53 protein-coding genes (1 of these 53 running past the window's edge) are annotated in these 57,671 nt (G+C 35.3%); 7 read left to right on the top strand and 46 right to left on the bottom strand.

Annotated features, from left to right (window positions below; genetic code table 11):
* The 3 genes in view from thrB to G8Y85_RS00255 are tightly spaced (at most 5 nt apart) and all read right to left on the bottom strand, a layout consistent with a single transcriptional unit that may run on beyond the window.
* A protein-coding gene (thrB, locus tag G8Y85_RS00265; RefSeq protein WP_105996115.1) for a homoserine kinase crosses the window boundary here: on the bottom strand, positions 1-652 show its 5' portion. The gene continues 266 nt to the left of window position 1, outside the view; only the first 652 of its 918 coding nucleotides appear in the window; the start codon lies at positions 650-652; its stop codon lies beyond the left edge, outside the window.
* Complete coding sequence (gene thrC, locus G8Y85_RS00260; protein WP_103346503.1) at positions 652-1,716, bottom strand: threonine synthase; 1,065 nt, start codon at positions 1,714-1,716, stop codon at positions 652-654. The genes thrB and thrC overlap by 1 nt, the downstream gene beginning before the upstream one ends.
* 5 nt (positions 1,717-1,721) lie before the next feature.
* On the bottom strand, positions 1,722-3,005 hold the full coding sequence (locus tag G8Y85_RS00255; RefSeq protein ID WP_105988934.1) for a homoserine dehydrogenase: 1,284 nt from the start codon (positions 3,003-3,005) through the stop codon (positions 1,722-1,724).
* A gap of 189 nt (positions 3,006-3,194) precedes the next feature.
* Between G8Y85_RS00255 and G8Y85_RS00250 the strand changes: the two genes are divergently transcribed.
* Positions 3,195-4,544 carry an aspartate kinase gene (locus tag G8Y85_RS00250; RefSeq protein WP_060550963.1) on the top strand — a complete coding sequence of 450 codons (1,350 nt, stop codon included), beginning with the start codon at positions 3,195-3,197 and terminating at the stop codon, positions 4,542-4,544.
* Positions 4,545-4,647: 103 nt separating this feature from the next.
* Here the strand turns inward: G8Y85_RS00250 and G8Y85_RS00245 are convergent, their stop codons facing one another.
* Positions 4,648-5,238, bottom strand: a complete 591-nt coding sequence (locus G8Y85_RS00245; RefSeq protein ID WP_037564524.1) for a hypothetical protein — start codon at positions 5,236-5,238, stop codon at positions 4,648-4,650.
* 563 nt (positions 5,239-5,801) lie between these two features.
* Between G8Y85_RS00245 and G8Y85_RS00240 the strand changes: the two genes are divergently transcribed.
* Positions 5,802-6,167 (top strand): transcriptional regulator, SarA/Rot family, encoded by a 366-nt coding sequence (locus tag G8Y85_RS00240; RefSeq protein WP_060550962.1) that lies wholly within the window; start codon positions 5,802-5,804, stop codon positions 6,165-6,167.
* 180 nt (positions 6,168-6,347) lie between these two features.
* Positions 6,348-7,187 carry a hypothetical protein gene (locus G8Y85_RS00235; RefSeq protein ID WP_060550961.1) on the top strand — a complete coding sequence of 280 codons (840 nt, stop codon included), beginning with the start codon at positions 6,348-6,350 and terminating at the stop codon, positions 7,185-7,187.
* A 34-nt stretch (positions 7,188-7,221) separates the two neighbouring features.
* On the opposite strand, the gene nucI is transcribed toward G8Y85_RS00235, so the two are convergent.
* Complete coding sequence (gene nucI, locus G8Y85_RS00230; protein ID WP_165805235.1) at positions 7,222-7,731, bottom strand: thermonuclease NucI; 510 nt, start codon at positions 7,729-7,731, stop codon at positions 7,222-7,224.
* 143 nt (positions 7,732-7,874) lie between these two features.
* Between nucI and G8Y85_RS00225 the strand changes: the two genes are divergently transcribed.
* Positions 7,875-8,081 (top strand): hypothetical protein, encoded by a 207-nt coding sequence (locus tag G8Y85_RS00225; protein WP_060550960.1) that lies wholly within the window; start codon positions 7,875-7,877, stop codon positions 8,079-8,081.
* 48 nt (positions 8,082-8,129) lie between these two features.
* Here G8Y85_RS00225 and G8Y85_RS00220 read toward each other — a convergent pair whose 3' ends face one another.
* The 4 genes from G8Y85_RS00220 to G8Y85_RS00205 form a co-directional block, all read right to left on the bottom strand.
* Complete coding sequence (locus G8Y85_RS00220; protein WP_060550959.1) at positions 8,130-8,732, bottom strand: response regulator transcription factor; 603 nt, start codon at positions 8,730-8,732, stop codon at positions 8,130-8,132.
* Positions 8,729-9,667 (bottom strand): sensor histidine kinase, encoded by a 939-nt coding sequence (locus G8Y85_RS00215; RefSeq protein ID WP_165805234.1) that lies wholly within the window; start codon positions 9,665-9,667, stop codon positions 8,729-8,731. The genes G8Y85_RS00220 and G8Y85_RS00215 overlap by 4 nt, the downstream gene beginning before the upstream one ends.
* 152 nt (positions 9,668-9,819) lie before the next feature.
* The gene (locus tag G8Y85_RS00210) at positions 9,820-10,554 is read right to left on the bottom strand and encodes an ABC transporter permease (RefSeq protein ID WP_165805233.1); all 735 of its coding nucleotides are present in this window, start codon (positions 10,552-10,554) and stop codon (positions 9,820-9,822) included.
* A gap of 31 nt (positions 10,555-10,585) precedes the next feature.
* Entirely contained in the window at positions 10,586-11,203 is a 618-nt protein-coding gene (locus tag G8Y85_RS00205) for an ATP-binding cassette domain-containing protein (protein ID WP_103345392.1), read from the bottom strand.
* A gap of 270 nt (positions 11,204-11,473) precedes the next feature.
* Here G8Y85_RS00205 and G8Y85_RS00200 point away from each other — a divergent pair, with 270 nt between their 5' ends.
* The gene (locus G8Y85_RS00200) at positions 11,474-11,929 is read left to right on the top strand and encodes a hypothetical protein (RefSeq protein WP_165805232.1); all 456 of its coding nucleotides are present in this window, start codon (positions 11,474-11,476) and stop codon (positions 11,927-11,929) included.
* Positions 11,930-12,124: 195 nt separating this feature from the next.
* Here the strand turns inward: G8Y85_RS00200 and G8Y85_RS00195 are convergent, their stop codons facing one another.
* The 5 genes from G8Y85_RS00195 to hflX all read right to left on the bottom strand — a co-directional run bounded on the left by G8Y85_RS00195 (position 12,125) and on the right by hflX (position 17,231).
* A complete protein-coding gene (locus tag G8Y85_RS00195; RefSeq protein ID WP_157950542.1) occupies positions 12,125-12,412 on the bottom strand; it encodes a hypothetical protein in 288 nt (95 codons plus the stop codon).
* Between the two features lie 491 nt (positions 12,413-12,903).
* Complete coding sequence (gene glnA, locus G8Y85_RS00190) at positions 12,904-14,244, bottom strand: type I glutamate--ammonia ligase (protein WP_107401291.1); 1,341 nt, start codon at positions 14,242-14,244, stop codon at positions 12,904-12,906.
* 21 nt (positions 14,245-14,265) lie between these two features.
* Entirely contained in the window at positions 14,266-14,631 is a 366-nt protein-coding gene (locus G8Y85_RS00185; protein ID WP_037564558.1) for a MerR family transcriptional regulator, read from the bottom strand.
* Positions 14,632-14,745: 114 nt separating this feature from the next.
* Positions 14,746-15,984, bottom strand: coding sequence for a methionine gamma-lyase family protein (locus G8Y85_RS00180; RefSeq protein WP_103345388.1), 1,239 nt, complete (start codon positions 15,982-15,984; stop codon positions 14,746-14,748).
* A gap of 17 nt (positions 15,985-16,001) precedes the next feature.
* Positions 16,002-17,231 (bottom strand): GTPase HflX, encoded by a 1,230-nt coding sequence (hflX, locus tag G8Y85_RS00175; protein WP_103345387.1) that lies wholly within the window; start codon positions 17,229-17,231, stop codon positions 16,002-16,004.
* Between the two features lie 135 nt (positions 17,232-17,366).
* Between hflX and G8Y85_RS00170 the strand changes: the two genes are divergently transcribed.
* Positions 17,367-17,840, top strand: a complete 474-nt coding sequence (locus G8Y85_RS00170; protein WP_060550949.1) for a glutathione peroxidase — start codon at positions 17,367-17,369, stop codon at positions 17,838-17,840.
* Between the two features lie 137 nt (positions 17,841-17,977).
* Here G8Y85_RS00170 and hfq read toward each other — a convergent pair whose 3' ends face one another.
* From hfq to G8Y85_RS00075, 19 genes are all read right to left on the bottom strand, one after another.
* Positions 17,978-18,184 carry an RNA chaperone Hfq gene (hfq, locus tag G8Y85_RS00165; protein ID WP_037564566.1) on the bottom strand — a complete coding sequence of 69 codons (207 nt, stop codon included), beginning with the start codon at positions 18,182-18,184 and terminating at the stop codon, positions 17,978-17,980.
* On the bottom strand, positions 18,177-19,133 hold the full coding sequence (gene miaA / locus G8Y85_RS00160; protein ID WP_107370832.1) for a tRNA (adenosine(37)-N6)-dimethylallyltransferase MiaA: 957 nt from the start codon (positions 19,131-19,133) through the stop codon (positions 18,177-18,179). Before miaA ends, hfq begins: the two co-directional genes overlap by 8 nt.
* A gap of 5 nt (positions 19,134-19,138) precedes the next feature.
* Positions 19,139-20,071 carry an alpha/beta hydrolase gene (locus tag G8Y85_RS00155; RefSeq protein WP_103345386.1) on the bottom strand — a complete coding sequence of 311 codons (933 nt, stop codon included), beginning with the start codon at positions 20,069-20,071 and terminating at the stop codon, positions 19,139-19,141.
* 283 nt (positions 20,072-20,354) lie between these two features.
* A complete protein-coding gene (locus tag G8Y85_RS00150) occupies positions 20,355-22,028 on the bottom strand; it encodes a glycerol-3-phosphate dehydrogenase/oxidase (protein ID WP_105988931.1) in 1,674 nt (557 codons plus the stop codon).
* 123 nt (positions 22,029-22,151) lie between these two features.
* Positions 22,152-23,654 (bottom strand): glycerol kinase GlpK, encoded by a 1,503-nt coding sequence (gene glpK, locus G8Y85_RS00145; protein WP_103345384.1) that lies wholly within the window; start codon positions 23,652-23,654, stop codon positions 22,152-22,154.
* A gap of 68 nt (positions 23,655-23,722) precedes the next feature.
* Positions 23,723-24,538, bottom strand: a complete 816-nt coding sequence (locus tag G8Y85_RS00140; RefSeq protein WP_060550945.1) for an MIP/aquaporin family protein — start codon at positions 24,536-24,538, stop codon at positions 23,723-23,725.
* A gap of 206 nt (positions 24,539-24,744) precedes the next feature.
* Complete coding sequence (locus tag G8Y85_RS00135) at positions 24,745-25,776, bottom strand: S66 peptidase family protein (protein ID WP_165805231.1); 1,032 nt, start codon at positions 25,774-25,776, stop codon at positions 24,745-24,747.
* A 24-nt stretch (positions 25,777-25,800) separates the two neighbouring features.
* Positions 25,801-26,334: a glycerol-3-phosphate responsive antiterminator gene (locus G8Y85_RS00130; protein WP_103345382.1), complete on the bottom strand. Its 534-nt coding sequence runs from the start codon at positions 26,332-26,334 to the stop codon at positions 25,801-25,803.
* A gap of 10 nt (positions 26,335-26,344) precedes the next feature.
* Positions 26,345-28,294, bottom strand: coding sequence for a DNA mismatch repair endonuclease MutL (gene mutL, locus G8Y85_RS00125; RefSeq protein ID WP_165805230.1), 1,950 nt, complete (start codon positions 28,292-28,294; stop codon positions 26,345-26,347).
* Between the two features lie 12 nt (positions 28,295-28,306).
* A complete protein-coding gene (mutS, locus tag G8Y85_RS00120; RefSeq protein ID WP_481864902.1) occupies positions 28,307-30,898 on the bottom strand; it encodes a DNA mismatch repair protein MutS in 2,592 nt (863 codons plus the stop codon).
* Between the two features lie 255 nt (positions 30,899-31,153).
* Positions 31,154-31,663 (bottom strand): energy coupling factor transporter S component ThiW, encoded by a 510-nt coding sequence (gene thiW, locus G8Y85_RS00115; protein ID WP_165805228.1) that lies wholly within the window; start codon positions 31,661-31,663, stop codon positions 31,154-31,156.
* A 4-nt stretch (positions 31,664-31,667) separates the two neighbouring features.
* Entirely contained in the window at positions 31,668-32,048 is a 381-nt protein-coding gene (locus G8Y85_RS00110) for a YlbF family regulator (RefSeq protein ID WP_103345378.1), read from the bottom strand.
* Positions 32,048-33,589 carry a tRNA (N6-isopentenyl adenosine(37)-C2)-methylthiotransferase MiaB gene (miaB, locus tag G8Y85_RS00105; protein WP_107401299.1) on the bottom strand — a complete coding sequence of 514 codons (1,542 nt, stop codon included), beginning with the start codon at positions 33,587-33,589 and terminating at the stop codon, positions 32,048-32,050. The genes G8Y85_RS00110 and miaB overlap by 1 nt, the downstream gene beginning before the upstream one ends.
* Positions 33,590-33,698: 109 nt before the next feature.
* Complete coding sequence (locus G8Y85_RS00100; RefSeq protein WP_107368336.1) at positions 33,699-33,995, bottom strand: thiamine-binding protein; 297 nt, start codon at positions 33,993-33,995, stop codon at positions 33,699-33,701.
* 70 nt (positions 33,996-34,065) lie between these two features.
* Positions 34,066-34,932 carry a 2-oxoacid:ferredoxin oxidoreductase subunit beta gene (locus G8Y85_RS00095; protein ID WP_103345375.1) on the bottom strand — a complete coding sequence of 289 codons (867 nt, stop codon included), beginning with the start codon at positions 34,930-34,932 and terminating at the stop codon, positions 34,066-34,068.
* Positions 34,933-36,693, bottom strand: a complete 1,761-nt coding sequence (locus G8Y85_RS00090; protein WP_060550935.1) for a 2-oxoacid:acceptor oxidoreductase subunit alpha — start codon at positions 36,691-36,693, stop codon at positions 34,933-34,935.
* Between the two features lie 112 nt (positions 36,694-36,805).
* Positions 36,806-37,597 carry a TIGR00282 family metallophosphoesterase gene (locus tag G8Y85_RS00085; RefSeq protein ID WP_060550934.1) on the bottom strand — a complete coding sequence of 264 codons (792 nt, stop codon included), beginning with the start codon at positions 37,595-37,597 and terminating at the stop codon, positions 36,806-36,808.
* A 133-nt stretch (positions 37,598-37,730) separates the two neighbouring features.
* Entirely contained in the window at positions 37,731-39,881 is a 2,151-nt protein-coding gene (locus G8Y85_RS00080; RefSeq protein ID WP_165805227.1) for a heavy metal translocating P-type ATPase, read from the bottom strand.
* Positions 39,862-40,245 (bottom strand): ArsR/SmtB family transcription factor, encoded by a 384-nt coding sequence (locus G8Y85_RS00075; RefSeq protein ID WP_060550932.1) that lies wholly within the window; start codon positions 40,243-40,245, stop codon positions 39,862-39,864. Before G8Y85_RS00075 ends, G8Y85_RS00080 begins: the two co-directional genes overlap by 20 nt.
* Positions 40,246-40,433: 188 nt before the next feature.
* On the opposite strand from G8Y85_RS00075, the gene G8Y85_RS00070 reads away from it, so the two are divergent.
* Entirely contained in the window at positions 40,434-40,652 is a 219-nt protein-coding gene (locus G8Y85_RS00070) for a hypothetical protein (RefSeq protein WP_037564606.1), read from the top strand.
* A gap of 243 nt (positions 40,653-40,895) precedes the next feature.
* Here G8Y85_RS00070 and rny read toward each other — a convergent pair whose 3' ends face one another.
* The 13 genes from rny to G8Y85_RS00005 form a co-directional block, all read right to left on the bottom strand.
* Positions 40,896-42,455, bottom strand: a complete 1,560-nt coding sequence (gene rny, locus G8Y85_RS00065) for a ribonuclease Y (protein WP_060550931.1) — start codon at positions 42,453-42,455, stop codon at positions 40,896-40,898.
* Between the two features lie 436 nt (positions 42,456-42,891).
* On the bottom strand, positions 42,892-43,935 hold the full coding sequence (gene recA, locus G8Y85_RS00060) for a recombinase RecA (RefSeq protein ID WP_165805226.1): 1,044 nt from the start codon (positions 43,933-43,935) through the stop codon (positions 42,892-42,894).
* A gap of 167 nt (positions 43,936-44,102) precedes the next feature.
* Positions 44,103-45,248 carry a CinA family nicotinamide mononucleotide deamidase-related protein gene (locus G8Y85_RS00055; RefSeq protein ID WP_107371380.1) on the bottom strand — a complete coding sequence of 382 codons (1,146 nt, stop codon included), beginning with the start codon at positions 45,246-45,248 and terminating at the stop codon, positions 44,103-44,105.
* A 99-nt stretch (positions 45,249-45,347) separates the two neighbouring features.
* The gene (pgsA, locus tag G8Y85_RS00050) at positions 45,348-45,932 is read right to left on the bottom strand and encodes a CDP-diacylglycerol--glycerol-3-phosphate 3-phosphatidyltransferase (RefSeq protein ID WP_037564617.1); all 585 of its coding nucleotides are present in this window, start codon (positions 45,930-45,932) and stop codon (positions 45,348-45,350) included.
* A gap of 43 nt (positions 45,933-45,975) precedes the next feature.
* The gene (locus G8Y85_RS00045) at positions 45,976-46,371 is read right to left on the bottom strand and encodes a helix-turn-helix domain-containing protein (RefSeq protein ID WP_060550928.1); all 396 of its coding nucleotides are present in this window, start codon (positions 46,369-46,371) and stop codon (positions 45,976-45,978) included.
* Positions 46,372-46,383: 12 nt separating this feature from the next.
* Complete coding sequence (locus G8Y85_RS00040; protein ID WP_103346327.1) at positions 46,384-47,256, bottom strand: DUF3388 domain-containing protein; 873 nt, start codon at positions 47,254-47,256, stop codon at positions 46,384-46,386.
* 51 nt (positions 47,257-47,307) lie between these two features.
* A complete protein-coding gene (gene ymfI / locus G8Y85_RS00035; RefSeq protein ID WP_107401301.1) occupies positions 47,308-48,012 on the bottom strand; it encodes an elongation factor P 5-aminopentanone reductase in 705 nt (234 codons plus the stop codon).
* A 2-nt stretch (positions 48,013-48,014) separates the two neighbouring features.
* Positions 48,015-49,298, bottom strand: a complete 1,284-nt coding sequence (gene yfmH / locus G8Y85_RS00030) for an EF-P 5-aminopentanol modification-associated protein YfmH (protein ID WP_165805225.1) — start codon at positions 49,296-49,298, stop codon at positions 48,015-48,017.
* A complete protein-coding gene (yfmF, locus tag G8Y85_RS00025) occupies positions 49,279-50,565 on the bottom strand; it encodes an EF-P 5-aminopentanol modification-associated protein YfmF (protein ID WP_245203101.1) in 1,287 nt (428 codons plus the stop codon). The genes yfmH and yfmF overlap by 20 nt, the downstream gene beginning before the upstream one ends.
* A gap of 30 nt (positions 50,566-50,595) precedes the next feature.
* The gene (locus G8Y85_RS00020) at positions 50,596-51,312 is read right to left on the bottom strand and encodes a GntR family transcriptional regulator (protein WP_165805224.1); all 717 of its coding nucleotides are present in this window, start codon (positions 51,310-51,312) and stop codon (positions 50,596-50,598) included.
* Positions 51,313-51,314: 2 nt separating this feature from the next.
* Positions 51,315-53,663 (bottom strand): FtsK/SpoIIIE family DNA translocase, encoded by a 2,349-nt coding sequence (locus G8Y85_RS00015; protein ID WP_165805223.1) that lies wholly within the window; start codon positions 53,661-53,663, stop codon positions 51,315-51,317.
* A gap of 199 nt (positions 53,664-53,862) precedes the next feature.
* Positions 53,863-55,536 (bottom strand): ribonuclease J2, encoded by a 1,674-nt coding sequence (rnjB, locus tag G8Y85_RS00010; RefSeq protein ID WP_037564634.1) that lies wholly within the window; start codon positions 55,534-55,536, stop codon positions 53,863-53,865.
* Between the two features lie 434 nt (positions 55,537-55,970).
* On the bottom strand, positions 55,971-57,287 hold the full coding sequence (locus G8Y85_RS00005) for a M30 family zinc metallopeptidase (protein WP_107401302.1): 1,317 nt from the start codon (positions 57,285-57,287) through the stop codon (positions 55,971-55,973).
* Positions 57,288-57,671: the final 384 nt, after the last annotated feature.

Here is a 57,671-nt window from a genome sequence, read left to right as displayed (position 1 = left end):
CTGCTAATTCATAATTATGCTGAATAAGTGCGCTAATCATTGTATTACTAATCGCACTATATTTGACCGCTTCATTATGTGCAATTGTTTCAGGCAAAACACGTCTCGCTTTTTCTGTTTCCAAAGGATAAGTTGGAATTGTAATAATAAAGTCTACGTCAGGTACATCTATATGTGCAACATCAGTCATAGATGTTGATGCGTTATGATAGCCGACAACCAAACCACCATAAATGGTAGGTGCGACATTATCAGGGTGACCTTCAATTTCAGTGGCCAATTGTAATAATTCATATTTGGATAACTCAATATCCCCAAAATAGTTTGCGATATATAGTGCCCCTACTAAAGCAGATGCAGAAGATCCTAAACCACGTGCTAATGGTATGTCACTGTACATTTTCACCTCAAGTGGTGGTAATGACACATCGTAGCGTTGAGCGACTTGTGTTGCAATTTTATAAATATAGTGGGACTCATCTGTGGGTAAACCTTCTAAGCATGGTCCATCATGAACAAACTTCCATGATGGTCCATGAATGGGTTGTGCCTCAATAATTAAAAATTTATTAAGTGCCATACCTATAGAATCGAAACCACATCCTAAATTCGCAGTAGAAGCCGGTATTTTTAAAGTTAACTTATGTTTAATCATTGTAGTGCATCCTTAATATATTGAATAATACTGTCTTTATCATTTGGTAGTGCTTGAATTGGGTTTTCTAATAGATTAATAGCAGTATCAGGGTCCTTAAGTCCGTTTCCTGTTAAAACAGCAACCACTTTTTGTCCTTGTTTTAATTTTCCGGCGCGATGTAATTTAATTAACCCTGCAATGGATGCATTACTTGCTGGTTCACTAAAAATACCTTCCTTAGATGTCATCATTTGATAAGCTTCTAATATTTCCTCATCAGTAACAGCATCAATTAAACCGTTAGAGGATTGAATAGCATCTACAGCTTTATCCCAACTCGCTGGATTACCGATGCGAATCGCTGTCGCAATCGTTTCAGGATTTTTTACGACTTGGTTTTGAACAATTGGAGATGCGCCCTCTGCTTGAAAACCAAACATTTTAGGCTTTCCAGTTTGTTCACGCGCATCATATTCTTTAAAACCTTTCCAATAAGCCGTAATGTTTCCGGCGTTACCTACTGGAATTGCTAATATATCTGGCGCCTGTCCATCTAATTGTTCTACTATTTCAAAAGCAGCTGTTTTTTGCCCTTCAATTCGGTATGGATTAACGGAATTTACAAGTTCAATTTCTCCATCTTGCGCTACTTCTTTAACAATTTCTAACGCTTCGTCGAAATTCCCTTCAATAGAAACAATCTCTGCACCATACATAACTGCTTGTGATAATTTACCGAGTGCAATTTTACCTTCAGGGATAACGACAATTGATTTCAAACCAGCACGTGCGGCATAAGCAGCAGCTGAAGCGGATGTATTTCCTGTTGATGCACAAATGACTATTTTACGTCCTTGTTCTTTGGCTTTAGTAACCGCCATCACCATACCTCGATCTTTAAACGAGCCTGTCGGATTTGCACCTTCATATTTTACATATAATTCTATACCTAACATTTCAGACATCGTATCACAATAAATTAATGGTGTATGTCCTTCATTTAATGAAACTTCAGGTGTTTCTTCATTCACTGGTAAGTATTGACGGTATTCTTGTACTAAACCTCTCCACATTTTCATTATCATCATGCCCCTTCAACTGGATAAATTTTCTTAACTTGATATCCTTCTTCTGCGTCAATATACTTTTGAGGTGACTCATCGATACCATGAATAATCAATGCCACCGTTTGGTCACTCATTGATTCAATTTTTAAAGATTTATGGAACGGTAATGCACCTTTGATGACCGATTCTATATGCTTAATTGAAACAGCTGGTGTTTCCGCGACAACATAAAAACTCGCTTTTTCAGAAATGGTTATGGGTTCATTACTATCCATCATTTCTTTTGTTTCCTCAGTTTTAAGTTCAAAATGTGGTGGAAGCGTATGTAAATCCGATTCAAATTGTAACGATACGTTCAATAAATCGCTGACAACGGCACTCCCTGTTGCTAAACTTCCTGCACCTTTACCATAAAACATTGTTTCACCCACTGCATCTCCAACAACATAAATCGCGTTATATTCATTTTCTACAGATGCAAGTTGATGCGTTTCAGGTAATAGCGTAGGTTTCACTGACGCAGTGACATTTCCTTGCGCGTAGCTCCCTTTACCAATTAACTTAATTTTATACCCTAAAGCTTGAGCGGCTTGTATATCTGCAGGCGTAACTTGAGAAATCCCTTCTGTTTCCACATCTTTTAAACGAATAACTTGGTTAAATGATAAATAAGATGTAATGACAACTTTACGAGCAGCATCTATGCCTTCAACATCATCTGTTGGATCTGCTTCAGCAAACCCTAGATCTTGTGCCTCTTTTAATGCATCTTCATATGATGTTCCTTCTTGAGACATCTTAGTTAAAATGAAATTAGATGTGCCATTAAAAATGCCCATAAATTCACTAATATTATTCGCATTTAAACCATTATTTATCGCATTAACAATTGGAATACCACCTGCGACACTTGCCTCATATTTTAATGCTACAGCGTTAGCTTGTGCTAAATCTTCCAAATCACGTAAATGCACTGCTAGTAAGTCTTTATTTGCAGTGATGACATGTTTTTTTTGAGTCAATGCTGCTTTCAGCCAATCTACAGTTGGTTCAATGCCCCCCATCACTTCAATAACGATATCAACATCTTCATCATTTAATATATCGTCTACGTTTTCAGTGAGGTGATATTGTTGAATATTAATCGGGCGATTTTTACTTTTATCACGTACTAGAATATGTTTAATTTGAATATCTTTTTGAATGGTGTCTTTAATCTGTTGGTGATTCTCTTCTATGATTTTTACAACACCTGAACCAACAGTTCCTAATCCTAGTAATGCAACATTGAGCTGTTTCATATACAATCCCTCCGTGTTAATCTCTCAAAAAAGTTTATGTAATGTTGAATTATACGTAAATATGGTTTAGTATAAGTGCATTAACAAAGTTTGTAAAGTTCTAAAAATTTAGAAAATACAGTTTTAAATGCTTACTTTGTTATTCATTTAAGAATTCTCATTTAATCGTGAAAGAAAGGTTGTCATAGTATGAAAGTATCGAAATTCGGTGGCAGTTCTGTCGCAACTGCTGAACAAATTCAAAAAGTATTAAATATTATTAATAGCGATGATGAAAGACAAATTGTAATCGTATCAGCACCTGGTAAACGACATGAGCACGATACCAAGACGACCGATCTTTTAATTCGATTATATGAAAAAGTCATTAATCAATTAGATTACCAGCATAAAAAGACTGAAATTTTAGAACGCTTTAATGATATTATAAAGGGTCTGAATTTAAAAACCAATATAATCACTGAAATTGACCAAACATTAGAACGGTTAATTTACGAACTTAAAGATGAACCGCTTCGATTATTGGATGCATTAAAATCATCAGGTGAAAATTTTAACGCTCAAATTATCGCAGCATATAATACAGAGCAAGGTGTACCAACGGAGTACTTATCACCAAAAGACGCAGGTATTATCGTTACGGACGAACCAGGAAATGCGCAAATTTTGGAATCAAGTTACGAGACCATCAATCAACTCAACCAGCGAAAACATAAAATTATTATTCCTGGCTTTTTCGGTTATTCTGAAAAAGGAAATATCGTTACATTTCCTAGAGGTGGGTCTGACATTACAGGTGCGATTATTGCCCGTGGTGTTCGCGCGAAATTATACGAAAATTTTACAGATGTTTCAGGCATCTACCGTGCAAATCCAAACGTCATTCATGAACCCGAAATTATTAGTGAAATTACATACCGAGAGATGCGGGAATTATCCTATGCCGGTTTTGGCGTATTTCACGATGAAGCTTTACAACCGCTATACCGATATCGAATTCCTGTAGTCATCAAAAACACTAATCGTCCAAATGATCCAGGCACTTTTATCTTACATGACCGTGAATTTAATCGTAAAAAAGTGGTTTTAGGAATTAGTTGTGATAAAGGCTTTACAAGTATTAATATCAAAAAGTATTTAATGAATAGACAAGTCGGCTTTACTGTGAAAATCCTTAATATCTTAGCGGAAAATAACATTTCGTTTGACCATATGCCTTCAGGAATTGATAACATTAGTATTATAATGCGAACAAATCAGATTAAAGGTAAGGAACAACAGATTTTAGAAGCAATCCGTCGAGAATGCGAAATAGACGAACTAAATATTGAACAAGATCTTGCGATATTAATGGTAGTCGGTGAAGGAATGAGCGCTACAGTCGGAACAGCGAACAAGATTACGACAGCTTTAGCTGACGCAAATATCAACTTACGTATGATTAACCAAGGATCTTCAGAAATTTCGATGATGTTCGGTATCTCTAATAAAGACGCAGAATCAGCAGTGAAAGCGTGTTATGATAAATGCTATCATTAAGCACTCCAACAATATAAGTGATCAATAGAAGTCATAATTTAAGGCCTTCAACGTTCATGCTAACATGAACGTTGAAGGCCTTTTAACATATATCAAGTACGCTTTATTGCGAACTTCTCTCTTGAATGACTTTCCTCAGTCGTTCTTCCCCTACGACTGTTTTAAGTGTTACAAATTGAAAATAACTCATGCGATCGATGAGATGTCTAAAATGTCTAATTTGTTGTTCATTTATAGACTCATACAAATGAAACATCAATATGATTTCTGGCTTTATAAAATCCACATTCCATTTTAAAGAATGATAATAGATATGTTTTTCAGGTATACGTATTTGATTATCTAATCGGAAAATCCATTGATCTTCATCTACATCATAAATACGTATTTTCAACACGCAAGTCTCATGATTTTTGACTGCGATAAAAAATATATTTTTAAGTTCAATATCTTCTTTCGGAATGCGTTTTCCATTTTCATCAATACCTTCAATTTGATATGCTTCAGGAATGGCATCAAGCACTGTTAATAAATGCTGTCGTTTAACACTAATCGCTATCTTTTTAGAAATCTCAAGTTGATCATTTAAAAATAATTCAGTCGCAACATCTCCATAAAATTTAAAGTATTCTGGGACGTGCGCTATCAATATATCCATTAATGCTCTTGTGTTATTTTGATGTGAATGACTCAACTAAATGCCCTCCTTTCTGGAAACCGCTTTCACCACATAGGTCATTATATTAAAAATAACCATGATACGCAATGTATTAAGATTCAATTATTTAAACTTTCAAAAACACCAAGTTATCATAATATCATGATGGTAACAATACATATGATATTAATGGTGTTTCTCTCATCAAGATAGATGCTTTAAAAATACCCTTTCCTCCTGAAATTCTATATAAATTAACTTAATTGTTATAGTATGTTATGTCACATTTCACTTATTTTAAGATAGTAAATTTAATTATGGGTATTAATTAGTTATGTGACACTTTTTGTAAAATACATCTTTATAAACATTACATTCAAATCATTCATACCGTGTTAACGCTTATTTTTACATAAACTATTGCAATAAATAATTTCTTTTAAAAAATAATAAGTGATATCTTTAAAAGAGCTTTTACGCCATATTATAATTTTTTCGATTTTTTTGCTTCTTTCCAAGAGTATTCCGTTGAAAAGTATAAAATTTTTAATATAATATAGTATAGGTTCTCAAAAAGATTAGAAAAAAGGAGTGAAAAAATGAATAAACAATATGATTTGGATATTAATAAGGTTTTTTTCTATGAATCACACCGAAAAAAAATAATTAGCGAACTAAAAAAACGACATAATCTAAAATTAAATGACATTCTGTTTTTACATCACCTTAAAACTACAGATAGTCGTCGTATTTCGTTGCATAAAGTTAAACAATCTATAGATTTTAGCCTTATGGAAATACATAAATCACTCACTGCACTCACAGAGAATGGTATTATAGGTAAAGAACGTTCAACAGAAGATGAACGTAAAGTTTTTATCACTATTACCGATGAACAAGAAGAAAAAATGACTGAAGTTCTTGAAAACTTCAAAATATTAATTAAAGACACTATTCAATCTTAAACATTATCAAAAGAATATCCGCTTCAGAGTAAGACTGTCTCATTAAAATTGGTGATTAACGTCTTGCTCTTTTTTATTTAATGCGACATTTTGTTTTAACACGGATAAGGGTTATAATAAATGAAACTTTCTATGACCCAACATCATTTTAGTACTTTAACCTTTATGGAGGTGAAAAGCATGATTATGATATTTATCTTATGTACATTGATAGTCATCATTTTAATTTTAGCCGTTTTAAACCATGTAAAATTCAAAAGACAAAATGACTATTTACGATATGCAAATAAACGTCTAATTTTAAAATTAGAGCATGAAAAGAAGAAAAACAATACAAAAATAATCCCCTCAATACAAGCAATTCGCACACCACATCACGATACGCGTCGTATAAAAAATGTTTTGATTGAGACATTTGAGCAATTAAAAAAGACCCAAGATATCACTTCATATAAAATACTTTCAACAAATCAAATTGCTAAAAGAAATACATTTTTCGCTGACCTATCTCTTGTTGATTTCATAGTCCTATCAAATTTAGGACTTTACTTAGTCAAGTTAACGCATTTTAATACTCAAACGTTTATGCATTTTAATGGCACTTCTAGCTCTTCGCATCCATTCCAAGATCAATTTGCACATCATGTCAGTAAAATATATCATCAACAATTTCATGCGGATTCCAACGTACCTTATACATTTAGCGAGGAAGTAACTCCTGATAAAGTTATTTATCAATTTTACAAATATGATCCATTAAAACGCGTTGAAACAGCAGAAGCACATTTATCACAAGATTTAGAGAAACGATTAAAAACACATATTTCAACAATGGCATGCCTGATAGATACAAATGAAAAAATATATGAAAGTCAGTCGCATCACCCACGAAACGTATTAGTTATCAAAGATGATGCAACATTAACACAACATATTCATTCATTTGCTCAAACATCGCATTCTAATTTGTCAGATGACAAATTGTCACAATTAGAAACGTTATTAACACAAAAACACTAACCCTACATTATTTTGTAGGGTTAGTGCCATTTTATTAATTACTCCAAATATTCTTTTTTAACTTTTGAGCTTGTTTTTGTGCTTGTTCTATACGCTCTTGATATTTGTAATTAGGACGATAGAATTTTGCACGTGCCAAACCTTCTTTAGCTAGCTTTTCATTAAACATTTCTTTTCCTAACCAGACGTAAGCCAAAGTTCTACCATAACGGTCTTTTTCTTGCTTATCATATTCTAAACGTACTTTTTGATTAGTTAAGTGACGTTTTGTAAAGTCTGAAGCTTCTTTACCATAAGGTTGAACAGGTGTGTTAGGTTTTACTGTTTCTGGTGTATCTACCCCAATCATCCTTACCTTTTCTTGTTTACCATCTTTATCAACGATAATTGTATCTCCATCAATGACGCGTATTACTTTATATGTTTGTTCATTTGCATTGCTTAAACCAGCTGATTTAAACGGACCACTTTCCGTCATAAATTGTATAGATAGTACAATAATTGCAGCTGCGACAATGATCAATCCTGTTGTTATTTTTTTCATAAGTCCACCCTTTTCTAATAGTCTTAATCATCATAAATAATTTTGCAATTCGGGTCAATGTGCCAAATATTCATTTTTTATATAGAATCCGGTCCCATTTATAATATGAAATGATATAATCAATTCAATAGGAGTGAAATGACATGAAAACTTTACGTGAAAATAGCCTTTCCATCATTATCATCCTCTTCGCCATCCTTTTAGGATTCTTTTTACAACACTTTTTTAACTTACCTCTCATTGCAGGGGCTTTTATCGGTGTCTTACTTGGCGTTTTCGGTGGATTCATCATTCAAATGATAAAAGGCAAGCAACCCCAATCTCGTAATTCTAAAGAAAAAGAAGAGTAAATCAAGGCAGGAAGGCTGATAAAAAAGCTTTCCTGTTTTCATTATTCGTTATATCCATCCCAATTCTTTTGCTTTTTTCCAAGCATCGAATCGGTTTTCAGCCTCTAGTTTATCAATAATTATTGAAGCATAGTTACGAATCGTTCCTTCTGATAAGTATAATTTTTCAGCAATTGTTTTATGACTTAAACCTTCTCCAATTTCAGTCAAAATCATTTGTTCTCGATGTGTTAATGGATTACTTTGCGTAAATAATCGTGTCATGAGCTCGGAACTGTATGTTTTTTCATCGTTTAAAGCGCGATGAATTGTAGTCAAAAGATCATCAATTGGTTGCTCTTTTAGCACAAAAGCATCTACGTCGTTCGCAACAGCTTTTTCAAAATATCCTGGTCGCTTAAACGTTGTTACAATGATAACTTTTGTATCAATCTGATGTTCTCTAATGCGTCGCAACACTTCTAAACCATTCATTTTTGGCATTTCTATGTCTAAAAGAATGACATCCGGTTGGTGTAATTGAACACTTTCCCATGCATCTTGACCATCAAGCGCAACAGCGACAACTTGTATCATTTCATCAAGCTCCAATAATTGCTTCATGGCATCTGCAAGCATTTTTTGATCTTCAGCCACAATCATTTTAATCATATGAACCCCTCCATATCAAACACAATCAAAAGCACTACGCCATCACCACTAGAACTAATGGTTAATTGGCCATTTAAATCATTGACACGTTCCTGAATACTTTTAACTTCAAATGGTTGTGAAGGCATGACGCAGCCATTATCATAAATCCGAAAATAAATGTTATTATCTATGCATTGTATATCTAAAGATACTCTTGTAGCATTTGAATGTTTAATAACATTATTCATCGCTTCTCTTAAAATCATAGCCAGACTGGTTTGCTTTTCAATAGGTATACTTTCTATGCATTCAACCCTACTGTAAATAAATTCGATATGACTTTCTTTTAACATATGAGACATACGTTTGACTTCTGACATAAAAGTAATCCAATGAACATTGTCAACGATCTTACGTACTTGATTAAGTGTTTCTTTAGAAATTGTTTGAACTTCTTTCATTTCTATACATGCCTTCGAGGGGTCTGTAAGGCACAATTTTTGAGCAAGTTCTGACTTTATACTAATACTTGCAAAAACATGTCCTAAAGTGTCATGTAAATCTTGTGCAATACGTTGCCGTTCTTGTTCAGCCATCAATTGATTAATCTGACGCTTTTGTTGATGTAATTTTTGCGTTAAAATCTGCTTTTCCTTATTTTTTAAGTTAACTACAAAACTAATTGTTAAAATAATCTCTAAGAAAACAATATAAATCAACAATGTATTTTCAGTGAGATATGTGTACAATAATACAATGAGTAAACTAAAAAAATAATAGCTAACCAAAACTAATTTTGGTGAATTAAAAACATAATTTGGTAAATAAAACGTTAAAAAAACAAATAAAATGACTATTGAAGGATTTACATAACAAGCTAAAAGAATTATACATAAACAATGTAAAATTAAGATGATATGCAAGTATTTTTTTATTTCATCATCTTTTAACATTGTAAGCAAAGCAGTCGTTACCATAAATAATATCCATATCGAGATTGATACAAACATTGGCAACGGTGATTGCTCAATAAAAATTGAGACAAGAGGAATCATACAATACGTAAGATGGATCGTTGGAAATTTTGACACTCTCTCTTTAAAGGTCAACTGAAATCACCCACTTTACGTATGAATAAACGAATAATGATTAACAATATTATACAATAAATTATAATTTTAACAACCGATAACCATAAAATTCCACCAGTATTTAAATAAAAAATGACAACATTTTGAATATGCATTATTGGCAACCATTGTGCCATAATTTGAAAAATTTTAGGAAGTTGATCGAGTGGTATCCATAGACCTCCTAGTAAAATTAATAACACATAGATTAAATTACTATACGCTGTGACACGTGATAATTTTTGAATTGAGGCTAAGCCGTATGCAAAAGGATATAACACTAGTGTACCTATTAATATCATTACAAACGCCATTCCCCACTGAAACATAGTCATATGAATTCTAAATATAACGCCTGTAATACATAAGCACAGAATTGCAAATGCTGATAACATTAATGTTTTGCATATTTTACTTATAAAATAATGCAGGTAAGTGACCTCTGTGTTAACCAATCGTTTTAGCCATCCCATTTTTCTCTCTAAAGCAAGTTCTTGAGGTAAGGTAATGAGTACATAACTAATGGCACTTAATATCGCCATATGAATTAAATAATTGCGTCTAAATTGCTCAAAATCTTTTAACGGTAACGCAGTCGCTTGTATCATTGCGATGATATAAAAACAAATTGGTATTACGATAAAAATGATTATATTCCGCTTTTGTTTCGCACATTGTTTCAATTCGAATTGTATTAAAGTCATCATCATTGTCATCATCCCCTAAGTTTATCAATTTATATCATGATGATGTAACATCATTAATATAAACCTTATCTAAGTCGCCATTGTTTAATTCATAAATCGTATGACATCGTTTTCGTAACATATTGATATCATGCATGACTATAATCATTGTGGTCCCTAATTGAATCAAGTTATCGATAATCCCCCAAAATTGTGCTTCAGTTGAGATGTCCATCGCTGTTGTAGGTTCATCTAATATTAAAAAATTAGGATTTCCTGAAAGTGTCAGTACAAAATCTAAAAACCGTTTTTCACCTCCAGATAATTGACTGATTTCTTTATTTAAATTAATAGAATCGATGAGATTAATTATTTCTTTTGTATCCTCATGATGTCGCTGAAGGCCTAAAAATAAGTCAATAGCATCTTTTACGGTTACCCATTCAGGAAAAGTACTTTCTTGATAGAGGATTGCCTTTTTAACTTGTTTCTCCCAATATATGTCTCCTTTTTGACTTTTAATGACACCCATCAGAAGGTTGAGTAATGTTGTTTTACCCGTACCATTGCTTCCTGTCACTCCGACAATTTCACCAGTGTTCATTGAAATGTTCACATTTTTTAAGATGACACGATTGTCCAGTTCATATGTTAAATGTCTCACTGTTAGCATTCATCTTCCCCCTTTTGTATCCATAATAAAGGAAAGTTATCGTGAAATCCTGTCATTTTTGTCACGATTAGGATATGACAAATGTCATTTTTAACTCATTTTAACTCTTACCTTAATAATTCATCCATAAGTTAAATAATCTGTTATGATTAAATTGAATCAACTTATTTAGCTTAAAAATTATGTTTTATTGAAATACCATTATAAATCTGAAAATTTTTTCTTTTCAAAATGAGATATTCTAAAAATACATAGAGGGAGATCATCTAAATGAAACTTAAATATGTGACTGCTATTTTCCTTTCATCATCTATACTACTAGCTGCATGTTCGAATGACGAAACTGCAAAAGAAAATGCGCATGAGGTTCAAAAATCACATCAAACTAACAAGGTGTACGACAAATTATCGGATAAAGACATTACTAAAAAAGGATCAACTGCTACTACTAAAACAAAAGATGTCACTTTTGTTCTAGGCAATCATGACAAAATATTACAAGTCAAAAAAGATTTATCTGATATGCCGATCAATAAACAACAAGAAGAAAAGAAATTAGAAGGTTATGCAAAAGCATACATGGAAGATGATGCAAAACTCAAAAAAGTGAAAAGCGAAACTCAAAATGTTTATTATTCTAAAAAAATAAACCGAGAGTATTTCGTCACTTATCAGCTTGATACCAATGGCAATGTAACTGAAATCCTCATCTCAAGTTACAAATAGTAAAGTAGTCATTTTATTGACCATCAACGGTGTGAATATGTCAGTTTAACATAATAAGACCCTCAACAATTGCTTAAGAATTTTGAGGGTTTTACCTTATACTTCAATTTTTTTTATTTTGTTATGTAATGAATAACACTATGAACCTTGAAAGCATCATTGATTATAGCATTTACAAACATGATTCTGAACATATTATTTTAGATTCATCTTCTTTTGAATGTCTTTAGGGATATCTGATTGATGCACTTTTTTTACATCTAAAACAACACCTTTGGCATCTGTAAATGTAATTTCAAATAAATCTCCTTGTACTACATCATCCGCTATTAAGTTTTTGTCAACTTCATAAACATCATTTTCGGCATATACCTTCATTTTTGATTGATGTTCATCCATATTACCATAATACGTTTCTTCCTCACTAAAATAAGAGAAAGGGTCCGTATTAAAACATAAAAAGATACCCACAATAATTAACAAGCCTATAAACAAAAATTTAATTTTGATGATACTCACCACTTTCTATTTTTAAAATATGTTATATTAATTTTAAACAAATGCCAACCATGCTTTAGCATGAATTTTTACGTCTAAAATTGATATATCAAATGATTAATAAAAAGAGGTGTTATTATGAGGTCACATATTTTAAAAAATAAATTTTGGCTAAGTTACTTTAGTGCTATCATAATTTTATCTATCATGACACCCATGTCTACTTTTACACAGGCTCAGTCGCTAGGTGCGTTCGGCATTGCATTTATTGTTTTGATCACTAAATTTATAATCTTTTATTTCACTTTCAGAGTGATTTATAGCATTGCGTTTTCATGGGTAAATCAAAAGGATAATGATTGACACTTTATTATGGTGCCATTTCTCCTTATTCCACCTTATTACGATATAGAACCATGCCACCATCATCAACTTTAAAAACCCTTGAAGTACTTAGACTTCAAGGGTTCTATACATTAATATTGTTTCATGTATTGGTCAACTTCCCATTCGCTGACTTGCGTACGGTAGTAATCCCATTCGATAGATTTTGAATTAATGAATTGATGATAAATATGATCACCTAAAGCATTTTTAACCGTTTCATTTTCTCGCATTGCTTTAAGCGCTGTATAAAGCGTTGATGGTAAATCTTGAATACCTACCGCTTCACGCTCTTCACGATTCATCTCATAGATATTTTGATTCACAGGTTCTTGTACTTCTAATTTATTTTTAATTCCGTCTAAACCAGCTTGTAAAATCGTTGCTAAAGCCATGTATGGGTTCGCAGCCGGGTCTACAGAGCGAATTTCAACACGAGTTGATAAACCACGTGAAGATGGAACTCGCACTAATGGTGAACGGTTTTTACCACTCCAAGCAATATAACTTGGTGCCTCATAGCCTGGTACAAGACGCTTGTATGAGTTTACGAGTGGGTTACAAACCGCTGTAAAACCACGTGCGTTTTTCATAATCCCTGCAATGAAATGGTAGGCATCTTGAGATAATTCCATTTTGCCATTTTCATCAAAGAAAGCATTTTCTTTTCCTTTGAATAACGACACGTTAAAGTGCATACCACTTCCGTTTACACCAAATAATGGTTTTGGCATAAATGTCGCATGTAAATTGTGTTGACGCGCAATTGTTTTAACAACTAATTTAAATGTTTGAATATTATCACATGCTGTGATAGCGTCTGCATATTTAAAATCAATTTCGTGCTGACCTGGTGCCACTTCATGGTGACTTGCTTCAATATCAAAGCCCATGTCTTCTAATTCTAATACAATATCACGACGGCAGTTTTCACCTAAATCAGTAGGTGCTAAATCAAAATACCCACCATGATCGTTTAATTCCATTGTTGGTTCGCCTTTTTCATCTAACTTAAATAAGAAAAATTCAGGTTCTGGTCCAAGGTTAAAATCAGTGAAGCCAAGTTCTTCCATGTCTTTAAGTACACGTTTCAAGTTACTACGAGGATCCCCAGCAAATGGCTCACCTTCAGTTGTGTATACATCACAAATTAAACGCGCTACTTTACCTTGTCCTGCAGTCCACGGGAAGATCACCCATGTATTTAAATCAGGTTGTAAGTACATGTCTGATTCTTCGATACGCACAAATCCTTCGATAGAAGAACCATCGAACATCATTTCGTTATCGAGTACTTTTTCTAATTGGCTTACTGGTACTTCTACATTTTTGATTGTTCCTAAAATATCAGAAAATTGTAAGCGAATGTAACGTACATTTTCTTCTTCTGCAAAGCGTCGGATGTCATCTTTTGTAAAATTTTGTTTTGGCATTGGATCATAGCCTCCATTAAATTATTTGAAAAAGCGTGATAAATCTCCACGATTTAGTGGTATAGATTCTCTTTGTGGTTTCTGCGTCGTATCCACGAGCATTTGTTTTCTTAATAGCGCTTCTTCATTATTCAAGTCGTTATGTTCTTCAAGCATGATTTGTTTAATGCCTTTCATATTAAAGCCTTTTTCAAGTAAGTGCTTTATTGTGAGCAGCGTTTCTAAATCGTTTAATGAGAACAAACGTTTATTCCCCTCTGTTCTAGATGGAAATATGAGTTCATGTGTTTCATAATAACGAATTTGACGTGCAGTTAAATCCGTTAACTTACTGACAACACTCATCGGAAATACAGGCATGTTACGTCGAATTTTATCGTTATCCATCTCCCACATCTCCTTGAATATTTTGAACTTATCGTTACAATAGCATATATATTCTGACAATACAAAAATATGTAAGAAAACCTGACATGAAATCTGATGTCAGGTTTATAGCGTTTAAATAAGGTTTTTCTCCATTAATTGTGAAACGGCACGAGATACTGCAAGCTTCACATGTTCATAAGTTAATCCACCTTGAACATACGCTTCGTATGGCGGACGTATCGGGCCATCTGCAGATAATTCGATTGATGAACCCTGAACAAACGTCCCAGCCGCCATAATCACATCATCCTCATATCCTGGCATATAGCTAGGCTCAGGACTAAAATGCGCATTTATAGGTGAATTATGTTGAATACTTTGACAAAACTGGATCATTTGTTCTTTTGTCTCAAAGGAGACGGTTTGAATTAAATCAGTTCGTGGCTCATGATATTGTGGCGTTGTCTTCATATTTAATTTCTCTAATAACAAGCTTGTAAAAAGTGCGCCTTTCAAACTTTGACTCACGACGTGTGGACTCAAGAAAAATCCTTGATACATTTCATGCAATGACCCGAGAGAGGCACCAGCCTCTTTGCCAATGCCAGGGGCGGTTAAACGATAACCACATCGTTCAACCAAATCTTTTCTACCAACTATATAGCCCCCTATTTTCGCTAATCCTCCGCCTGGATTTTTAATCAGCGATCCAGCAATAAGGTCCGCCCCCACTTCAATTGGTTCTCGTGTTTCCACAAATTCACCATAACAATTATCTACAAAAACTGTGATGTGAGGAAATTGTGCTTTTATTTTTTGAATCACATATGCTATTTCATCAATGTGAATAGATGGCCTTTGATCATAGCCTTTAGAACGTTGAATGGCAATCACCTTTGTGCGGTCGTGAATCGTTTGAAGTACCCTTTCAATATCAATGCGTCCTTCTTTAAGAGGCACATCTTGATAAGTCACGCCGCGTTCGATTAAACTTTCAATACCATTTCCATTTATACCAATGACTTCTAACAACGTGTCATAAGGTCGCCCCGTAATATATAGCAATTCATCTCCATGTTTCAGTAAGCTTTGTAAGGCAATCGTTATCGCATGTGTTCCTGAAATGATTTGTGGGCGTACAAGTGCGTCCTCAGCTTTAAACACGTGTGCATAAACCGCTTCTAAATGGTCACGCCCAAAATCATCATAACCATAACCTGTCGATCCTTGTAAATCTGTTTCAGTGATTTTGACATGGTGAAATGCATCAAGCACGCGTGCTTGATTTTCAAAAGCACGTTGCTCAATAGCTTTAAAGTATGGTGCGAGATCTGTTTCAACCTCATCAATTAATTTAGATATATTTATCATGAATACGCTTCTTTCTATTATTTTCGATACCCTTGTATATGATACGTCTCATCTTGTTCATTAAAATCCAAAGATGTGATTAAAGTTTGACGCTTCAATGCATAAAGTGTATCTCCTTCAGATACTTTAATTGTTTTTTCATAATATGTGAGTTGTTTTTTTAACTGCGCCATTAATAATTGTCGTACTTCCGTTTTATCACGTTCATCCCTAGCAGAAACGCTTTTCGAAGGAAATGAACTAATTGGTGGCACGTTTTCAGTTAAATCTCTTTTGTTAAATAAGACTACTTGTGGAATTTGTTCCATATTTAATTCTTTAATTAATTGTTCAACCGTGTCGTACTGAACTTTTGCTTCAGGATGACTTGAATCGACCACATGTATTAATAAATCAGCTTGCTTCGCTTCCTCTAGTGTTGACTTGAAGGCTTCAATTAATGTCGTCGGAAGTTTTTGTATAAATCCAACTGTGTCAGAAATAACCAATTGAAAGCCATCATTGAGGGTAATTTGGCGCGTTTTGGGGTCGAGCGTCGCAAATAATTGATCTTTTTCATATGTTCCATCTTCAGTTAATACATTGAACCAAGTCGATTTCCCAGCATTGGTATATCCCACTAATGCAATTTGAAAAATGTCATTTTGTATTCTTTGATGACGATAACGTTCCCGATGTATTTCAACCTCTTTTAACTTTCGCTTGATCTCATTCATTCTCGTACGAATATGACGACGGTCCGTTTCAAGTTTAGTTTCACCTGGTCCTCTCGTGCCTATGCCGCCACCTAAACGCGATAAACTTTTACCATGCCCCATTAACCGCGGTAATAAATAATCCAATTGGGCATATTCGACTTGTAACTTACCTTCTTTACTTTTGGCGCGCAATGCAAAAATGTCTAAAATGAGTTGTGTTCTGTCTATAATTTTAATTCCTAAAACTTCATTTAAATGTTTAGATTGTGCGGTAGTCAGTTCATCATTGGTCACAATCACATCTATATCGTGAAATTGAACGGCGTCTTGAACCTCTTGTATTTTACCTTTCCCCATATAATGTCTAGGGTGTATGTCATTTAAATTTTGCGTTAGCGTCGCTTTGACTTCTAAGCCACACGTTTCAGAAAGTGCCTCTAATTCAGACATTGTGCTCTCAAAGTCATATTCTGATACTTGGGTATGTACACCTATTAAAAGTGCTTTTTCTTTAATTTCTTCCGTTGAATAACTCTGTTTATAAGTCACTTCAGTCACCTCGTTTCTATACAACGTACCATCGTGTATTTTATCACAAACGCCCGCTTAAGACTATGCGCTTCCAATATGATATATTTAATTCAAATACAAACTTAAAGTTTAAAAAATAAGAGGTGATTATAAATGAATATTTATGACATTGAAGTTGAACGCTCTAATGGGGATACTTATAAGTTATCTCAATATAAAGGAGATGTGATGTTAATCGTAAATACCGCAAGTGAATGTGGCTTCACTCCTCAATTTAAAGACTTGCAAGCGCTTTACGACAAATATAAAGATCAGGGGTTTATCGTACTTGGATTTCCGTGTAATCAATTTGGTCACCAAGAACCTGGTTCAGGTGCTGAAGCCATGCAAAACTGTCAATTAAATTATGGCGTTACATTTCCAATGCATCAAAAAATCGAGGTAAATGGCGCTAATGCTCACCCACTATTCCAATATTTAAAGTCACAGCAATCAGGGATATTGAACGAAAAAATCAAATGGAATTTCACAAAATTTTTAATTAATCGTGAGGGTCAAGTTATCAAGCGGTTTTCACCTCAAAAACAACCGCTGCAATTATCTAATGCCATAGAAAATTTATTGTAAATCATAAATGATCCCCCATCGTGTTCAGCAAACACAAAGGGGGATCGTTTCTTGTTTCCAGCATTATGAAATTCGTTTTTTAGTTATAGACCAACTACGTCTTTACATTCATTTAAACTAAAAACTGTGCACTTCGCTTAGTTCGTACCTTCAAGAAATGTACTAATGGCATGTTTATAGATTAAATGATGTTTTCCTTGAGAAAGAAAATCAACCACATGCTGATCATAATCTGCAATTGTACCTCTTAATTGAAAACCATTCGTTAAGAAGACTGTTAATTCCTTTTCCTCAGTTTTAAAGTTTTCGAGATACGTTTCTTGAATATCTTGTTTGTCAAACATGTTCATTTCTCCTTTTGTTTATTTGGGTTAAAATATCATCTAGCATTTCTGGAAGTGACATTCTCTCTCTATCTAACCAATGAACATTAAGTTTGTTTTTAAACCACGTTAATTGTCGTTTAGCATAATTTCTTGAATGCTGTTTTAACAATTCTGCTGCCTGGTCTATTTCAAGCTCATTATGCACGACGGGTACTAATTCTTTATAGCCAATCGCTTGCATACTTTGACATGATTCATAACCTAATTCAATAAGGTGTTGCACTTCGTCCATTAAACCTTGAGACAACATAATGTCTACACGTTTATTTATTCTATGATACAATGTATCGCGCGACATTTCTATCCCTAGTAATAATGTATCATAATTTTCTGTTAATTGGTGACTTTTCTTGCGATTACTTAAAATTTTTTTCGTCTTCAAATAGTATGAAACCGCTCTCTCAACGCGCTGACGATTATTCGGATGAATATTGGCTTGAGACTCAGGGTCAAATGTTCCTAAATAATCATGTAACGCTTCATTTGAATAGGTACTAAGGTGACGCATTTTTTTAGCCACTTCAGCTTCTTTTTCAGTTGAAACCTCTTCATTTTCAAATTCATAATTATAAATAACTGATTGAATATAAAGGCCTGTCCCCCCAGCTATAATCGGAACTTTACCTCTTTGAGTTATTTCATCAATTAACGGTTTCACACGTTGTTGAAAATCATAAGCGGTAAACGTTTCATCAGGTGATAATATATCAATTAAATGATGCGGTATGCCTTGCATTTCATCTGATGTGATTTTTGCGGTTCCAATATCCATATGTCGATACACTTGCATGGAGTCTCCACTAATAATTTCACCATTTACTTTTTTGGCAAGTTCCACACTTAGTTCTGTTTTCCCACTCGCTGTTGGCCCAACGATAACGATTAAAAAGGGCTTTTTTTCACTCACTTGATTCACTCACTTTTTTTCTTTATAATTTGACGACTCATCCAGTCTAACATATGACGCCATACCGCTTCCTTATCTTTCTCAAATAAAATTTCGTGTCGCTTTTGTTTATAAAGCTGTACAGTAATATGCTTGATGCCGCCTCTTTTTAATGTCTTACCTAACCGACGTATCCCATTGCCATAATCTCCGAACGGATCCGCTTTACCAGCAATAAGTAAAATTGGGAGTTCTGGATTCATCTTAGCAATTTCTTTTAATTGTGCAGTTTTCATAATATGATGCATCACACTATAAACCAATTGGTTTGAAACTAAAAAGCCAGTATATTGATCTTGTATGAAAACATCCACTTCATGTTCATCCGAACTAATCCAATCACTAGGTGTACGTGTTGGTTTGAAACTTTTATTAAAGGAGCCAGTGACAAGGTCATTAATCCATTTTAGGCGCCGCTTTTTACCTGTAAATAACGTGACAATTTTTAATGCAATGATATTGATGTAACCCTTCCATTTTGGATAGAGCGCGGTACCCGTCAAAATTAAACCATCAGCATCATTTGGGTATAATTGAACATAACGACGTGCGATAATAGAACCCATCGAATGTCCTAAAATAATGTAAGGTAGCGTCTCATTGATAGTTGGCTGTAGCGTCGTTTTGATTTCATACGCATCATGAACCACTTCATCGACAGAATTAAAGTGCCCTCGGAGTGTATTAATCGCTTTACCATGACCACGATGATTATGTCGAATCACATGATAGCCTTGCTGATTCAGTTGCGTAACAAGACGTTCATACCGATCCATATGTTCTGCCATACCATGAAAAACATGTACAATCCCTACAGCCTCATGATCTGCACGGTCAATTTTCACTTCTAATATGGTTTCATCAGATAACGCTATTTTCATGGTTTCTTTCTTAACCATTGTATAAATCCACCTTTCCATACCCATCTCATACTTCAACTTTACCACAGGTTTTCATTACAAACACGTTTCTCATATTTTATACAACAAATTATCCTACTATCGTTATACGCTCCTTAATTAAAAATCATGGATTCAACTTAAATTCAAACCTCAAATCACATCGCCTACTCTTGAATCATACTAATTTTCAACGAGTTTACTTCTTCAATTAAAAAGGAGTAAGATATAATCTTAGAGATTTATATCCTACTCTTTTTTTAAATCTTAATATTAATTTGTTTTACACTGTGGCTGTTTGATGTTGTCCATGAATTGCATGTGTAATCGCATCTTCTAATTCTTGTTTATATACGGCCTTAGTATTGTCATCGTAGCCAACTAAATCTGCTAAAACATTAGTGACAATATCTTTATATTTTTGAACAGATTCGATATCAAAGTAAAGCGCTCCTGTACGACGAATTAAGAAGTCAGTCGGTTTTACAACCAACTCATTTTGAACGCCATATAACAATTCTACGTACATTTCTAAAGGTAGTCCTGTACTTTGATGTTGTGCCGCTTGAGTAAGTGCAAATAATTCATCGACATTAGAACCATACTTTTTAGCTAACTTACGTGCGACGTTTTCATCCAAGTTATAACCTTTAGCCAATTTCACTTTTTCATCTACAAAAGATTTAAAGTTTTTACTGCCGCCAACATCTCCGCCTGACATTGGGATATTCTTCGTATTCGCTGGTTTAAATTCTAATTTATACTCTTGTTTCAAGCGTTTCGCAACACGGTCCACTATTTCGTTAGCCATATGACGGTAACCTGTTAATTTACCGCCAGCAATCGTTAATAATCCAGAATCTCCTTCCCAAATTTCATCTTTACGTGAAATTTCAGATGGATCTTTACCTTCTTCTAGAATTAACGGACGAATACCTGCCCATGTTGATTCGATATCTTCATCTTTGACATGTACTGTTGGGAACATGTAGTTAATCGCATTGATTAAATAATCACGATCCTCTTGGTTGACTAAAGGACTGGCTTTGTCGTTATTGTAAAATGTATCTGTTGTACCGACATATGTTTTACCTTCTCTAGGAATCGCAAAAATCATACGACCATCTTTTTCTGTATCAAAATAAACTGCCTGATGTAAAGGGAATTTTGATTCATCAAATACAACGTGTACGCCTTTCGTTAAACGTAATTCTTTGTTGTTCTTAGAGTAATCATTACTACGCACCTCATCAACCCAAGGTCCGGTTGCATTAACTACTTTTTTACCGTGAATTTCAAATTGTTCATTTTTAATGCGGTCAATGACACGTACACCATTTACTTTATTATGATTGTCATATAAAAATTGGCTTACTTTAGCATAGTTAATGATATCTGCACCAAATTCAGCCGCTTTTTTCATGACTTCAATTGTCATACGTGCGTCATCTGTACGGTATTCTACGTAATAGCCACCACCTTTTAAACCATCTTGTTTGACGAGTGGTTCTTTATCTTTTGTTTCTTGAACATTCAACATACGTTTACGTTCTGATTTTTTGACACCAGCTAAACGATCATAAACAGCTAAACCGATAGAAGTTGAAAATTTACCGAACGTACCGCCTTTATGCATTGGTAATAACATCCATTCTGGTGTTGTCACGTGTGGTCCATTTTCATATACGATTTCACGCTCTCTACCAGTTTCAGCTACCACACCGACTTGGAATTGTTTTAAATATCTTAAACCACCGTGCACAAGTTTTGTTGAACGAGAACTTGTACCTGATGCAAAGTCTTGCATTTCTAATAAAGCTACTTTCATACCTCGTGCTGATGCATCTAAAGCGACGCCAGCACCTGTAATGCCGCCCCCGACAATGACTAAATCATATTCTTCTTGTTGCATTTTTTCTTTAACTGAATCACGTTGTAACGTTGATAAACGTCCCATAAAAACGCCTCCTATAATGATAAAAAGAGAGACTCCGCCCATATACTTTAACATAAAGTTTTACGACAAAATCTCTCTTCTTCTCGAGTAAACTATTAACTTATCTACAGTATAGCATACGACTTATGCTTCGTCTAATTTAAAGACTTTCGTTGCTTCAACTGCTTTTTGCCAACCTTTGTATAATTTATTGGCATCTTTAGCAGCCATTTGTGGTTCAAATGATTTTTCTAATTTCCAGTTATTGCTTACTTCATCTTTATTTCTCCAGAATCCTGTAGCAATACCTGCAAGATATGCTGCACCTAACGCCGTTGTTTCGTTAATTTCAGGGCGTTCCACTGAAACGTTCACTAAGTCAGCTTGGAATTGCATTAAGAAGTTGTTTTTTACTGCGCCACCATCAACTCGTAAACTGTTCACTTCAATACCTGAATCTTGTGCCATCGCTTCAATCACATCGCGTGTTTGATAACATAGTGATTCTAATGTCGCACGAATGAAATGTTCTTTTTCTGTACCACGTGTTAATCCAAAGATGGCCCCACGTGCCTCTGAATCCCAGTATGGTGTACCTAAACCAACAAAAGCAGGAACAACATACACACCTTCAGTAGAATCCACACGTTTCGCGTAATCTTCAGACTGGGGCGCTGAATTAATCATACGTAATCCGTCACGTAACCATTGAATTGCTGAGCCTGAAACGAAGATTGAACCTTCAAGCGCATAATTCACTTTACCATCTAAACCATAGGCAATCGTTGTTAATAAACCATGCTCTGAAGTCACTGCTTCTTCGCCAGTGTTCATTAACATGAATCCACCTGTACCGTAAGTATTTTTAATATCTCCTTTTTCGAAACAAGCTTGGCCAAATAATGCTGCTTGTTGGTCACCTGCAATACCTGCAATAGGAACCTTTTGACCGAAGAAGTGATAATCAATTGTTTCACAATAAATTTCACTTGAGGGTTTTACTTCAGGTAACATGGCTTTTGGAACATCAAGGAGTGATAATAATTCATCATCCCATTGTAAGTCATGAATGTTATACATTAATGTACGACTCGCGTTAGAATAGTCTGTTACGTGTGCTTTACCGCCTGATAACTTCCAAACTAACCAAGAGTCAATCGTGCCGAATAACACATCACCATTTTCTGCTTTTTCTCGCGCACCTTCAACATGATCTAAAATCCATTTTACTTTCGTTCCAGAGAAGTATGGATCAAGTAACAATCCTGTTTTCTTACGGAATGTGTCTTCATGTCCACCATTTTTAAGTTCTTCACAAATTGCTTGTGTTTGGCGGGATTGCCAAACAATCGCATTATAGATTGGACGTCCAGTATGTTTATCCCAAACAACTGTTGTTTCACGTTGGTTTGTAATGCCAATACCTGCAATTTCTGAAGCTCTAACGTTATTTTCATTTAACACGATAGCTAAAACAGACAATACAGATGTCCAAATTTCATTCGCGTCATGTTCAACCCAACCAGATTTTGGAAAGTGTTGCTTAAATTCACGTTGCGCTACTCCCACAATTTCTGCTTTCTCGTTAAACAATATTGCTCTTGAACTTGTCGTCCCTTGGTCAATTGATAAAATATATTTTCCCATAATATGTTACCTCCCATTATCACTCATGTTTTAATCACATAGGCAATCATAGCTTGCCATTTGTATGTTTAGATAGCACCAAAATCTTCATGTTTAATTTTTTTGTTTAAAATACTACCTAACACTAATGTACCCACTAATAGTACGACAGCAACAATTGTCCATACATCGAATGTACCTTGGAAAAACAATCTATAAATGACAGCACCTAAAATACCACCAGTAATTGGCCCTAAAATAGGAACAATCGCATACTGCCAGTCACTATGTCCTTTACCATGAATTGGTAAAATTGCATGCGCGATACGAGGACCTAAATCACGAGCTGGGTTGATGGCATATCCTGTTGGACCACCTAAACTTACCCCAATCCCTACGATTAATAAACCAACAATGACAGGATTCAATCCATCTGTAAATTTGTTTGTTCCAATAAATAACAATGCAGATGTTAAAACAGCAGTACCAATAATCTCTGTGATAAAGTTTGCTGTGTAATTTCGAATCGCAGGTGCTGTTGAAAAAACACCTAATTTAGCCGCTTTATCTTCAGTTGCGCGCCAGTGTGGTAAATACGTCAACCACGTGAGTACGGCACCTACAATACCACCTAAAATTTGTGCAATAATAAATCCTGGAACTTGCGACCATGGAAAATCACCAGTTACCGCAAATGCCAATGTTACAGCTGGGTTAAGATGAGCACCCGAAAAGTTTCCTACTGCGTAAATACCTAAAGTAACGGCTAAACCCCAACCAATTGCGATCACAATCCAGTCAGCACCTTCACCTTTAGATTTACGTAATACAACATTCGCAACAACGCCTCCACCCATTAATAGTAGAATGGCGGTTCCGATAAACTCAGCTAAGTAGATATTCATTATTTTTCCTCCCTTGAAAAGACAAAAAGACCCCTAGCTGACCGTATTACTATTATTAATAACACGTGCGAAGAAGTCTCTAGCGTCTCGATTCATCTATTAACTTGTTTTTAATATTACATCTCGATGTAAGCGTTGTCAATAACATTTCAAAGGATTAAAACGCGCTTTACAATTTTCATTACAAAACACTCTAAAATTTAAGGTTATTTGTGACTTACTGCCGAAGCATCAATTGAAATTTTACACGGATCTGTATGTACAGTTGCATGAATGCCTAATGGTAATGTCGCTTTAGGTTCATTATGACCAATAGGAACATTGACTACAACAATCAAGTCATTTTCATGAAATTCTTTTAACACTTTTAAAATAGAGGCATGATACTCATTTTGAAGGACGCCGTCATGTGGTCGTCCCACAATTAAAGCATTGATGCGTTGGAGTACCCCCATAAGCCCCCATGTGCGAAGTGATTCTTCAAACGACCATTGTGGTGTATGGACTTCAGATGTTTCGATAAATAAAATCGCATTGTTAAAGGCATCTATTGGGGGAAAATACGTTGTTCCTCTTAATTTATCAAGCGACTCGAAACAACCACCAATTAACGAGCCTGACACAGTGCCTTGACCATGTAAAACTGTAATATCATTAGCGGGTATTTTTTCGCGTTCGAAATGTCGTAAATGTGCTTCCCATTTCAGACCAAACTTCCGAAAATAAGGGATTGGTTGAAGTGGACCAAACGGTTTATCCTCGCTAATTAAAGAGAAAAGTGCCGACATCGTATAAGCGTCAGCACCCCCATTTTCTGCAAAGTCTGTGAGTAAAGCTGGGCCATAGAAAGTTGTTAATCCTAACCGATTAAAATAGAGATGTAATGGCGTTATATCTGAATACCCAATAAAAATTTTGGGATTTTGTTGAATCACTGCATCATCAATAAATGGAATGATACGTACCGACTCATAACCACCAATCGTACATAAAATTGCTTTTACTTCATCGTCTTGAAATGCCTCCATCAATGTTTGAGCACGTAATTCAGGGTGGTCATAATTCCACTGAATGGTGTTTAGCGCTTCGGGCATCACTTTGACACGATAGCCCATTTGTTCAATATAGCGTATACCTTGTTCAGTACGCCACTTTATAGTTGGTTCGCCTGCTAATCCTGATGATGGTGAAACAATTGCGATGGTATCACCTTTACTTAATGGTTTTGGTTTAATCATTTCAATCTCCCCTTTGTTTCATGATTACCACAAACGTTCTTCACTTGTTGTCACATATGTTGCGCCACTTTCTATTGCTGAAATTACTTCTTGTTCTGTACTGATTAATCCACCTGCAATCACTTTTACACCTGTTTCGTTGTAAATACGTTCTATAACTTTATTCGCGATACCTGGAAGAACCTCAACAAAATCTGGTTCAATACGTTGAATTAAACTGATACTTCGTTCAAGCGCATGACTGTCAATAATAAACACGCGAAATATCGTGATGACACCTAATGCCTTTGCTTTCTTAATAACCTTTGATTTTGTCGACACAATACCTTTTGGTTTATACGATTGAATAATGTATTCACACGCATATTCATCATGACTCATACCTTTTATTAGATCGATATGAATAAACGGGTGCAAATGTTTACTATGAATAAACTGCATCATACTTTTAAGATGACCGATGTGCGTATCAAGAATCACACATGTTTTGTAATCGGTTTGCGTCAATTTTTCTAGACTTTTCATTGATCGTATTGCAGGTAATATATTTGGTTTCATGATTGCCCCCTTATTGTATACGTTTAAAAAGTCGTTCTAATTCGTAATTTGTAAAGTTAATGATAATGGGTCTGCCATGTGGACATGTAAATGGGTCTTCCATTTGACGGAGTTGATTGATTAAATCTGCCATTTCATTGTTTTTCAAATAATGATTGGCTTTAATTGATTTTTTACAACTCATCATAATCGCAAGTTCTTCTCTAAATTTAGCGATGTTAACCGTTTTATGTTCTAATGCATAATGAATAATGTCTTTAATGGTTTCTTCTACCGCTTCTTGAGGGAACCATACTGGATAGCTATTCACAATATAGTCGTGCCCCCCAAAAGGTTCCAAAAAGATTCCCGCACGTTGTAGGGCTTCTATATTTTCTTCTATAAAAAGTTGTTCGTCTTTTGTAAATGTAAACGTTAAAGGAATGAGTAAATTTTGATTTTCATTGCTGACTTCTCCAATTTTATCCCTAAAGTATTCATACTTTATACGCTCTTGTGCTGCATGCTGATCAATTAAATACATTCCTTCATCATTTTGAGCCACAATATAAGTACCATGCACTTGACCGACCACTTCCATATAAGGAATACGCGGTGTGAATTGTTTCGCGTTATCCTCAGACATTGATGGCTGACTATCTGAAGTATCATATTGCGCACCCATACCGGATAAAATATCTCGTTGCGCCTGTGTATAGGCATCCACCTGATCATTCGATGTAGCGTAATGATGTTTATCATACGATTGATGCGCATCATTCGTATATTCCTCTGACGAAGGCGTAGAATTATTTGTTACTTCTGTTGTTGCATCCTCTTTATATGAAGGTTCTTCCACATTCGTTTCTTCAATTTTGGAGTTGGGCGGATTTTTTTCAATATGTTGTTGATCAAATGCCATTTTTTGTTGCTCAAACTGTTTTAATACCTTTTTAGGTTGATATTTGGCACTCAAATCGTTTTTAGGAATCAGCACTTTTTGCTTAAATGCTGCTTTTATTTTTTCAACAATCAATGAATACAATTGCTCTTCTTTGGATAAACGTACTTCTAATTTTGTAGGATGTACGTTGACATCGACAAGAATGGGATCCATTTCTATATTAATGTAGACAATTGGGAACCGACCAATTGTAAGTAACGTGTGATAACCTTCTTGAACAGCTTTGTTCAGCACGAAATTTTTAATGTAACGTCCATTAATAAAAAGAGAGATATAATGTCGATTACTTCTGGAATGTTCAGGCTTTGCTACAAACCCATGAATACGATAGTCGCTCGTTTCACCTGTAATTTCAACTAAATCACGAGCGACTTTCATACCATAAATTTCAGCCATGACTTCGTTTGTGCGACCAGAACCATTCGTTTGTAGCATCGTCTTACCATCATTTTTTAAGGTCATACGAATGTGTGGATGACTCATCGCCATTCTATTCACAATATCCGTTATCTTACCTAATTCTGTATATAAACTTTTAATGTATTTAAGTCTTGCTGGTGTATTGTAGAACAATGATGTGACTTTGATATCTGTTCCACGTCTCGCTTTAGCTGGTTTTTGTTCATGGATTACACCATCTTCAGCATATACTTCATAACCATCTATGCCATCAGTTGAGGTTTGCAATGTCACTTTAGCTACTGATGCAATACTCGCTAATGCTTCACCACGAAATCCTAACGTACGAATATGAAATAAATCATCATCTTCGACTAACTTACTCGTTGCATGACGGTGGAAAACTAACGGTAAATCTTCTTCTTCAATGCCAGAACCGTTATCGACAATACGAATTTCAGCAATGCCAGACTCTACAACTTCAATATTGATTTCAGTTGCACCGGCATCAATACTATTTTCTAGTAATTCCTTCACGACTGAACTCGGTCTTTCAACCACTTCGCCGGCAGCGATTTTATTGGCGAGTGACGTGTGTAAGGTTCTAATGCGCCCCATATCCATCACCTTCTATTTAAGTTTATTTTGTAATTCATTTAGTTTAATTAATGCATCAATTGGGGTCATTTGTGATATATTCAAATCTTTAATTTCTTGTTCAATTTCACTTTCTGTCATTTCATTTTCAAATAAATTAAAGGTAGCTTGCTCTATGCGTGCATCTGGTGTTTTAGGGTCGTATGTTGTGACCTCGTCCTCAATACCATCTTTGATATCTAAATGTTTCGGATGTACATGCTGCTGATACGCAGATGTATTCGAATCTGATTCAAAAGCATCTAAAATGACTTGAGCGCGTGAAATCACTGCTTCAGGTAAGTCTGCAAGCTTCGCGACTTGTATACCATAACTATGTGCAACCGCACCCGGTTTAACTTTGTGTAAAAATATCAGCTCGCCTTTATATTCGTTTGCTGCAACATGTACGTTTTTTAAACTTGGTAACGCTGCTTCAAGTTCAGTTAGTTCATGATAATGTGTCGAGAACAACGTTTTAGCTTTTGATGTTTCTGCAACGTATTCGATCATAGCTTGTGCTAATGCTAAACCATCATATGTTGACGTACCCCGTCCGATTTCATCAAATATAATTAAACTGTTCGGCGTGGCATGTTTCAATGCTTTTTGTGCTTCCAACATTTCTACCATGAACGTACTCTTACCCGACACCAAATCATCAGCAGCACCAATACGTGTGAAAATTTGATCGAATATCGGAAGCACCGCTGATTCACATGGCACATACGCGCCCATTTGAGCCATAATGCTAATGATTGCAACTTGGCGCATGTACGTTGATTTCCCAGACATATTAGGGCCAGTAATTAAGTATATAAATTCAGATGCATCTAAATAACAATCATTTGGCACATAATCATTATAGTCCATTACACGCTCAACCACTGGATGACGCGATGCTTTTAAATCCAATGTTTGGTCATGACTAAATGTAGGCCTAACGTAATTATAAGCTTGTGCAATTTCTGCAAAGCTTTGTAAACAGTCCAATTCGGAAATCATTTTCGCTTGTTGTTGTAACCGTTCAGTAAATGTTTTTACATATGAGCGTAATTCAGTAAAAAGCGCGTACTCTAACTCAACAGATTTTTCTTGCGCCCCTAAAATAATAGCTTCTTTTTCTTTTAATTCGTCTGTAATAAAACGCTCGGAATTTGCGAGTGTTTGTTTACGCTCATAACCATATTCTGCTGGGTTAAATTGGGTAAGGTTTGCACGTGTAATTTCAATGTAATACCCAAATACTTTGTTAAAACTAATTTTTAATGATTTAATGCCTGTTCGCTCACGCTCTTTAGCTTGTAATTCTGCTAACCATGTTTTACCATTACGTGAAGCATCTAAGTATTCATCCAGTTGCGTATGATACCCTTCTTTAAATAAGCCACCTTCTTTTACTGATAATGGAGGCTCGTCTACTAAACTTTCTTGTAGGGTATGTAGCAAATCATCCAATGGTTCAAGCGCATTAAAATGTGCAACTGCATCAGAATCAATCGTTTCAAGTAACGCTTTGATGAGTGGAATTTGTGCAATAGAATGTTTTAATTGCACAAGATCTTTTGCATTGACGTTTCCAAAACTCACACGTCCCACTAAACGCTCGATATCATACACTTCGTTTAAATAACTTCTTAAAGTATCTCGCGCTATAAAATGATTAATCAATTGCGCAACTGCATCATGTCGTTGTTCAATATCAGAACGTTGAATTAATGGCCGATCAATCCATTGTTTTAAACGTCTCGCTCCCATTGGTGTTTTCGTTTTATCCATTAACCATAACAATGTACCTTTTTTTGACTTTAAGCGAATACTCTCCGTTAATTCTAAATTGCGTTTCGCGTAAAAATCCATTTTCATATAATCTAACGCCTGATATGTAACAACTTCTTCAATATGGGATAAATCACGTTTTTGCGTATCAAAAATATAATCTAGTAAGATGTGAACGGCGCGTGTCATTGCAGGATGCGAAATGGTATTTACCTTATATGTAGAGTCTGATAAAGATTCGCGGACAGTTACCGTTTCTGTAATCATGCTGAATTGACGTTTCAATTCGTCAGTAAGTGGTTGGTCCACTACAATTTCATTGGGTTGGATTGTCGTTACTTCATTAATTAATGTACTTGGATCTTCAAAATGTGTGACTTTGAGTTCACCTGTACTCACATCACAGTAACTTAATGCATATTGATTATTGTGGTGTATAAAACTTACAATATAATTATTTTGGGATTCATCGATGCCGCCTCTCTCAATCAAAGTGCCTGGCGTTACGACGCGAACAACTTCTCGTTTAACCATCCCTTTTACTTGTCTAGGATCTTCCATTTGTTCACATATTGCCACTTTGAAACCGTTTTGTATTAATGTTTCAATATACCCATCCGCAGAATGATAAGGTACACCAGCCATTGGAATGGGATTGTCTTTTTTTGCATCTCGTTTCGTTAATGTAATTTCTAACACACGAGAAGCGGTCACCGCATCATCATAAAATAATTCATAAAAATCTCCTAAGCGGAAAAAAAGTAAAGCATCTGTGTGTTGCGATTTTATATTTAAATATTGTTTCATCATAGGCGTGACTGTTGTCATTATTTTTTCACTTTCCTTCTATTTCTCAACTTAATAATGTAATTAGTTTAACAGATTTCAAACGTTGACTCGAATGTTAGGAAGTCATATTCAATGTGGTGTTCATAGTCTCACTATACGACATTAAACTTGGCACACACGGCATCGGTTACCTGGTTGATAATATTATAGCGATATTTGACAGGAATTTATAAAAAAAGATGGAAGATTACATCCCCCATCTTTATCATATATTTAAAATTTGCGCTTTGATTTTTTATCTAAATTAGGCAACTTATGTCGCTTTTTTAATATTATCAAGAGCACATAACTTAATGAAGCGCCAACTAGACTCGATAATAAAAACGTCGCCATGAGTGGTTTAATCATCATACCATCAAAACCTATCAACCACGCTATAGGAATACAAAGTAAACTTCCAATAATCCCTGTGCCAATCACTTCACCAATTGAAGCTACAAATAAATGTTTATTCACGTAATAAAATAAACTTGCGACTAAAACCCCCACCATGCTTCCTGGAAATGCAAACGGCGTACCTGTACCTAGAAGTAAACGAATGAGTGACGATAAAAATGCCTGTGCCAGTCCAAACCATGGACCTAAAATAACCGCACTCAATACATTAATAAAATGTTGCACAGGTACTGCTTTAAACGGACCAATTGGAATGACCACAATTGTACTTAATAGAACATTAACCGCGATAAAAAGTGCCGTTAATGTAAGTTTTTTATTGTTCAAAGTATCACTCCTCTTTACGATGTGTAGAACCAGAGAAGTGATGTGCACCTTGAAGTCTGGTTGCTAAAGTTTCAATTATGAGATGGAGCGTTTCATTAGCTTCCTCTTGAGATTGTCTAAATTGACCTACAATAGGATACGCATCAATTTCAGCGCGAATATTAGAAATGGTTTCTTCTGAGCGCTCATATGCGTTGGGTTTATTATAATTTTGGAAATTTACGGATTGCTTTTGATTCTGTTTCAACGCATCCATATGTTTGGCAATTTGCGGATGATGATGTATTTGCGCTTCTATATGTCTATAATTTTGAATCACATCTAAAGCCTCAATGTCAGCGCTAAGTGCTTTGGCACGGAGGATAATATCATCCTTTTTAAACATTATTGCGTCACCATTGCACCTTCAGAAACGCCTACAAATTCACCATTTAATGAGAATTGTTTCGCTTCAACAATTTTAACATCAACAATTTTGCCAATAACTTCTTTTGGTGCACGGAAGTTAACGAGCTTGTTCTTTTCAGTATAGCCTGCTAACACATGTTCATCTTTTTTACTCGCACCCTCACAAAGGACTTTAACTGTTTGACCTTCATATTGCGCCAATGCACGTGCTGAATATTCCCCAACTAAACGATTTAAACGTTGCAGACGTTCTTTTTTTACATCTGTAGGCACATTATCTTTCATTTTAGCTGCAGGTGTACCATCACGTTGAGAATATAAGTACGTATAAGCATGCTCAAAGCCTACTTCTTCATAAAGGGTAAGCGTCTCTACAAATTGTTCTTCCGTTTCATTAGGATAGCCTACGATAATATCAGTTGTAAGTGCCACATCTGGAATCGCAGTTTTAATGCGACGAACTAAATCCAAATAGCTTTCACGTGAATATTTACGTCCCATAATTTTAAGCACTTGATTATTACCAGATTGGACTGGCAAATGAATGTGCGGTACAATATTGCCGCCTTTGGCAATCACTTCAATCATACGATCTGTGAAGTCCCAAGGGTGACTTGTAGTAAAGCGTACGCGAGGAATGTCAATTTTAGCAATATCTTCTAATAAATCACCTAAACCGTAATCAAGATCTTCTAAATCTTTACCATATGAGTTAACATTCTGACCAAGTAACGTAATCTCTTGGTAACCTTGACGCGCTAAGTCACGAACTTCTTCTATAATATCGTGTGGGCGACGGCTACGTTCTTTACCTCGAGTAAAAGGAACAATACAATATGTACAGAATTTGTCACAACCATACATAATATTCACCCATGCTTTAATACGACCTTCACGTACTTTAGGTAGATTTTCAATGACATCGCCTTCTTTAGACCAAACTTCCACAACCATCGCTTTAGATAAATATGCTTCTTCTAAAATTTGAGGGAGGCGATGAATGTTATGTGTTCCAAAAATCATATCAACGTTTTGGTAAGATTTTAAAATTTTATTGACTACTGATTCTTCCTGTGACATACAACCACAAACACCAATCAAACAATCTGGGCGTTCTTGTTTAATATGTTTTAAGTTACCGATTTCGCCAAACACTTTATTCTCTGCATTTTCACGAATTGCACACGTATTTAATAAAATGACATCCGCTACATTCACATCTTCTGTCGGTGTATAGCCTAATGCAGTAAAAATTCCAGCCATTACTTCTGTGTCATGTGCATTCATCTGACAGCCATAAGTTTTAATTAAGAATGTACGCCCTTTACCCATACCACGATATTTTTCATCAATTTGGAAATCTCTATTATACGCCACTTCTTCTTTACCACGTTTTTTGGCTTCTTTTAAACTTGGGGGTTGATAAACGTGTTCAAAGTACTTACTATAATCTTTTTCTTTATCATTACGTCGCGAAAGCACATCTAATGTGCCCGCTTTTCTTTGTTCTTCATTCACATGCAAAACCCTTTCTGCCCATATATCATTAGTACATTATATTAAAAATCAAGAAAAAGTGCAAAATGAAATTGAATGCGCCCTATGGTCTTGAAACGCACATGACAGATTAAACATCATCGTATTTTTCAGTTAATGTCGCCATACTTATTCCTTCAGGAACATGATAAAACTTCACTTGACTGATCACGCTACTCACTTCTAACTCCACCATACGCTCATTAATATGTTGAATTAAAATGAGCAATTCGCTCATATCACCTTCTATTGTTGTTTCAAGGGGCCCTACACGATAATTTAAGCCGGATTTTTCTATCACAGCTATCGCTTCGTCAACATAAGGTATAACGTTTTTTCCTTGAGGTGTTTGAGGAATAATTTGAATACTCATTAACGTATCTACCATAATCATACGCCTCCCTTCATCTAAAAATAGCACTCATTGAGTCAAAGACGGTAAATGAGTGCTTGAGTAATTATATAAATTGTTTCGTTAATGCTTCGAATTGTGCTTCTTCTAATTTTAAATCTTGATGCGCGAGTGGTTGGTCGCTTAAACCTTCAATTTGTGATTCATATGATGGCGTTTCTGTATCTTGGTAAACAATGCCTTTTAATAAAGATTCATGTTCAATCACTGTCTGTATCGCTTGTTGTTTATTGGATGCATCATAACCTTCGATATCGTCAATGCTTGTTAAATGCGCTTTAAACCAATCGTATGTGTTGATTTTATTATATGTGACACAAGGGGAAAACACATTAACAAATGAAAAACCATCATGTTGAATGGCATCTTCAATCATTTTAGTGAGCCCTTTAATATCATTTGAGAAACCTTGTGCAACAAACGTTGCGCCAGATGATAATGCAAGTTCTAATGGCGCTACATTTTGTTCAATATTTCCTTTAGGCGTTGTTTTAGTAATAAAGCCGGGGGCCGATGATGGTGATGTTTGACCTTTCGTTAATCCATAAATTTGGTTATCCATGACGATATACGTAATATTCATATTTCGTCGTAAAGCATGAATCGTATGCCCCATACCAATCGCATAACCATCGCCGTCACCGCCAGAAGCAATCACTGTTAAATCTTTATTTGCCATTTTCACACCTTGCGCTAAAGGTAATGCACGTCCATGAATTGAATGTACCCCATAAGAATTTACATAACCTGACAAACGTCCTGAACAACCGATACCAGTAATTAACGCAACCTCTTCAGGCTCCAATCCTACATTAGCAGCAGCTTTTTGAATGGCAGCTTGTACTGAAAAATCTCCACATCCTGGGCACCAGTTTGGTTTTACATTATTTCTAAAATCTTTAAAAGTTGCCAATTAAACTCGCTCCTTTAATTGATTCACAATTTCTAATCCTTTTTCTTCAATTTCTTTAGGTAAAAATGGCGTGCCGTCATATTTCGTTTGTTTGATTAACTTATCGCCTAATTGAACATTCATTTTAATAATGTTAGCTAATTGCCCCTGATAGTTATGTTCTACTACGACGACTTTTTTCGCATTGTTGACAGCTTTTTGAACTGTTTCTGATGGGAATGGATGTAATTGACGTAACTGCAAGTGATGTGCAGTATGCCCCGCTTCTTTTAAACGTTGTACCCCTTCTTGAATCGCACCTTTTGTGGAGATAAAACCAAGGTATAATACATCAACCTCTTCATTCAAGTCGTCACCTTCTACTGGCTCATTAATGAGTAAGTGTTCCGTTTTGCGCATACGTTTATCCATTTGCGCCTGACGATTGCTCGCTGCTTCACTCGGTTTTCCTTCCTCATTGTGTTCGACACCAGTTACATGATGTATACCGCCTTTCACACCAGGAATTGGTCTTGGAGACACACCTGATTCCGTAAGTGCGTAACGCTTAAAGTACGCCTTATCATCTGGATCGCGTTCTATCGTATCCATCATTGTCGCACCTCTGCGAATTTCAATACGCTGATAATCTAAGTTTTGAACTGTTTGTTTACCTAAAGATAATTGTAAATCACTTAATAAAATAACTGGACATTGATATTCTTCTGCTAGGTTAAATGCTTCAACTGTAAGATAAAATGCATCTTCTGCATCAGTTGGTGCTAAAACAATTTTCGGAATATCGCCATGGGTACCATAAATCATTTGCATTAAATCTGATTGTTCTTGTTTCGTAGGTAACCCTGTAGATGGGCCACCACGTTGCGTGTTCATAATTACAAGTGGCGTTTCAGTCATACCAGATAGGCCAATCGCTTCCATCATTAAAGATAAACCTGGTCCAGCGGATGCGGTGAAAGCACGCACACCACCATAATTGGCACCAATGGCCATCGTTGCCGCAGCAATTTCATCTTCAGTTTGAATCACTGTACCATTGACTTCTGGTAAATGCTCAATCATATATTCCATGATTTCAGATGCCGGTGTAATAGGATAAGCTGCCATAAAACGAGACCCACCCGCAATCGCGCCTAATCCAATAGCATCATTACCAATCATGTAAAGGTGTGGCGTCCCGCTACCTTCTTGTAAAACAAAATCTCCCTCAATATCACTTATGTGTTGTGTCATAAGTTCATAGCCTTTATGAAGCGCCTCAACATTGAGGTTAACCACTTTGTCTCCTTTTTTCTCAAACATAGATTGAATTAATGATTCAAATGTTGATGATTCAAGTTGCATTAAAGCTGAAGTAGCACCAATCGCAACCATATTCTTCATCAGTGGTGTACCTAATTCTTTCGCTATCTCTGTAAAAGGTAAAACAACCAATTGAGCCTTACAATCTTCTGGCTTTACAGGTTTTGCTTTACTGTCAGCCAATATTACACTGTCTTCACGCATTTCATGATGATTGAGCGCTATCGTTTCTTGATCAAATGCTACTAAAATATCAAGATCGTCACTAATCGCATGTACAGGTGTAGTAGAGACACGAATTTTGTTATTAGTATGGCCACCTTTAATACGGCTAGAGAAATGACGGTAGCCGTAGAGATAGTATCCTTTACGGTTCATTGCCGTAGCGAAGATTTCACCTGTAGATTCAATACCTTCACCTTGTTGACCGCCGACTTTCCATGATACTTGTGATTTCATTAAAATGAGCCTCCTGCACGTTTAAATTCAATTAATATCATATCAAAATAACCCGTGATTTGCCTCTACAAATCACGGGTTTTATTAAAATTCATACTAATGGACGATACTATTACGAAAATGGATGGTCATCGTTAATTAGAATTCTAGAAATCGACTTTGCTGTACCATCTGACTTCAAATCAATGATAACACCAGATAAAATACCACGCCCTTCATCAGGGACAACATGGCGTTGAGGTAGACTTGTAATAAATCGTTTGATGACTTCATCTTTATTAATTCCTAAAATACCATCGTAATACCCAGTCATTCCTACATCAGTGATATAAGCTGTTTCATGCGTTAAAACACGCTCATCTGACGTTTGAATATGCGTGTGTGTGCCGACAACAGCACTGACACGTCCATCTAAGTACCATCCCATCGCATACTTTTCCGATGTTGTCTCAGCATGAAAATCCACAAAAATAAAGTCGGTTTCTTTTTTAGCTTGTGTAATCAGTTGATCCGCAGTTTTAAATGGATCATCACTCATAGGCATAAAACTACGCCCTTGTAAATTAATGACTGCCAACTTTTTATCGTTAATATTAATGACACGCATGCCTACCCCAGGGGCTTCACTGGGAAAGTTAGCTGGTCGTACGAGACGTGATGCATCATCAATAAAATCATAAATTTCACGTTGACCGTACGTATGATTGCCCATGGTCATAAAATCTACGCCTTGTCTTAACAATTGTTTATAAATTTTTTCAGTGAGTCCTTTACCATGCGCTGCATTTTCAGCATTGACAATCGTTACTGTAGGACGATAATGTTGTTTTAATTTAGGTAAATACGTCTCTAACGTTTGACGTCCTACTTTACCTACGATATCTCCAATAAATAGTATTCTCATTTAAGTAATATCCTCTCTAGTAAGAAGTTTTATGCGTTAATAGCTTTTAAGTTTGCTACTATCCTACGCATGATTTCTTATACTATTTTATTGTAACGGGTTCACACACCATGTCAATGTGATTCAATCATGCTTATTCTGGTTTAATGTACAGTAGCCTCAATGCATTTAAACCTACGAGTAAAGTCGCACCCATATCTGAAAATATTGCAATCCATAACGTGAGCCACCCTGGAATAACAAGCAATAATGCAATGATTTTTAAACCAATTGCGATGAGAATGTTCATTTTAATAATTCGCATTGTATGACGACTCAACTTAAAAGTATATGGAAGTTTTGAAATATCATCATTTAAAATAGCAATATCTGCAGTTTCAATTGCAGTGTCAGTACCTGCAGCGCCCATAGCAATTCCAACAGTTGCATTGGCTAGAGCTGGGGCATCATTGACACCGTCGCCCACCATCGCGACATTTCTATAGTGTTGTTTTAAGTCACTCATACGTGTCATTTTATCTTCAGGTAATTGATTCGCTTTAAAATGAGTCACACCGATTTCTTGCGCTATACTTTTAGCTGTTGCCGTATTGTCTCCAGTTAGCATCTCAATATGCTTTATCCCTATATCTTTTAAACGCTTACAGCTCCATTGAGCATTTGGACGCACGCGGTCTTTAAGCGCTATTAACATCGTAATCACATCATTCTGGGAAACTAAAATAACTGTATGTCCCGAGGTCTCATATTGCTTAACTTTATTTTGCCACTCCACAGCATCGTTTAAGTCAAAACGTTGCGGTTTTCCTATACAATATTGTGAAGCATCTACAGTAGCTGTGACACATACACCTGTCTGAGATTGAAATTCAGTCACTTCAAAATGAGATAACTCCACCTCTTTTTGAATATAATTCACTACTGCGCGTGCAATCGGATGCATAGACATCGCTTCAATGGCCGCGACATGTTTTAAAAGTGTAGACCGTTCAATACGATCTTCTAACATTTCAATATGTGAGACTTCTGGGTGACCTTGTGTTAACGTACCTGTTTTATCCAATGCAATGGCTTTAATGCGATTCAGTTGCTCTAAATGTATCCCACCTTTAATCAATACGCCATGTTTTGCGGCATTACTCACGCTGGAAATAATTGCAATAGGTGTCGCAATAACTAATGCACAAGGGCAACCGATGACAAGTACAGATAGCCCTTGATACAACCACATATGCCATTCAGCATGAAACAATAGGGGCGGTAAAATAGCGACACCGAGTGCTATCAGCATAATTAATGGGGTATAGTATTTGGCAAATTTTTCAATAAGCGCTTGAGCAGGTGCTTTGTTTACTTGCGCACGTTCAACCAATTGAATCATTTTAGATAGGGTTGAATCGGATGCAAGTTTTGATACAGATACTTCTAATACACCGCTTTCATTCAATGTCCCTGCAAAAACGTCATCTCCTTCCCCTTTATCTACAGGGACAGATTCTCCAGTTATTGCGGCTTGATTAATCGTTGATGCGCCTTTATGAATAATGCCATCTAAAGGAATTTTCTGTCCAGGTTTAATCAATAAAATATCGTTAATGTTGACATCTTTAACGTCTACTTGTTCAACATCATTGCCCACTAATCGATAGGCAGTTTCAGGTCTCATTTTTATTAAAGATTGCATAGATTGTCTTGCTTTATCCATCGTAAACGTTTCTAGCGCTTCACTTAAAGCAAACAACACGACAACAACCGCTACTTCTCCCCATTCACCTATGATTGCACCGCCTATGACCGCTATAGTCATGAGCGTATGCATATCAAATTCTAAGTGCATTAAATTTCTAAAACCCTGTTTTAATAGTGACGCACCGCTAATTACAATCGACGTTGCAAATAAAGTAATCGTAATGAGTTGATGCTCACCTGCTGACCACTTTGAAAGATACCCTAAGATGATAAGTAAAATCGCAAAACAAATTACACCATTTTTTTGATAAAATAACTTACATTTATGCCACCATGACATCGGTTCTACGCTTTTCTCTTGATTAACATAGTCATCTTTTAAAGAATGCTGTGTACTATCAGAAATTTTTAAGTTTTCAAATGCACCTGCTTCCTCTAATTCATCGAGCGTTGGCTGACCAGTTACGTAAATTTTTGATGCTCCGAAATTAACTTGTGCCGATTGTACTGAATCAAGTTGATTTAACTTTTGCTCAAATTTATTTGCGCAATGGGCACATGACAGACCTTCAACATTATATGTGTGTTGTTTCATCTGATGTCACTTCTTCCTTATGTTCGATAGATACTAACATAATTTGTCTAATATGTTCATCATAAATACGATACATCGCTCGTTTTCCATCTTTACGGTATGTGACTACTCCATTGTTATATAAAAGGCGCAAATGGTGTGAGGCATTTGCTACTGTAATGTTGAGTAACGTAGCGATATCGCATACACATAATTCTTCATGTATACATAATGCATATGTCATTTTTGCTCTATTTAAATCAGCAATACTTTTAAACATTTGGCTCACATCTTTAATTGGTGCTTGATCAATTGCTTCCTTCGCTTCTTTAATTCTCGTTTCATCTATTGACCATGATTCGCATGTTGGTATCTCTTTAACCAATTGAACCACCTCTCATTCAAGTATGTATTTGAATGTAGTATAACGATTTTTTACCATACAATCAAGTCATTACTTGAATGAAAACCCATGATTTAAATGAAATGATTTGGGTAAACAATATAATAAAGACATACTTCAAGATTTAACTTGTAGTATGTCAAAAAATTATAGGAGTTGTATTCATATTTATGTCAATTTCAATTGATCCTGAAACGTTTGCAGAACTTGTCGTCGGAGCGAATCCATCAAAAAAGGATAATCCAGAGGATATTGCGAAAGAGAGCATTGAATTATATATCCATGCCTATCGACTAGCTGAAAGATATACAAATATTTCATCAAATTGCTATGATACGGCAGGCGCTTTAAAGGAATTACATGATACAGAGTTGAATTTAACACATTAATATAAATCGTTTTATTAAGAGCAATGTAGCACTTTTTTAGTTCTACTATTGCTCTTTTTTTAATAATATATATTTAACTATCATTTAACATATAAACATAAGGTTACACTTAATTTTTTAACTTTAATATCTTCAAGGGAGGGACATAGATCAATTCAATATTGATTGCTCCTAACCCCTTTTTAATGTGACAAGATTTGAATCAAAAAAAGCAATGTTACTAGAAGTAACACTGCTTTTTTATTATTTTGCATATTCTATTGCTCTCGTCTCACGAACGACTGTCACTTTGATATGACCAGGATATTGTAACTCATCTTCAATTTGGTTTTTGATGTCTCTAGCAAGACGGTGTGCTTTTAAATCATCGATATCTTCAGGTGAGACCATCACACGTATTTCTCGACCGGCTTGTATCGCAAAGGCTTTTTCAACGCCATCATAATTCTCAGAAATACGTTCAAGACGCTCTAAACGTTTAATATAGTTTTCAAGCGTTTCTTTTCTTGCACCTGGTCGCGCAGCGGATAAAGCATCTGCTGCCGCAACTAAAATTGAGATTATCGAAGTTGGTTCTACATCACCATGATGAGAATGTATCGCATTAATCACTGTTTCAGATTCACCATATTTTTTCGCAAGCTCTACACCAATTTCAACATGGCTGCCTTCTACTTCATGGTCAATTGCTTTTCCAACATCATGAAGTAAACCTGCACGTTTCGCTAACGTCACATCTTCATTCAATTCAGCAGCTAACATACCAGAAAGATATGCAACTTCGATGGAATGCTTTAATACATTTTGTCCATAACTTGTACGGTAATGCATACGACCAAGGATTTTAACTAAATCTGGATGCATATTGTGAATATTTAATTCAAATGTGGCTTGTTCTCCTGCATCACGAATGATTTCATCGACATCACGACGCGCTTTTTCAACCATATCTTCAATACGACCTGGATGAATACGACCATCTGAAACCAAGTTATTAAGTGCAGTTTTTGCAATTTCTCTGCGAATTGGATCGAAACCAGATAATATGACAGCTTCAGGCGTGTCATCAATAATTAAATCAATGCCTGTTAAAGTTTCAAGTGTACGTATGTTTCGACCTTCTCGGCCTATGATACGTCCTTTCATTTCATCATTAGGTAAATTAACTACAGAAACTGTCGATTCTGACGTATGATCTGCAGCAAAACGTTGCACCGCTGTTGCAAGCAATTCTTTCGCTTTTTGATTAACTTGTTCTTTTGCTTCATTTTCTTTTTCTTTAACCAATATTGCAATATCTTGTGACAACTCGTCTTCAACACGTGCTAATTGTTCTTGACGTGCTTCATCTTGAGTGAGACCGGAGATGCGTTCTAATTCTTGTTCGTGCTTCATTATTATTGATTGAACACTACTCTCTTTTGCATCTACGTGTTGTTGTCTTTCTTCAAGTTTAGATTCTTTTTGCTCTAAAATCTCATCTTTTTTATCTAAAAGATCAGATTTGCGCTCTAAGTTCTCTTCCTTTTGAAGAAGTCGGGATTCCTGCCTTTGAAGTTCACCACGTCGTTCTCTAAGTTCACTTTCAGTACGTTCTCTTAGAATTTGGTTTTCTTCTTTAGCTTCAATTAATTTTTCTTTTTTGAGATTCTCTGCTTCTTTATTGGCTTGTTCAATAATATCTTCAGCAGTATTACGTGCTTGAATCTGCTTTTGACGCATTACATTTTGGGCAATCAGATACCCTACAACAACTCCTAGAATCATACCCAGCAAAATGAGTAAGAGGCTTAATAAATTCACACAAACACCTCCTTTTTCTAGGATTTGAAACTGTATGTCAATAAATCTATAAGATTATAAGATTAAAAATAAGGACCATACACATTTAATTGTACGTTTTGAACAATGAAAAATCAAGGTATCTGACAGTATCTATATCAAACATTTTAATCAGCGTAGATTAATTATAGTTGATATGTAGTAGGAAGCGTCATTTAATAATCAAAGAATACAAAATTGATTTGAAAATATCATTTTTAGTATGGTTTCATTAATGCAGCTGCCGTAGATTGGACTGAATATATAAAATAGCCTTCAAAATTCAAAGCTATTCGCTTAAGAAGTTTGAAGGCTTTTGAGTTACAACGTCCATATCAAATTGCTTGCGTATCGTCACAACCAATACATATATACAACATTACCTCTAAATCCACATGACATGGATTACTTGTATCGTTTATTCATCAAATAAAGTTTGAGCTGACTCTTGTTCACTTTCTTCAACATCACCATCAAAAATACCTAATTTTTCACGGAGTTTACGGTCAATTTCATTTTCTAAGTCAGGATGTTCTTTTAAGAATAACTTCACGTTTTCTTTACCTTGACCCATGCGTTCACCATTATAAGAATACCAAGCTCCAGACTTGTCTACTATATCATGTTGTACTCCAAGGTCAATCAGTTCACCTTGTCGAGAAATACCTTGACCATACATGATATCGACTTCAGCTACTTTAAATGGTGGTGCAACTTTATTTTTAACCACTTTGATTTTCGTACGGTTACCGACAATGTCTTGACCTTGTTTTAATTGTTCTGCACGACGTACTTCTAAACGAACAGAACTATAGAATTTTAATGCCCGACCACCTGGTGTTGTTTCGGGGTTACCAAACATAACCCCCACTTTCTCACGAATTTGGTTAATAAAAATGGCAGTCGTATTTGATTTAGAAATTGCTGCCGATAATTTACGTAGTGCTTGAGACATTAGACGTGCTTGTAAACCGACATGCGTATCGCCCATCTCACCTTCAATTTCAGCTTTCGGTGTTAACGCAGCAACTGAGTCTACGATAATAATGTCGACCGCGCCACTACGAACGAACGCCTCAGCAATTTCAAGGCCTTGCTCACCATGGTCCGGTTGCGATAAATATAAGTTATCAATATCTACGCCTAAAGCTTGTGCATAAACAGGATCAAGCGCATGTTCTGCGTCAATAAATGCAGCCACGCCACCATTTTTTTGTACTTCTGCAATGGCATGTAGGGCTACGGTAGTTTTACCTGAGCTTTCAGGTCCATAAACTTCTATAATACGGCCTTTAGGATAGCCACCTACACCTAATGCATGATCTAATGTTACAGAACCACTAGAAACACTAGAAACACGACGATCTTTATTTTCGCCAATTTTCATAACGGCACCTTTCCCAAAAGATTTTTCCATATTTTTAATTACTGTATCGAGTGCTTTTTGACGTTCATTATCCAATTTAGGACCCCCTATTGAGTATAGTTTCCTTGAGTAGTTATTTATACTATACATGCTTAAAAAGAAAAACTCAAGCAATTTGCGAATATTTGTTCGCCACTTTCTAAACATAAATTCTAACAAAAGCGAACATTTGTACTGTATCATTTATAATTTAACATATGAGTTCACTTTTCTATATGATTAAGCCACTGTATCATAATATAATTTGAAGTTCTTTCAAATAATTTTAATTGTTGTTCAGATACGACCACTTCAATCACTTCTATAGTATTACCTGTTAAAAATCCAATATAAACCATACCATTCTCAAATAATACACTTACAGCATCCTGAACATCATACAACGCTTGTACAAAACATGCAGATTCAAATAATTGTGTATAAATATCAGCCGTAGATGTAACGAATTGTGCTTGATGTAACATATACCCTTTTACTAAATCACGTTGATCAGAGGGTTTCAACTTTACATTTAGAGCACCTTCAGTAACACCATCATAAATTGCTACAGCGTGTTCTAACTTATGCATGAGACGTGCTGCTAATGTCGTTTCATTAGATCCATAATAAAATTGACCAAGACGGTCTATGATCTCTTTTTTAACAGGTGCAATGCGCGCTTGGCATTGATGTTGATTAACGTCATTTGCAGTTAACCTGATAGTGACTTCATGTGAACCCGCTAATGGTGCAATCGTTGGATTAGATTGTGAAGTGATTAAATCCATTAATTCTGTTTCTACTCTAGATTCTCCAATGCCCGCAAATCGTAACACTTCTGAATAGATTGTATTTTCAGTGTCATTAAAGTATGGCATCATATAGCGGTTGACCATTGGTTGGAGTTCCTTAGGTGGCCCAGGTAGCAATACAATCTTTTGCTGTTCTTTTTCGACAAGCATACCTGGTGCCATGCCAACATCATTTTTTAATACTTGTGCGCCTTTAATAATTAATGCTTGTTGACGATTATTTGGTGTCATGACTTGGCGTTGTGCTTCAAAATAGGACGTAATCGCATCTAAAGCTTCTGTATCAATCTCTAAGTCTTTCTCTAACACTTCAGCTACCGTTTGTTTCGTTAAATCATCTTTTGTTGGTCCTAATCCACCTGTTAAAATAATGCCTTCATAAGCGTTCAAAGTACGTTCTAAGACTGATTTCAAACGTTGTGCATTATCCCCGACGACAATGTGTTCTAACACATCATGACCCGCTTCATTTAATACACGTGATAAATATTGCGCATTAGTATTCGCTATTTGACCAAGTAATAATTCAGAACCAACGCCAATAATACATATTTTCATATAATTCATCCTCAACTTTCTTGTATAAAAAGAAACCTCCAATGTAGATTGATTTCACATCGTGCATAAAACACGAATCATACATTAGAGGGGTTCATTTTATTGTTTATCTTGTAAAAACACATCTTTACCTTTATAGAAGTATTCAATACCAGATAATACCGTAAAGAATACCCCAATATAAAGTAGAATTTGACCAAGGGAAATACCTATCCATTGGCTAAAGGGGTCACCTAGTAATAAAAATACTAAAGCAACCATTGTCACAGCTGTTTTGATTTTACCGAGTTGACCTGCAGCACTTACAAAACCTTGTTCAATTTGTAACAAACGTAAACCTGTAACCGCAAATTCACGTGCGATAATGATAACTGCCACAACAGAATTCGTTAACCCTAACTGAACGAGAACGATTAATGCTGCTGACACAAGCAGTTTATCTGCTAAAGGGTCTAAAAATTTCCCCATATTTGTAACCAGTTGCCATTTGCGTGCTAGATAGCCATCCACCCAGTCACTCACTGAAGCAAATATAAAAATAAAACCACTGATTAAAAATTCCACACGTACAGGCATACCGCCTAAAAATGAAACCTGTCCCATGCCAAAGTCAATCAGCGCAAATAACATAAAGACAGGAATTAAGATTACTCGAAGTAACGTAATCTGATTGGGTAAGTTCATCTGTATATCCTCTTTTCATATTACTCATTCATTTTTGTGTTTATTATAGCATAAGGGTTAGCAGTACCCAAAGTACACCTGTTAAAAATACAATTGCCCCTATAAATGTAATGAGCCATTTTGATTCGTGAGTCATTGATTTTAATTGAAACTGTTCTGGGTGCTCACGTAGTTGTACTAGGGTCTCCTTCGCTCGATAATGAGAGGCAGGTAATTCATCTTCATGTTCAGAAATTAGCAAATGCCCATCCATATTAACAGCTTGTGCGTATTTCTGGATAAAACCTTTCGCATACTTAGGATATTGTAGTGACTCGAAATCATTTTTTTCGATGTGAATTAACGTTTGTCGTTTAATATGCGTACGTTTCTCTAACTCTGCTAAAGTTAATCCCATTCTTTCCCGTCTACCTTGTAGCACTTCGCCTATCTGTTTCACCTATGTTCCTCCTTAAAACGGTTTGAAACCATCACCAAAGCCATTTCCGAAACCGTCGCCAAAGCCATCACCAAAATCGCCAAATTCATCTCCGAAATTTAAGTTATTTTTACTTTTAACCGTTTTCTTTTTCATTTCATCATATTCGATTTTCTGATCTTCTTCGGCTCTCAATTCAATAATGTAGTCAAAATCATCCATAACATAGTCGCTTGCTTCAACAAATAAATCGGGGTGTTCCACGACTTTCACTGAAGGCAAAGTCATTACTTCTTTAACAAGCTCTTGATGTTTTTGATTCGTTTCTCGAGCTGTAACGGCACCATCAATAATGTAAACATGATCTTTATCATACTCTCCCTTAATAAGCGAACTTCTAACCGTTTGCTTAATTAAAGTAGAGCTAATAAAAAGCCATTTTTTATGAGCTGATACGCTACCTGCTACAATGGATTCTGTTTTACCAACACGTGGCATACCACGTATACCAATTAATTTATGTCCTTCTTCTTTAAATAATTCAGCCATAAAGTCAACTAGTAAACCTAAATCATAACGTTCAAAGCGAAAAATTTTCTTATCATATTTATCTTGTTTAATATAGCGACCATGACGCACAGCAAGACGGTCTTTAAGTTCAGGCTCTCTAAGTACACGTAACGAAATATCATCAATTTCTTGAAGTAAAGTTTCAAAGCGTTTCACTTTTTCTTCACTGTCAGATTTAATTATGAAAGCGCGACGGGAATTATCAATACCATTGATCGTACCAATGTTAATACCCATCATCCCTAATAAACTTGAAACATCACCTAATAGCCCTTCACGGTTGATATTAATTTCATATTCTAAATACCATTCTTTTTTTTCCTTCATTGTAGTCATTATAATACACCCCTATCCCTATGCATGACGTATTAGTAGTATTATATCAGACTAACGGTACCATCCACCATTAATCCGTTGAACAGTTCCAGTAACACTTTTAGCATAAGGAGAAATGAGGTAGCGACATGCATGTGCAACTTCTTCTACATGAACAAGGCGTTGTTGTGGAATCGTGTCGAGCACAGCACGTATATCTGCTTCATCCAGTTCATTTGTCATTCTACCTTCTACAATTCCAGGAGCTATTGCATTAACCGTTAAAGGCGTGAGCGCGACTTCTTCACTCAAAGCTTTGACAAAACCAATTTGTGCTGCTTTCATCGTTGAATAAATCGTTTCAAAACTTGCACCCGTTTCTCCCCAGATTGAAGAAATAACGATAATACGGCCATTAGGACTTTGTATTAATTGATTCAAAAAATATTGGGATATTTTAATAAAATGATATACATGAACACGATACATATCATCAATGTCTTTATCAGTCATATCTTGTAACATGCCGTATAAACTATGACCGCTAACATATATCAATACGTCCACATTTGAGATATGCTCAAACTGTTTGTTGCAATCCAGCTGTTGCGTTAAATCTATTTGAAGAAATTGAACAGGTGCATCTTTAAATGTATCTTGCAAATCTGTTAATGCTGTCCGATGGTAGGTTAAAATGACCTCAAACCCATCATCTAATAGATTTTCTACAATCGCTTGACCGATTGAGCCTGATCCACCAACAACGAGTGCTTTCATCTTCACTTCATCTCCAAACGACTGTCAACACATTCATTTAAATTCAGCCTTTGTTTAACCGTTTCATTCATCGACTCAAGAGTAATATCATCCATTATATCTAATATTTCGAACAAACTGACACCATCAAAATAATATTTTGTATATTGATTAGCAATATATTCTGGGGCGTTTAAACTTGATACATATTCGCCAATGAATTGTTTTTTTAAGAGGTCAAAGCCTTCTTGATCAGTAACTTGACCATAATTTATATGCAACGTATCAAGTAACAATTGCTTTAATTGATCAGGTTCATTAGTTGCGGACGTTATAAGAGAGAAACTATAGGTAGGTTCAATAACAGTTTGATAACTAAACGTTTCATCAATCAGTGCATCGTCTAATAGCTGTTGATAAAATGCTGTTTCTTCACCATAAATCAATTCAAAAAAGAATGACATTTCAATATCTTCTTTCACGCGTTGAATGTCGGACACATCATATAAATTATTTTTAAATCCAAGCATTAACCTTGGAGATTGTAATGCCATTGCCTCTGAAACGTGAGGTTGCACTATACGGGGCGACTCTATTAAAGGATCTCGTTCAATTTCCGGTTGTGCTTCAATTTGACGCGTTGCCTCATGTTTTTCAACGATGTGCAATATGGCTTCCGGATTAACGTCACCCACAATAAATAACACCATATTAGAAGGATGATAGAACGTATGATAACAACGATATAAATCATCTTTAGTAATGTGATAAATACTTTCTACACTACCTGCAATATCTACACTAACTGGATGACTGTGGTACATTGAGCGTAACGTGTTAAACATTAATTTGTATCCTGGTTGTTCTTGATACATTTTGATTTCTTCTGCAATAATGCCTTTTTCCTTTTCAACCGTTGCCTCAGTAAAATAAGGAGATTCTACCATTTTGAGCAAACGTAATATATTATCTTCAATGTGATTTGTTGCACTAAACAGATAACTTGTACGGTCAAACGTTGTAAAAGCATTCACTTGGGCATCATGTTCAGCAAAATCTGTAAAAACATCACCATCTTCTTTTTCAAACAATTTATGTTCTAAAAAGTGTGCCACACCGTCTGGTACTGTAATAAAAGCATCTTGATTATGGGGCTTAAATCGGAAATCAAGTGAACCAAACGCAGTTGTATAGGTAACGAATGTTTTTTGGAAACCTTGCTTTGGAATAATAAAAACATGTAAGCCATTGGATAACTTTTCACTGTAAACTGTTTCATCAATTTGTTCATAATGCGTCTTTTGCATGCGTCTCACCTGCTTTCGTCATCGTATAAATCGTATCAAGCTGCGCATCTTGACATAATTGTTGTATATCTTCTCGACTGACACCTTCTATTTTATGGATAAATGACGTCTCATCTTCAACTTTTGATAACAGTAATTGATTATGTAATACTTCAATAATATGCTTTGGTCTATCTTTAGCTTCTTTACGATGTGATAAAATAATTTTCTTCGCTAATTCAAGTTTTTCATCTGAAAACTCACCTTGTTTAAATCGATTGAATGCCGCTATAATAGTTTTCTTAGCTTCGTCTACATCATTAATCGAAACACCACTGGTCACGTATAACAGTCCGTTTTTACCATCAATTTGAGAATGAATAGAATAAGCTAAACTCTTTTGCTCACGTACTTCATTAAATAAAACTGAAGAAGGATCTCCCCCAAACATCGTATTAAAAACAGTAAACGCATAGTAATTGGGCTGACCAAATTCAGTTGGAAATCGAAAACCAAAATTAAGCTTGGCTTGGTCCACTTCATCATACTCAACAACATCATTTATCATTTCATGTGAAGGTATTTCATGTGTAATTGATGAAAAGTTTGTGGTTTTCGGTGTAATTTTAAAGGTTTGTGCAATATTCGCTTTTGTTGCCGCTTCGTCTACATTTCCAACTACATAGATGTCACAGCTATCTTCTTCTAACATCTTACAATATGTATGATAAAGTGATTCTGGCGTAATTTTATCAATATGTGCTTTGTCACCTGCAGCCATATAACGATATGGGTGATCACCAAACATATGTTTCAACAAATTCAAATAAGCTATTTGTGATTTGTTATCCTCAATGGCTGTTAATTTTTTCTTAAGTAACATCTTTTCTTGTTTTAAAAATCCTGCGTTAAATTTATTATTTTCAACAAGTGGATGATATAATACTTCCTTCAATAACTCGATCCCTTTTTGAAATAATGGCGTGGCATCTTTTAAATAACGTTCATTTACAATTTCTAACGTTAATGTTAAAACATGACGATCTTTATATTTTGAAACATAGCTATTCACATATGCCCCATATAATGAAGATAAATGTTGATTAAATGTTCTATCGGTCGGCCACTGTTTCGTTGCACGAATTAACATTTTACTTAGCAATGAGCGCTCCGTCATCGTATGAATATCTAAAGGCGCCATAAATTTAAATGTAATCATCGTCGTTTTAAATTTATCTGTTTTATGAATATGTATATGGTTGAAAGCTGATAAATGTGTTTCGTTCAAATAATCTCCTCCTTGATAGTATTTAATATATTATAGACGTTTTCGAATCGTACGAAACTTAACAAGGCTACTTTTAAAATAATTTAAAGAATATAAGATGGGCATGTCATCTTCTGTATAATGAACTTGTTTTAATAACATTAGACCATCATGTGGATCAGATTCTAATGCATCTGAAATATATGGCTCATAACTAATTGCTTGAATTTCTGTTTCAGCATAGGCAATTTCTTTTTCAGTAACTTGTTCAATCGCTTTTAAAATTGACGTTTGTTGATGGTGTTGGCCGTAATAATCTAAAACATTAGCTGCAACTTTATCTAAACAATAAACGACTGGATGATTATCCGCAGTACGAATGCGCTCAATAACTGTAATCGTTTCATTAGGTTCGACATTCATCACACGGCTATCATGTAACGATGCCGGTTCTTCATCCAAACTTAAAAATACGGTACCATGCGCGTATCCTTTATCAGAAATCATGCGACTAATACTCATTAATTCATCTAATGGATAAAAGAAGGGTTGCGGTATATTCACACGCGCACCTTCTTCAAAATTTTCAGTGACAATTTGTTCAGTAATGAGTTCATGGATTGCCACAGTGACATGTTCTGTACTTACTTCACATGTTTTTGCCATGTTAAACACACTTGGCAGTGATTCGCCAGGTTTTAAAGCTTCGGTTTCAATTTGATTTAATATCCATGTTTTAACTTTATTTACCTCTGGTGTTACAGACATAATTACACCTCTCCATCATTTAAATCCACTAATATTTGTCTCGGTTTGCTTCCTTTTTGAGGACCAATGACCTGATTTCTTTCTAAATCATCCATAATACGCGACGCACGATTATAGCCGATTCTAAATTGACGTTGTAATAGTGATGTACTTGCTTTTTGTTGTTCTAACACAAATAAATACGCCTCTTTATATAAAGGATCATCACTTTCAGCTTCATTCTGCACTACTACTTCACTTGGTTCCATTTCTTTCACGTAATTTGCCGATTGCTGGGCAACGACGTAATCTACAATTTTTTGAACTTCACTGTCGCTTAAAAATGCACCTTGCACACGTGTTCTCACAGAACCGCCATTTTGGATGAACAGCATGTCACCTTTACCTAACAGTTTTTCAGCCCCACCACTGTCGATAATCGTACGTGAATCCGTTTGAGAACTTACCGCAAAAGCAATACGTGACGGAATATTATTTTTAATTAACCCCGTAATGACATCTACAGATGGTCGTTGTGTCGCAATGATTAAATGAATACCTGCCGCACGTGCCATTTGTGTAATACGTGTAATCGCTGTTTCAACGTCCTTACCTGCAACCATCATTAAATCAGCCAATTCATCAACAATCACGACGATATAAGGAAGTAATGGTTCTTTTTCACCAAGTTCTTTATTCTTTCTCGTAATAAATGCATTAAAGCCTTCAATATTACGTGTTCCTGAATGCTGGAATAAATCGTAACGACGTTCCATTTCGCCCACTACTTTTTCAAGCGCTTGAGCTGCTTTATGCGGATTCGTTACAACTGGAGTTAATAAATGTGGAATTCCATTGTATACATTTAATTCTACCATTTTTGGGTCAATCATCATAAGTTTTACTTCATGAGGCTTTGCATTTAATAAAATGCTCGTAATAATGCCATTGATACATACTGATTTACCACTACCTGTTGAGCCGGCAACAAGTAAATGTGGCATTTTATTTAATTCAGCTGTCATCGGCTCGCCGGAAATATCACGCCCAAGTGCAACTTCTAGTTTGTTTTGCGCAGGAAATTTTTCTTGAAGGACTTCTTTTAGAGATACGAGCGCAATATTATCATTAGGCACTTCAATCCCTACAGCAGATTTACCAGGTATTGGCGCCTCAATACGAATATCTTTTGCAGCAAGTGCAAGTGCAATATCGCTATGAAGATTTACGATTCGGCTGACTTTAACGCCTTGTGCCGGCTGTACTTCATATTGTGTAACGGCTGGGCCTATTCTAATTTGCGTCACTCTAGCATTCACACCAAAGTTTTTTAAGGTTGTTTCTAATAATTTACCCTTTTGTTGTACTTCTGATTTACTCGTTGCCTGTTGTTTTTTAGGTTCATCTAATAGACTTAAAGGCGGGAGCTCATAAGATTGATTTTCAACTTCTCCTGCTTCTGAAATTGTTCCTTCAGCCTCAATCGCTTGAGTAGGTTCTGCTTTGTTAATACTTGCCTTAGGTTTATCATGCTCAAGTCGTTTTGATGTCGGCGGTGTGGGTGAGGTTACCGCATCATTTGACGCTGTAGTTGTCTGTTCATCTTGGTGCCCAAAAATGGGTATGGTAGGCACATCTTGATTAGTTGAGTTATCCTCATCATATACCTCTTGAAAGTCTGAGACATCTTTAGGTTCTTGTTGCTCGCGTTTACGTTCAAGCTTTTGTTGACGCTCTTCACGACGTTTTAATTTATACTGATGATATTTATCGTACGATTTCTCAGCATGTGTTTTAGAATTTTCTATCCATAATTTCGTCACATCGCGATGTCGTTTTTTCAACAATAGAATCATACTTGAAGTAAATAAAATAAGCGTTAATAGGACAACACCAATGATTGAAATTAATGGCGTCAGTATATTTACAAAATGATAACCGATGAGGCCACCACCAAAATTTGGGAATGTCATATGCTCATATTGTTGATATACAAATGACAGAACGGGTTCACGTTTACCTTTTGCGCCATTTGTTGCTTGATAATATAACTGCGCTATAAATAATAAACTAATTTGAAGTAAAATCGACCCTGTTAGCCGTCTAGATTTAGGGAGTTTTCCATTATAAGCAAGAAAACCAATGGCTAATAGTAATAATATATACGTAAGATAACGTGTTAATCCAAATATATAATTAAAAAAACTATCAATGGCTATACCTACGATACCTAATTGAAATAGGCCGAGCATTATGACAATGACAAAAACGATCGCTACTACAAAACGCAATGACGTATCCTTTTGTTTCTTTTTAGATGTACGTTTTCTACGTGTTGATGTAGACGATTTACGCTTTTTCGTTTGTGCCATATTAATTCACCTTCTTTTAAATTTAAATCTAGAGTTATATGGTTATGTATCATATCTTTTAAGTCACATTAAAAAAGAATGTGGTTTAAGTTACACTTGCATAATATGTAAAAAAACGAATCCTCCCTTTAAAACGACGTTCTTTCAAAGAGAGGGATTCGATTGAGTTCATACGTTACTAATCTTTAGATCTCACACATTAAATTTCTGAGATGACTGGAATGATCATTGGTCGACGACGGGTACTCTCAAACAATAATTTGCTAATTTGATCACGCATATTTTGTTTAATTTCTGACCATTCAATATGTTTCGACTGTAATCCTTCTTCAACAATTTCACGTACTTTTTCTTCTGCTTCTTTAAGTAACGCTTCACTTTCGCGTACATAAACAAAACCACGTGATTGAATTTCTGGACCAGCCGCAATGCGTTTATTTTTAGGATCTAAAGTTACAACTGCTATAAAAATACCATCTTGCGCAAGTAGATGTCTGTCACGTAACACGATATTACCGACATCACCAACACCAATACCATCAATTAAAACATTTCCGGCATGGACTTTTTCATTTAATGTCATATCTTTACCATCAAAGTTAATCACATCTCCGGCTTCAACGAGAAATATTTTTTCTGGTTTTACGCCTGATTCACTTGCAAGTTTGGCATGTGCAATTTGCATTTTGAATTCACCTTGAATTGGAATGAAATATTCAGGTTTCATCATATTCAACATCATTTTAAGTTCTTCCATACAACCATGACTGGATGCATGTATTTTTTTATTATTCGGAATGATTTCTGCGCCTGCACGTACCAATTCGTTCAATGTATCACCAATGATAACTTCCATATTAGCTGAAGCTGTCATCGCTAAAAATACAGAGTCACCTGGCTCAATATTCATAATTTTATGTTTTTGACGTGCCATTTGATTCAAGGCTTCAACAGGCTCGCCTTGCATACCAGTAGCAATGATTATAATTTCATTTTTAGGGTAATTTTCAATTTCATTTATTGGAATTAATAAATCTTTAGGAATATCGAAATAGCCCATTTTACGTGCGATATTAAATGAACTTTCAAGCGAGCGACCTAAAAATGATACTTTACGATTGAGTCGCGCTGCAATATTCAATACTTGTTGAATACGAATAAAATTCGAAGCAAAACATGATACGACTAAGCGACCTTTAACTTTTGTGAATGCATCATACATGTGAGACTCAATCACATTTTCTGGTGTATTATACCCAGGTTTTTCCGCTTCATTTGAATCACTGAGAAGTGCAAAAACACCATTTTGACCGATTTCAGCCATCTTTTGAATATCCGGTGCATAATGACCTTGTAAACTTTGATCAAATTTAAATTCGCCCGTATATACAATGGCACCGTATGACGTATGAATACAGACACCTAAACTATCTGGAATACTATGCGTCGTGTTAAAGAATGTCACATTGACTCCTTTAAAGCGCATTACAGAATCATGATTAACCACATAATATCTTATTTTTTTGTCAATATTACGTGCTTTCATGTTTTCTTTAACGAGACCAATAGTCAGTTTAGAACCATATACTGGTGCATCTACTTGTTCTAGCACATATGTTACCGCTCCAATGGCATGCTCATGACCATGTGTTAAGAAAATCCCTTTCAGTTTATGTTTATTTTCTATCACATACTGAATATCTGGAATAACAATATCGATACCTAACATCTCATCTTCAGGAAACATGAGTCCAGCATCAAGCATAAACATTTCATCGTCTACTTCTATAATATACATATTTTTCGCAATTTCACCCACGCCACCAAGCGGGATGATGCGAATATTTTTATTCTTCTTCTTTACTAAATTCAAAATGTTACCTCCTATTAAATATAGCCCGTCCATCATACATTCATATTTTATTATAGTTGATATCATAGCGTCTGTACACTATTAAAACATGTAGTCCATTTGATGCATTTATAGTCTGTCTTAAAATAAACTGTTTATGAATAGATATAGGTATTAATCATCATTCATATGTTAATTTAACCTACTCTTATAATGGAGAAATTTATATTATTTCACTATTCGCTCAGCGCATAACGTATTTACTACATTATATCATCTTAAAACCACTTTAGGTTTTAAATGCCTCACCATCATTCACATCAAATTTTACAATACTTTAAATGTTCACACATTTTATACATCTAGGCGTTCACTTATGGCTACCCATTGCATAGTTATTATTTAATACAAAATGGGATGAGCCATATGTGACTCATCCCTTAAAACATCATAATTTATTTTACTTTTACATATTCAACGTTTTCATCTTTATCTTTAGGTGTTTGAATTGGTGAAGTTGTTTCAAACATAACTGAACCTTGTGGTGCAAGTGTCTGAGGTAACTCACGAACTGGTTTTGGACTAATACTGTTAAAGCCTGGTTCACCTTTGAAACCATGTAAGCCAGTGGCTTCTTTTTTCTCTAACGCCACTCTAAAGTTTGTCATAAATTCACCCAATGACATTTTAGGGTCGACATGTTTATGAATTGCATTTTCTAATGCTTCACTCGTATCTGCTGGATCTTGTAAAATTTCTTTAAAGATTTTATCGCCATTATCACTTTGTGCACTCAAGTATTGTGAAAAGAGATAAGATAAAGCGTAGTTAGAAAGTACATCACCGCGATGGTTCCATTTAATTAATGAATGACCATTTGCAATCGATGTCGAATTGTTATAGTATTCAATTCTGTGATCTAAAGGTTTTTGTAAATACATATGCTCACTTGCCATCGCAAATGCTTCGTCTAACCAGACATCCATACCATCTTCTTTTTGTTCTTTAAGTAATTTTTGGTTCGCATTTACCATATGTTGATATTCATGAGCAAGCGTTGAATACACTTTCTTTTCATTTAAATTATTTTTATCTGTACCCATAGATGGATATGTATCCATATAGAAGACTTCTGCTTTATTTGAATGTGGTACATCATACAGATCTCTTGGGTGGAAGTAACCACCAGTGTATGAACCTGTTGTCTCAAAATCATCTTTAATGTCATAAACTAAAATGTTAACTTTACCGTCGTGATCAACGTCTGAAGGTTCACCAAATTTTTCTTTAACCAATGGATCAATTTTATTATCAAACTCTTCCCCTATGTTTTTCGCTTGTTTGTCTGTAATATAATTATCGGCTACCCATACATTTGTATTTTTACCACTATATTTCAGTTTAGCAGCAGTACGTTCATTGGCATTTGTTCTCATGTTTACCGTTGTGAATGAGCGCACATCATCTAATTTTGAATTTGATAATGACTGTTCAGATTTTCGTGTACGTTCAGTAATCGGTGTCTTTTCTTTCGGTGCTTTAAACACTTTATCTTCTTGGAAAGATTGTAAACTTTTAGGCTTCATAGAATCAATGGTACTTTGCTTAAAATTATTTTGCTTTAAAGTTCCAATCGATGACTCTTGAGCATTTTTATTAATATCCTCGTTATTGATGATGTAAGTGTGTGCATCTGCAAAAGATCCTAAAGTAAATGTTGCAAGTAAAGAACTTGTAACAAGTGACGTAACCAATTTCTTTTTGTTTATCATGATGCTTCCTCCTTAAATCTTTATTAACATAAAGTTAGCATTTAATTAAAATTGAATCAATGCTTAAATTATCAAATAAATTATTGATATTTTAACATCATAATATTAAATGTAGATTCATCATTTTCATCATTGCTGTGTTAAGATGCCTCAAAAATTAGATATTCTTTTTCCATAATAAAAATTTATAAATTTTCAAAAATTTGTAACATTTGAAATATTTGATGATTTAGACCCTAAATATCTTAGTTCAACAACTAGAAAAAGGTACTATAACTCATCATGTACTAATAGACATAAAAAAAGAAGGGGCTGGGACATAGGGTTTCAGTTTCCAAGCAAAACACCACAAAAATCTTTTGAAATGATTTTTGTGGTTTTTTT

Source organism: Staphylococcus sp. 11007852, assembly GCF_011394325.1.
In the GTDB taxonomy this organism is placed as follows: Bacteria; Bacillota; Bacilli; order Staphylococcales; family Staphylococcaceae; genus Staphylococcus; species Staphylococcus agnetis.
The sequence above is the reverse complement of the archived record's forward strand: the minus strand, read 5'-3'. Positions and strand labels throughout refer to the sequence as shown.

Coding starts and splice junctions, on each gene's coding strand:
- ymfI (WP_107401301.1), bottom strand. CDS start 48,012: ATGAAAGCACTCGTTGTTGGTGGATCAGGCTCAATCGGTCAAGCGATT.
- yfmH (WP_165805225.1), bottom strand. CDS start 49,298: ATGCAAAAGACGCATTATGAACAAATTGATGAAACAGTTTACAGTGAA.
- G8Y85_RS00085 (WP_060550934.1), bottom strand. CDS start 37,597: ATGAGAATACTATTTATTGGAGATATCGTAGGTAAAGTAGGACGTCAA.
- G8Y85_RS00255 (WP_105988934.1), bottom strand. CDS start 3,005: ATGAAACAGCTCAATGTTGCATTACTAGGATTAGGAACTGTTGGTTCA.
- G8Y85_RS00005 (WP_107401302.1), bottom strand. CDS start 57,287: ATGATAAACAAAAAGAAATTGGTTACGTCACTTGTTACAAGTTCTTTA.
- G8Y85_RS00155 (WP_103345386.1), bottom strand. CDS start 20,071: ATGGTTAAGAAAGAAACCATGAAAATAGCGTTATCTGATGAAACCATA.
- G8Y85_RS00020 (WP_165805224.1), bottom strand. CDS start 51,312: ATGTCTGTAACACCAGAGGTAAATAAAGTTAAAACATGGATATTAAAT.
- G8Y85_RS00220 (WP_060550959.1), bottom strand. CDS start 8,732: ATGATTAAAATGATTGTGGCTGAAGATCAAAAAATGCTTGCAGATGCC.
- glnA (WP_107401291.1), bottom strand. CDS start 14,244: ATGCCAAAACAAAATTTTACAAAAGATGACATCCGACGCTTTGCAGAA.
- G8Y85_RS00200 (WP_165805232.1), top strand. CDS start 11,474: ATGAAACTTAAATATGTGACTGCTATTTTCCTTTCATCATCTATACTA.
- G8Y85_RS00210 (WP_165805233.1), bottom strand. CDS start 10,554: ATGATGATGACTTTAATACAATTCGAATTGAAACAATGTGCGAAACAA.
- nucI (WP_165805235.1), bottom strand. CDS start 7,731: ATGAAAAAAATAACAACAGGATTGATCATTGTCGCAGCTGCAATTATT.
- G8Y85_RS00040 (WP_103346327.1), bottom strand. CDS start 47,256: ATGACTACAATGAAGGAAAAAAAAGAATGGTATTTAGAATATGAAATT.
- G8Y85_RS00180 (WP_103345388.1), bottom strand. CDS start 15,984: ATGATAAATATATCTAAATTAATTGATGAGGTTGAAACAGATCTCGCA.
- G8Y85_RS00015 (WP_165805223.1), bottom strand. CDS start 53,663: ATGGCACAAACGAAAAAGCGTAAATCGTCTACATCAACACGTAGAAAA.
- G8Y85_RS00080 (WP_165805227.1), bottom strand. CDS start 39,881: ATGAAACAACACACATATAATGTTGAAGGTCTGTCATGTGCCCATTGC.
- G8Y85_RS00150 (WP_105988931.1), bottom strand. CDS start 22,028: ATGGGACGTTTATCAACGTTACAACGTGATTCAGTTAAAGAAAAAATG.
- G8Y85_RS00170 (WP_060550949.1), top strand. CDS start 17,367: ATGAATATTTATGACATTGAAGTTGAACGCTCTAATGGGGATACTTAT.
- G8Y85_RS00225 (WP_060550960.1), top strand. CDS start 7,875: ATGAAAACTTTACGTGAAAATAGCCTTTCCATCATTATCATCCTCTTC.
- G8Y85_RS00090 (WP_060550935.1), bottom strand. CDS start 36,693: ATGAAATCACAAGTATCATGGAAAGTCGGCGGTCAACAAGGTGAAGGT.
- G8Y85_RS00055 (WP_107371380.1), bottom strand. CDS start 45,248: ATGAAAATATGTATTATTGGCGTTGGTTCTGAATTATTACTTGGTCAA.
- G8Y85_RS00140 (WP_060550945.1), bottom strand. CDS start 24,538: ATGAATATCTACTTAGCTGAGTTTATCGGAACCGCCATTCTACTATTA.
- G8Y85_RS00235 (WP_060550961.1), top strand. CDS start 6,348: ATGATTATGATATTTATCTTATGTACATTGATAGTCATCATTTTAATT.
- G8Y85_RS00130 (WP_103345382.1), bottom strand. CDS start 26,334: ATGAAACCAAATATATTACCTGCAATACGATCAATGAAAAGTCTAGAA.
- G8Y85_RS00070 (WP_037564606.1), top strand. CDS start 40,434: ATGTCAATTTCAATTGATCCTGAAACGTTTGCAGAACTTGTCGTCGGA.
- G8Y85_RS00250 (WP_060550963.1), top strand. CDS start 3,195: ATGAAAGTATCGAAATTCGGTGGCAGTTCTGTCGCAACTGCTGAACAA.
- glpK (WP_103345384.1), bottom strand. CDS start 23,654: ATGGGAAAATATATTTTATCAATTGACCAAGGGACGACAAGTTCAAGA.
- G8Y85_RS00215 (WP_165805234.1), bottom strand. CDS start 9,667: ATGTTAAAAGATGATGAAATAAAAAAATACTTGCATATCATCTTAATT.
- G8Y85_RS00110 (WP_103345378.1), bottom strand. CDS start 32,048: ATGTTTAAAAAGGATGATATTATCCTCCGTGCCAAAGCACTTAGCGCT.
- hfq (WP_037564566.1), bottom strand. CDS start 18,184: ATGTTTGACAAACAAGATATTCAAGAAACGTATCTCGAAAACTTTAAA.
- G8Y85_RS00240 (WP_060550962.1), top strand. CDS start 5,802: ATGAATAAACAATATGATTTGGATATTAATAAGGTTTTTTTCTATGAA.
- G8Y85_RS00100 (WP_107368336.1), bottom strand. CDS start 33,995: ATGGTAGATACGTTAATGAGTATTCAAATTATTCCTCAAACACCTCAA.
- mutL (WP_165805230.1), bottom strand. CDS start 28,294: ATGGGGCGCATTAGAACCTTACACACGTCACTCGCCAATAAAATCGCT.
- pgsA (WP_037564617.1), bottom strand. CDS start 45,932: ATGAACTTACCCAATCAGATTACGTTACTTCGAGTAATCTTAATTCCT.
- mutS (WP_481864902.1), bottom strand. CDS start 30,898: ATGAAACAATATTTAAATATAAAATCGCAACACACAGATGCTTTACTT.
- thrC (WP_103346503.1), bottom strand. CDS start 1,716: ATGAAAATGTGGAGAGGTTTAGTACAAGAATACCGTCAATACTTACCA.
- G8Y85_RS00185 (WP_037564558.1), bottom strand. CDS start 14,631: ATGGATAACGATAAAATTCGACGTAACATGCCTGTATTTCCGATGAGT.
- G8Y85_RS00135 (WP_165805231.1), bottom strand. CDS start 25,776: ATGATTAAACCAAAACCATTAAGTAAAGGTGATACCATCGCAATTGTT.
- G8Y85_RS00205 (WP_103345392.1), bottom strand. CDS start 11,203: ATGCTAACAGTGAGACATTTAACATATGAACTGGACAATCGTGTCATC.